The organism is Parashewanella curva (genome assembly GCF_003675895.1).
In the GTDB taxonomy this organism is placed as follows: Bacteria; Pseudomonadota; Gammaproteobacteria; order Enterobacterales; family Shewanellaceae; genus Parashewanella; species Parashewanella curva.
Window position 1 is genome coordinate 1 of record NZ_ML014774.1, and the last position, 57,671, is coordinate 57,671.

Annotated in this window: 41 protein-coding genes, 5 tRNA genes and 3 pseudogenes (1 of these 49 running past the window's edge); 26 read left to right on the forward strand and 23 right to left on the reverse strand. The window is 39.3% G+C overall.

Annotated features, from left to right (window positions below):
* Positions 1-560 precede the first annotated feature (560 nt).
* A complete protein-coding gene (gene gloA, locus D5018_RS09735) occupies positions 561-971 on the reverse strand; it encodes a lactoylglutathione lyase (RefSeq protein ID WP_121838818.1) in 411 nt (136 codons plus the stop codon).
* 43 nt (positions 972-1,014) lie between these two features.
* The gene (locus tag D5018_RS09740; protein ID WP_121838819.1) at positions 1,015-1,515 is read right to left on the reverse strand and encodes a lactoylglutathione lyase family protein; all 501 of its coding nucleotides are present in this window, start codon (positions 1,513-1,515) and stop codon (positions 1,015-1,017) included.
* Between the two features lie 102 nt (positions 1,516-1,617).
* Here D5018_RS09740 and D5018_RS09745 point away from each other — a divergent pair, with 102 nt between their 5' ends.
* The 3 genes and pseudogenes from D5018_RS09745 to D5018_RS09755 all read left to right on the forward strand — a co-directional run bounded on the left by D5018_RS09745 (position 1,618) and on the right by D5018_RS09755 (position 5,057).
* Complete coding sequence (locus D5018_RS09745) at positions 1,618-2,511, forward strand: LysR family transcriptional regulator (RefSeq protein ID WP_121838820.1); 894 nt, start codon at positions 1,618-1,620, stop codon at positions 2,509-2,511.
* 85 nt (positions 2,512-2,596) lie between these two features.
* Positions 2,597-3,016, forward strand: a complete 420-nt coding sequence (locus D5018_RS09750; protein WP_133309272.1) for a hypothetical protein — start codon at positions 2,597-2,599, stop codon at positions 3,014-3,016.
* A gap of 70 nt (positions 3,017-3,086) precedes the next feature.
* Positions 3,087-5,057, forward strand: a pseudogene (locus D5018_RS09755) (TonB-dependent receptor plug domain-containing protein).
* Between the two features lie 94 nt (positions 5,058-5,151).
* Here D5018_RS09755 and nth read toward each other — a convergent pair.
* The 15 genes and pseudogenes from nth to asnS all read right to left on the reverse strand — a co-directional run bounded on the left by nth (position 5,152) and on the right by asnS (position 17,672).
* Positions 5,152-5,787, reverse strand: coding sequence for an endonuclease III (gene nth / locus D5018_RS09760; RefSeq protein ID WP_121838822.1), 636 nt, complete (start codon positions 5,785-5,787; stop codon positions 5,152-5,154).
* The gene (locus tag D5018_RS09765) at positions 5,787-6,482 is read right to left on the reverse strand and encodes an electron transport complex subunit E (protein ID WP_121838823.1); all 696 of its coding nucleotides are present in this window, start codon (positions 6,480-6,482) and stop codon (positions 5,787-5,789) included. The genes nth and D5018_RS09765 overlap by 1 nt, the downstream gene beginning before the upstream one ends.
* On the reverse strand, positions 6,475-7,113 hold the full coding sequence (gene rsxG, locus D5018_RS09770; RefSeq protein WP_121838824.1) for an electron transport complex subunit RsxG: 639 nt from the start codon (positions 7,111-7,113) through the stop codon (positions 6,475-6,477). Before rsxG ends, D5018_RS09765 begins: the two co-directional genes overlap by 8 nt.
* 15 nt (positions 7,114-7,128) lie before the next feature.
* Positions 7,129-8,175, reverse strand: coding sequence for an electron transport complex subunit RsxD (gene rsxD / locus D5018_RS09775; protein WP_121838825.1), 1,047 nt, complete (start codon positions 8,173-8,175; stop codon positions 7,129-7,131).
* Positions 8,176-8,177: 2 nt separating this feature from the next.
* On the reverse strand, positions 8,178-10,352 hold the full coding sequence (rsxC, locus tag D5018_RS09780; protein ID WP_121838826.1) for an electron transport complex subunit RsxC: 2,175 nt from the start codon (positions 10,350-10,352) through the stop codon (positions 8,178-8,180).
* Entirely contained in the window at positions 10,346-10,918 is a 573-nt protein-coding gene (rsxB, locus tag D5018_RS09785; RefSeq protein ID WP_121838827.1) for an electron transport complex subunit RsxB, read from the reverse strand. The genes rsxC and rsxB overlap by 7 nt, the downstream gene beginning before the upstream one ends.
* A complete protein-coding gene (rsxA, locus tag D5018_RS09790) occupies positions 10,918-11,496 on the reverse strand; it encodes an electron transport complex subunit RsxA (RefSeq protein ID WP_121838828.1) in 579 nt (192 codons plus the stop codon). The genes rsxB and rsxA overlap by 1 nt, the downstream gene beginning before the upstream one ends.
* 153 nt (positions 11,497-11,649) lie before the next feature.
* Positions 11,650-13,078 (reverse strand): annotated as a pseudogene (gene tnpC / locus D5018_RS09795) (IS66 family transposase).
* A 174-nt stretch (positions 13,079-13,252) separates the two neighbouring features.
* Positions 13,253-15,148: an EAL domain-containing protein gene (locus D5018_RS09800; RefSeq protein ID WP_165905032.1), complete on the reverse strand. Its 1,896-nt coding sequence runs from the start codon at positions 15,146-15,148 to the stop codon at positions 13,253-13,255.
* A gap of 349 nt (positions 15,149-15,497) precedes the next feature.
* Positions 15,498-15,573: transfer RNA gene (locus D5018_RS09805), tRNA-Asn, on the reverse strand.
* Between the two features lie 21 nt (positions 15,574-15,594).
* Positions 15,595-15,670 (reverse strand) — tRNA-Asn (locus tag D5018_RS09810).
* A 22-nt stretch (positions 15,671-15,692) separates the two neighbouring features.
* Positions 15,693-15,768: transfer RNA gene (locus tag D5018_RS09815), tRNA-Asn, on the reverse strand.
* A 23-nt stretch (positions 15,769-15,791) separates the two neighbouring features.
* A tRNA-Asn gene (locus tag D5018_RS09820) sits at positions 15,792-15,867 on the reverse strand.
* A gap of 31 nt (positions 15,868-15,898) precedes the next feature.
* Positions 15,899-15,974: transfer RNA gene (locus D5018_RS09825), tRNA-Asn, on the reverse strand.
* Positions 15,975-16,271: 297 nt separating this feature from the next.
* On the reverse strand, positions 16,272-17,672 hold the full coding sequence (asnS, locus tag D5018_RS09830; RefSeq protein WP_121838830.1) for an asparagine--tRNA ligase: 1,401 nt from the start codon (positions 17,670-17,672) through the stop codon (positions 16,272-16,274).
* Positions 17,673-17,915: 243 nt separating this feature from the next.
* On the opposite strand from asnS, the gene D5018_RS09835 reads away from it, so the two are divergent.
* Positions 17,916-20,147, forward strand: a complete 2,232-nt coding sequence (locus D5018_RS09835; protein WP_121838831.1) for an ankyrin repeat domain-containing protein — start codon at positions 17,916-17,918, stop codon at positions 20,145-20,147.
* A 6-nt stretch (positions 20,148-20,153) separates the two neighbouring features.
* On the opposite strand, the gene D5018_RS09840 is transcribed toward D5018_RS09835, so the two are convergent.
* A complete protein-coding gene (locus D5018_RS09840) occupies positions 20,154-20,753 on the reverse strand; it encodes a CoA pyrophosphatase (protein ID WP_121838832.1) in 600 nt (199 codons plus the stop codon).
* A gap of 1 nt (position 20,754) precedes the next feature.
* Positions 20,755-22,158 carry an aminodeoxychorismate synthase component I gene (gene pabB / locus D5018_RS09845; protein ID WP_121838833.1) on the reverse strand — a complete coding sequence of 468 codons (1,404 nt, stop codon included), beginning with the start codon at positions 22,156-22,158 and terminating at the stop codon, positions 20,755-20,757.
* A gap of 96 nt (positions 22,159-22,254) precedes the next feature.
* Between pabB and D5018_RS09850 the strand changes: the two genes are divergently transcribed.
* From D5018_RS09850 to D5018_RS09860, 3 genes are all read left to right on the forward strand, one after another.
* Positions 22,255-23,796, forward strand: a complete 1,542-nt coding sequence (locus D5018_RS09850; RefSeq protein WP_121838834.1) for a fumarate hydratase — start codon at positions 22,255-22,257, stop codon at positions 23,794-23,796.
* Between the two features lie 124 nt (positions 23,797-23,920).
* The gene (locus D5018_RS09855; protein ID WP_121838860.1) at positions 23,921-25,975 is read left to right on the forward strand and encodes a S9 family peptidase; all 2,055 of its coding nucleotides are present in this window, start codon (positions 23,921-23,923) and stop codon (positions 25,973-25,975) included.
* Between the two features lie 428 nt (positions 25,976-26,403).
* The gene (locus tag D5018_RS09860; protein ID WP_121838835.1) at positions 26,404-27,129 is read left to right on the forward strand and encodes a hypothetical protein; all 726 of its coding nucleotides are present in this window, start codon (positions 26,404-26,406) and stop codon (positions 27,127-27,129) included.
* 26 nt (positions 27,130-27,155) lie between these two features.
* Here the strand turns inward: D5018_RS09860 and gluP are convergent, their stop codons facing one another.
* Positions 27,156-28,469 (reverse strand): glucose/galactose MFS transporter, encoded by a 1,314-nt coding sequence (gluP, locus tag D5018_RS09865; RefSeq protein WP_121838836.1) that lies wholly within the window; start codon positions 28,467-28,469, stop codon positions 27,156-27,158.
* Positions 28,470-28,819: 350 nt separating this feature from the next.
* On the opposite strand from gluP, the gene D5018_RS09870 reads away from it, so the two are divergent.
* From D5018_RS09870 to D5018_RS09880, 3 genes are all read left to right on the forward strand, one after another.
* Positions 28,820-29,245 carry a GNAT family N-acetyltransferase gene (locus D5018_RS09870; RefSeq protein ID WP_207819265.1) on the forward strand — a complete coding sequence of 142 codons (426 nt, stop codon included), beginning with the start codon at positions 28,820-28,822 and terminating at the stop codon, positions 29,243-29,245.
* A gap of 10 nt (positions 29,246-29,255) precedes the next feature.
* Positions 29,256-29,720 (forward strand): GNAT family N-acetyltransferase, encoded by a 465-nt coding sequence (locus D5018_RS09875; RefSeq protein ID WP_121838837.1) that lies wholly within the window; start codon positions 29,256-29,258, stop codon positions 29,718-29,720.
* A gap of 118 nt (positions 29,721-29,838) precedes the next feature.
* The gene (locus D5018_RS09880; RefSeq protein WP_165905033.1) at positions 29,839-31,155 is read left to right on the forward strand and encodes a S8 family peptidase; all 1,317 of its coding nucleotides are present in this window, start codon (positions 29,839-29,841) and stop codon (positions 31,153-31,155) included.
* A gap of 72 nt (positions 31,156-31,227) precedes the next feature.
* Here the strand turns inward: D5018_RS09880 and D5018_RS09885 are convergent, their stop codons facing one another.
* The 3 genes from D5018_RS09885 to D5018_RS09895 form a co-directional block, all read right to left on the reverse strand.
* The gene (locus D5018_RS09885) at positions 31,228-31,602 is read right to left on the reverse strand and encodes an oxidoreductase (protein ID WP_121838839.1); all 375 of its coding nucleotides are present in this window, start codon (positions 31,600-31,602) and stop codon (positions 31,228-31,230) included.
* A 301-nt stretch (positions 31,603-31,903) separates the two neighbouring features.
* The gene (locus D5018_RS09890) at positions 31,904-32,341 is read right to left on the reverse strand and encodes a hypothetical protein (RefSeq protein ID WP_165905034.1); all 438 of its coding nucleotides are present in this window, start codon (positions 32,339-32,341) and stop codon (positions 31,904-31,906) included.
* On the reverse strand, positions 32,323-32,598 hold the full coding sequence (locus D5018_RS09895) for a hypothetical protein (RefSeq protein ID WP_121838841.1): 276 nt from the start codon (positions 32,596-32,598) through the stop codon (positions 32,323-32,325). Before D5018_RS09895 ends, D5018_RS09890 begins: the two co-directional genes overlap by 19 nt.
* A gap of 47 nt (positions 32,599-32,645) precedes the next feature.
* On the opposite strand from D5018_RS09895, the pseudogene tnpA reads away from it, so the two are divergent.
* From tnpA to D5018_RS09975, 16 genes and pseudogenes are all read left to right on the forward strand, one after another.
* Positions 32,646-33,099: pseudogene (tnpA, locus tag D5018_RS09900) on the forward strand (IS200/IS605 family transposase).
* A gap of 157 nt (positions 33,100-33,256) precedes the next feature.
* Positions 33,257-33,943 (forward strand): response regulator transcription factor, encoded by a 687-nt coding sequence (locus D5018_RS09905; RefSeq protein ID WP_121838843.1) that lies wholly within the window; start codon positions 33,257-33,259, stop codon positions 33,941-33,943.
* A complete protein-coding gene (locus D5018_RS09910; protein WP_121838844.1) occupies positions 33,936-35,342 on the forward strand; it encodes a HAMP domain-containing sensor histidine kinase in 1,407 nt (468 codons plus the stop codon). Before D5018_RS09905 ends, D5018_RS09910 begins: the two co-directional genes overlap by 8 nt.
* 330 nt (positions 35,343-35,672) lie before the next feature.
* Positions 35,673-38,513, forward strand: coding sequence for a TonB-dependent receptor domain-containing protein (locus tag D5018_RS09915; RefSeq protein WP_121838845.1), 2,841 nt, complete (start codon positions 35,673-35,675; stop codon positions 38,511-38,513).
* Between the two features lie 157 nt (positions 38,514-38,670).
* The gene (locus D5018_RS09920; protein ID WP_121838846.1) at positions 38,671-41,421 is read left to right on the forward strand and encodes a M16 family metallopeptidase; all 2,751 of its coding nucleotides are present in this window, start codon (positions 38,671-38,673) and stop codon (positions 41,419-41,421) included.
* 62 nt (positions 41,422-41,483) lie between these two features.
* The gene (locus tag D5018_RS09925) at positions 41,484-42,659 is read left to right on the forward strand and encodes an ABC transporter permease (RefSeq protein WP_121838847.1); all 1,176 of its coding nucleotides are present in this window, start codon (positions 41,484-41,486) and stop codon (positions 42,657-42,659) included.
* Entirely contained in the window at positions 42,659-43,357 is a 699-nt protein-coding gene (locus tag D5018_RS09930; protein ID WP_121838848.1) for an ABC transporter ATP-binding protein, read from the forward strand. Before D5018_RS09925 ends, D5018_RS09930 begins: the two co-directional genes overlap by 1 nt.
* 18 nt (positions 43,358-43,375) lie before the next feature.
* Complete coding sequence (locus D5018_RS09935; RefSeq protein WP_165905035.1) at positions 43,376-44,368, forward strand: HlyD family secretion protein; 993 nt, start codon at positions 43,376-43,378, stop codon at positions 44,366-44,368.
* Positions 44,346-45,722, forward strand: a complete 1,377-nt coding sequence (locus D5018_RS09940) for an efflux transporter outer membrane subunit (RefSeq protein ID WP_121838850.1) — start codon at positions 44,346-44,348, stop codon at positions 45,720-45,722. The genes D5018_RS09935 and D5018_RS09940 overlap by 23 nt, the downstream gene beginning before the upstream one ends.
* Positions 45,723-45,879: 157 nt before the next feature.
* The gene (locus D5018_RS09945) at positions 45,880-47,466 is read left to right on the forward strand and encodes a hypothetical protein (protein WP_121838851.1); all 1,587 of its coding nucleotides are present in this window, start codon (positions 45,880-45,882) and stop codon (positions 47,464-47,466) included.
* Positions 47,459-48,955 (forward strand): hypothetical protein, encoded by a 1,497-nt coding sequence (locus tag D5018_RS09950; protein ID WP_121838852.1) that lies wholly within the window; start codon positions 47,459-47,461, stop codon positions 48,953-48,955. The genes D5018_RS09945 and D5018_RS09950 overlap by 8 nt, the downstream gene beginning before the upstream one ends.
* 25 nt (positions 48,956-48,980) lie before the next feature.
* Positions 48,981-49,991, forward strand: a complete 1,011-nt coding sequence (locus D5018_RS09955) for an AAA family ATPase (RefSeq protein ID WP_121838853.1) — start codon at positions 48,981-48,983, stop codon at positions 49,989-49,991.
* A 62-nt stretch (positions 49,992-50,053) separates the two neighbouring features.
* Positions 50,054-50,965: a DUF58 domain-containing protein gene (locus D5018_RS09960; RefSeq protein ID WP_121838854.1), complete on the forward strand. Its 912-nt coding sequence runs from the start codon at positions 50,054-50,056 to the stop codon at positions 50,963-50,965.
* A complete protein-coding gene (locus D5018_RS09965) occupies positions 50,962-52,668 on the forward strand; it encodes a BatA domain-containing protein (protein ID WP_121838855.1) in 1,707 nt (568 codons plus the stop codon). The genes D5018_RS09960 and D5018_RS09965 overlap by 4 nt, the downstream gene beginning before the upstream one ends.
* A gap of 10 nt (positions 52,669-52,678) precedes the next feature.
* Positions 52,679-55,174 (forward strand): VWA domain-containing protein, encoded by a 2,496-nt coding sequence (locus tag D5018_RS09970; RefSeq protein WP_121838856.1) that lies wholly within the window; start codon positions 52,679-52,681, stop codon positions 55,172-55,174.
* A 363-nt stretch (positions 55,175-55,537) separates the two neighbouring features.
* Positions 55,538-57,671 carry the 5' end (the start) of a tetratricopeptide repeat protein gene (locus D5018_RS09975; protein WP_121838857.1) on the forward strand. The gene runs 4,325 nt beyond the window's last position, so 2,134 of the gene's 6,459 nt are visible here — the first part of the coding sequence; its start codon is at positions 55,538-55,540; its stop codon lies off the right edge, out of view.

The following is a 57,671-nucleotide window of genomic DNA, read 5'->3' on the forward strand; positions in this document are numbered from 1 at the left end:
GAGAGAAGAATGGGCGCTTCCATTAATGGAAAACTTTTATCGTTACCTTAAAAATCATCGTATTTACCGCAGTGTCTTTGGGATTATTTGATTTAGAAATATGAGGGGATCTTTAAGGTAAAAAATACAAAAACCAAAAAGACAATTTTTAATGGGAAAATTTTCAATAAAATAGGGCTAACTTGCACCGATAGCGCTTGTAAAGCTTGGAAGTAACTGAAAAGCATAATGGGTGGTCATTGTAAGGTGATGGCCATCTGAGGAAATTGAACCATAGCCGAGCTAGGTGCAATTTTTTAAAAATATCTCTTATTTATAACTCATGTTACGCACCAAGAGATGATTAGTGGCATAATCATGAAATGAACGATGAACTACTTGCTTTTATTAGTCTGGTTAGCTTGGCTTGACTGTGAATAAGGTGAAGAGTTTAAAGAACTAAGTACTTTAGGATAAAACATTGAAAAAATGAGAGCAATCAAGTGGTTTCTTAATGCTCTCATAACGCCTTGCTAATGATAAGTTAAGATATTTTAATCAACTTATGGTGAAGTTAAATTTTACCCTAAGCCCTTAGTCGCTGATTTCATCTGAATCAGCTCAATCTTATATCCATCAGGATCTTCCACAAAAGCAATTTCAGTCGTACCACCAGCAACTGGGCCTGGTTCACGGGTAATTTTGCCACCAGCTTCAGCAATCGTTTTACATTGAGCATAGATATCTTCAGCACCGATAGCCAAATGACCAAATCCCGTGCCCATGTCATAGTTGTCTGTATCCCAGTTATAAGTCAGTTCAACTACTGCATGACCTTCAGACTCTTCTCCATAGCCCACAAAAGCAAGGGTATACTGATATTCTGAATTTTCAGATTTACGAAGTAATTTCATTCCTAGAATACGAGTATAAAAATCAATACTTTTATCTAAATTACCGACTCGGATCATTGTGTGTAACAGTTGGCTCATAATGCGTTCCAAAACAATTGTTAGTGTAAGTCAATGATAACAATCAATTGTTGTATGCACCACTTGAATAGGTTAGCTCGTAACTATGGCTGTAAATTTCTAGAATATTGCCAAATGGATCTTCCATGTAAATCATGCGATATGGTTTTTCACCCGGATAATAGTATCTAGGCTCTTTCATTCGTCTTTTTCCGCCTGCGGCGACAATTTTTTCAGCTAATCCTTCTACATCAGGATCTTGAACACAAAAATGGAAAATACCTGTTTTCCAGTATTCGAAGTTGTTTTCAGGATTCTGTTGATTTTCGAATTGGAATAGCTCAACACCAATCCTGTCTCCAGTTGACATATGGGCAATTTTAAATCTGTTCCAACCAGCACCAAACACATCAGTACACATTTCACCTATGGCACTGGTGTCTTCAGTGATTTCTGTTGGTTCCATAATTAGGTACCAACCAAGTACTTCGGTATAAAATTTTACTGCAGCTTCAACATCGGGTACTGAAATACCAATATGAGAAAATGTTCTAGGATAAGCCATGATTTATTCTCTTAGTTATGGATATGGCTCAATGATAGGTTTGTTTTATGAAAAGTTTAAATTATCATTACTTGGTGTATTGATAATTTTTTATTATAAGCGATGCTAAATCCACATTGGTTAAGAACCTTCAAAACACTCATTGATATTGGCAGCTTCACTCAAGCAGCCGAAAAATTATTTATGACTCAACCTGGTGTCTCTCAACATATTCAAAAGCTAGAAGATATGTGTGGTTATACATTGATTAAGCGTCAAAAGCGTAGCTTTGAAATTACAGCGCAAGGTAAATTGGTATACCAATATGCGCTTGATATTGAGCGGAATGAACAAAACCTACTTAGTAAATTAAGTTTTAATGAACCTTATTCAGGGCAATACAGAATAGCTTGTTCCGGCGCTTTTTCTCTTCTGCTATATCCGCATTTGGTAGAATTACAAAAACAGTATCCATTGTTGACCCCAAGTGTAGAAGTGGCTCCTAATCATAAAATCTTTGAATCAATATCAGTCGGCAATGTCGATTTTGGCTTGGTAACACAATTACCCGATCCAATTTATTTTGATTTTGAAGTAATTGGTAGAGAACGATTATGTTTATTTGTTCCATCAGAAGGTTTATGTCACAACATAGAGAAGTTGGTTAAATTAGGATTTATCAGTCATCCAGATGCGACTCATTACCTAAAGTATTTTATGTCTGAATGTGGTCATGCTGAACTATCAAAAATGAATACAGATGACTTTCCAATTTCAGGCTATATCAATCAACTTGCACAAATACTTACCCCGGTCGCTAATGGTATTGGGTTCACTGTATTACCGGAATCAGTACGGAAAAGTTGTTTAGAAGCTCAAAATTTAATGACGTGGGATATAGGGAAGCCAGTATATGAAACGGTGTTTTTAGTCAAAAAGAAAGATTATGAATTACCAGTAAGGTGCAATACGGTGATTAAATTGTTAAAAGGGCTAACATGCTTAAGAGGGGAATAGATTGAAAGATAGTTAATTTTAGTCATTCATTCTTCACTTAATCCCAAAAAAAATCTACAATACTGGCGATTTTTTAGGGATAATTGTGTTTAACACGCGGTTAAAATTACTTCTTTTGATAACCATGTTACTTGCTTTTGTCGGGCAGGTGGTGGCTTATCATTATGTTGCGGTACACAAAGATATCTCTAACTCTCAATTCTCCTCGCAAAAGCTGTTTCTCGATAATCAAGACTCTGATTTGACTACTCGCAATGATTTATTAGTAGAAGGAGCCGCCAAAGATCAACTAACGTCCGAAAAAGAAGAAGACTGCTGTGAAGTGCAGTGTTGTGAAAACGATTGCTTTTGTCCAGCTAACGCATGTGCCCCTGTTGTTTTTTTAGAGTTGAGCCTTCCTACTTTAGAGTCAGCTAAGATAAGTGAACCTGTCTTGCCAGTGAAGAGCAAAAGTACACGATTTATTGCTACTTCTTTGTACCGTCCTCCCATTTTTACCTCTTAGATTCAGTGTCTTACAACCAAATTATTCATTGCGAATATTTCGCAAGGATTAGCATTGCTAGAGGTAAATAATGCTTACAAAATTATCTAAAGTAGCCGTTGCTGTGCTACTCGCACCTTCAATATCTTATGCCAGTGAAGGTGAACATGAACATCATGAGCATGGTGAAAATAATGTTGAAAGAATTCAAGTGACGGCATCCCGACTTGGGCGTATTGTGACGGAATCTGCGACACGAACCGAGATCATCAATGGTGAAGAAATTCAAGAAAAGGCCCTAATGAGACCGGGGAATATTTCTATGCTGGTGGCAGAAACAGGTGGCGTGAGAGTACAAAACACTTCACTGGCGTTAGGAAGTGCCAATATTCGATTGCAAAGTTTGTATGGACGTTACACACAATTACTCAGTGATGGTTTGCCACTTTACGGGGGACAAACAGCATCTATTGGTTTACTTCAAATTCCTCCTACCGATTTAGCGAGTGTTGAAATCATCAAAGGTTCGGCATCTTCACTGTATGGTGGTTCAGCGCTTGGAGGTGTGATTAATTTATTCTCTCGTACTCCATCAGATGAACTTGAAGGTGAAGTGCTTTTAAATGCGACTTCTAAAAATGGACAAGACATTACGTCTTATTTTGCATCTCCGATAACTGACTCAACCATTGCTTCAGTAACGGCGGGTTTACATAATCAAAAGCAACAAGATTTAGACCATGATGGCTGGCTTGATATGGCTGAATATCAGCGAGTAACGATTCGTCCGCGTGTTTACTGGGAAAGTGGAAGTGGAGCTAATCTATACCTAACTTTTGGTGCAATGATTGAAGATAGAACAGGAGGTACCAAAGCGGGCTCGAACCTGCCTAATGGTAAGCCATTTATCCAAAGCCAAGATTCGAAAAGGTTTGATAGCGGATTTATATTTGATCAACCGCTTAGAAGTGATTAACCTCAATATTCGCGGCTCAGCAATGCGTCAGCAACATGATCATGTTTATGGTTTAGTCAAAGAAAACGATACTCACGAAAGTTATTTATTTGAATCGAGTGTGTCTGGTTACAATGATGAAACGGCTTGGCTTCTAGGCTTAGCTTATCAATCAGATCGATTCGAATCCAAAGAGTTTTCAGCTTTTAACTATCAGTACAATGTACCGGGTTTATTTTCTCAAGTTGATTATGAGTTAGTGATGAAATATCAATGTCGGCTAGTGCCCGCACAGATTGGCATAGTGAATATGGCACGCAGTTTAGCCCGCGAATTTCGGGATTATATAAACCTGACAACTGGACAATTAGAGGTTCTTACGGGCAAGGGTTTTATGCGCCAACACCGTTTATTGAAGATATTGAAGATGTAGGTTTATCAAGGTTAGCACCGCTTGATAACTTAAAAGCAGATCAGGCGACCACGGCTTCTATCGATATTTCTTACACAGTTGATAGTGTTGAAACAAGCGTCACCTTGTTTGCTTCTGATGTAGAAAATGTCACTGAACTAGAAGTGATAAAACCAGCAGATATACATTCAAATAAAAAGGTTCGTATAGTCAATGCCGCTGGTAAAAGTGAGATTCGTGGTACAGAACTTCTGCTTCGTTATCGCTGGAGAGATCTTAAGTTGACGGGCAGTTATTTGTACACAGACGCAACTAAAGAGAACAGCGCAGGCAATGGCCGAGTGCCACTTAATTTAACACCAAAACACTCGGCAGGCGCCGTGGTCATGTGGGAAGAACATGGTAGTCATCTAGTTGGTTTTGAGGCCTACTATACTGGCACTCAACATCTAGAGGGCAACCCATACCGTGAAAAGAGCAAAGCTTATTGGCACTTAGGTCTTCTTGGGCAAATTACGGTGGGTAAAGTGAGCTATTTTATTAACGCAGAAAACTTGCTTAATGTTCGTCAAACTAAAGAAGAGTCATTATTGCTGCCAGTACAAGCTCCAAGTGGACGATGGACAACTGACATCTGGTCTCGTAATGATGGGTTTACTGTTAACGCAGGTATTCGAATTCAGTTTGGGCATTAATGCGTTTGTAAGTGTTGAACAAATACATTACAAGGTGACATTCGAGAGTTGTCTCCTTGTATTTAAAGTGTTGAAATTTGGTTCCTGCAAATACTTATATTTCAGTTTTATCTTTAAACTCACAAAGATCTTCAATAATACAACTACCGCATCTTGGTTTTCTGGCTATGCAGGTATAGCGACCGTGTAAAATAAACCAGTGGTGAACATCGACCTTGAATTCAGCAGGGACAACTTTAAGCATTTTCTGCTCGACTTGGTCGACATTCTTACCCATTGCAAACTTGGTGCGGTTTGCCATGCGGTAGATATGGGTATCTACTGCGATAGTAGGCCAGCCAAATGCCGTGTTTAATACCACGTTTGCTGTTTTTCGACCAACGCCGGGAAGGGCTTCTAAAGCTTCACGGTCTTCGGGCACTTCACCGTTATATTTTTTTATTAAAATTTCACAGGCTTTGATCACGTTAATAGCTTTGTTGTTATACAGCCCAATGGTTTTAATGTATTGCTTTAAACCATCTACGCCCAAATCATAGATAGCTTGTGCAGTATTCGCTACAGGGAATAATTTATGGGTGGCTTTGTTTACAGAAACATCTGTAGCTTGTGCTGACAAGGTTACGGCAACCAACAACTCAAAAGGAGAAGAGAAATTCAATTCAGTTTCTGGTTTCGGGTTATTGGCTCTTAATCGTTCCAATATTTCACGACGTTTAGCGTTATTCATTAACCTACCTTTGTGATTCGAGCACGAGTAATTTCAGTTTGAACAGGTGCAGGCTTTCTTTCTTCAAGTTTTTTATCGATAACGTTTTTAGCGGCAATCATCAAACCCATTCCTATAAATGCGCCAGGTGGAAGCATTGCCAGTAAGAATGAGGTATCTACTTTCCACAAATGGATCGTCAAATTGGCAGCCCAAGGTCCCAGTAATTGCTCAGCTCCGCTAAATAGAGTACCTTGGCTTAAAATTTCACGACCAGCACCAAGAATAACTAAAACTAGAGCAAAGCCTACACCCATCATTAGACCGTCATAAGCCGAAGCCCAAACGTTATTTCTTGAAGCGAAAGCCTCAGCTCGACCAATGATCACGCAATTCGTTACGATAAGAGGTAAGAAGATACCTAAAGATAAATAAAGTTCATACGCATAAGCGTTAATGAGTAATTGAACCGTAGTCACCAATGCTGCAATGATCATCACAAATACTGGAATCCGAATTTCTTTAGGTACATAGTCACGCACCAACGACACCAATACGTTAGAACCGATCAAAACCACCATTGTGGCTAAACCTAGACCCAAGGCATTAGTAACCGTAGCTGTTACTGCAAGCAAAGGGCACAAGCCAAGCAACTGAACTAAACCGGGATTGTTTTTCCATAATCCCTGAATGGTAATATCTTTATAATTAGCCATTTTGTTCCTCACATGAGCGAGTTTGACGCTGTATATCTGCAAAATGAGAGTTGATATAAGTTAAAGCTTTATGTACGGCTTTCACGTATGCTCTCGGAGTAATAGTAGCTCCGGTAAATTGATCGAAGTCGCCTCCATCTTTTTTGACTTTCCACTTGCGAGCGCTTGGTTTTGATAGTGTTTTGCCATTAAATTCGTGAACCCAGTCAGACTTAGATAGTTCGATTTTATCACCTAATCCAGGCGTTTCATTATGCTCTAGGGTTCTAACTCCTAATATTTCACCAGCTTTAGTAACAGATAAAATCAGTTTTATTTTGCCGTTATAACCGTCTGGGGCATAAGTTTCCATTGCGATGGCAGTTGCATGTTGCTCCTTGGTCGCAATAAAGGCGGCAACAGGTGTATCTGTATTGAGCTCATTAGGAGCATAAATCAAACGGCAACTTTGAACTAAATTATTGTCATGAATATCATTTGGAATGATATCCGTTAAAATTTTTAGGCGTTGAGCTTGCTTCTGAGCTTGTATTTTGTCGGCTGTAAATTTATCGACAAAAGCGACCAGCCCAGTACATAACATGGCAAAAAGCGCGAGGATAAGTCCATTTCTTACAATACTTTTATTCATTAATGGTTCCTTGGCTTAACTTGTACGATGACCATAACTGCGCGGTCTGACATAGTAGTCGATAAAAGGAGCAGTCATATTGGCGAGTAACACTGCAAATGCGAATGCATCAGGGTAGCCACCAAAAGTACGAATTACATAAACCAAAATGCCGATCATCGCGCCAAATATGAGTCGACCTCTAGGGCTGGTGGCGGCGGTAACAGGATCGGTAGCAATAAAGAATGCAGCTAGCATTGTCGCGCCAGTAAACAGTTGGTTAGTCGGCGAAATATGCGTATCTGGGTGTAATAAAAAGCCAGCACTTGTACAAATAAATAGGGCAACAAGCACACCGGTACAAATATGCCAGCGGATCACCTTCAGTTTTAGCATGGCTAGACCACCTAAAAGATAGCCAAGATTTATCCAAAACCAACCCGTAGCGATACTGCCTGTAAATGCAGGTTGCTTCATTATTTCAGAAGTGATGTGCTCAAGTGAGTAACCTGTTTTCAGACTATCTAATGGTGTAGCCATTGTCGTTCCGTCTATTGCCTGCTTCCAGTAATCGGCGGCATAGTGACTTAAACCGAAAATGGTATTGAAGGCATCCGTAAAAGTAGGGGAGTGAGCTGCCACACTTAACGGCGCATTCCAGTTGGTCATTTGAACAGGAAAAGATATTAGAAGTAATACATAACCTGCCATTGCAGGGTTAAAGATATTATTTCCTAATCCACCGTAGAGATGTTTTACAAACACGATGGCAAACAACACACCGATGACAATGATCCACCATGGCGCCATGGAAGGTATGGCGACAGCTAAAAGAACAGCTGTAACTACGGCACTGTAGTCTGAAAGGGCAAAGCTAATGCTTTTATTACGAAGCTTCATGACTGCGGCTTCAGCTGCAATAGCCACTGATACGGCTAAAAGTACTTGTATTAAACTCCCCCAACCAAAAAAGTAGAGCTGCGCAGCAAAGCCTAGAAGCATGCACACAAGAACGCGTTGCATAACCCTACTGGTTTGTAATTGAGTATTAATATGGGGCGATGAGGCGCTTTTAAATGCCATGGTTATTCTTGACCCTCTTTTATTTCCGCAGCTTGTCTTGCTAGTTTTTTCGCCTTTGCTTTGGCAACGGCTGCGGCAACACGAGCTTTTTTATCGTCAACTTCAGAATTAGAAGCGATTTCTACCTTTTCATTATCTTTGAGTGTCTCAGAAGATTTCTGCTTAGCTAACTTCTTAGCTTTGGCTTTTGCTACAGCCGCGGCGATCTGTGCTTTTTTATCATTAACCGGCGTACCATCAGAAGTAACTTCAATTTGAGCATCAGAAGCCTTAGCGGCTTTTTTCGCTTTTTTATCATCAACTGGCGCATCATCAGAAGTAACGTCAACTTGAGCTTCAGAAGACTTAGCGGCTTTTTTCGCTTTAGCTCTGGCTATTGCGGCTGCGATTTGCGCTTTTTTATCATCAGAATGCACATCATCAAGTGTCGCTTCAACTTGAGTTTCAGTAGCCTTAGCCACTTTTTTTGCTTTAGCTCTGGCTATCGCAGCTGCAACCTGAGATTTTTTATCGCCTGATGCATCCTCAGTCGTAGATTGATTATTTTCAGTTTGAGCAGCCTTTTTGGCTTTGGCTCTAGCAATAGCTGCTGCAACTTTTGACTGCTTATCATCAGTGTCGCTAGCACTGTCAGATTGAGTTTCGGCGGCCTTTTTAGCTTGTACACGCGCTAAGGCAGCAGCAACAGCGTCTTTATTGGCAGATGACATCGATGATTTCCGGCGTTCTGCTGCTTGTCGAGAACGCTCTTCTCTAGCCTGCTTTTCTTTTTCCAAGCGCTCAAGCCTTGCATCAAATCTTTTTTTGGCTTCTTCTGCTGCGAGTTTATTTTGTTCTTCTGTTTTGATTGCTGATTTAGCAATACGATAATACTCCACGAGTGGAATATCAGAAGGGCAGACATAACTACAACAGCCACATTCAATACAGTCTTTCAGGTTATAGCTTGCAGCTTTATCATATTCTTCGGCTTTTGCATGCCAAAAGAGTTGTTGTGGCAGAAGGCTAGCGGGGCAAACTGTGGCGCATTCACCACATCGAATACAGGACTTTTCTTCTGCTTGACCATTAAATTCTTGCCGACTAGGCGCAATAATACAGTTGGTGCCTTTTAAAATCGGTGCTCTTGAATCACGTAATGCATGCCCCATCATTGGACCACCAACAATAAATTGTTGGTGCGAAGGATCATGTAGACCACAGGCTTCAATAATATGCTCAATTGGCGTTCCGATTGGAATCCAATAATTGCCTGGATTCTTAAAATTATCTCCGGTGAGGGTAACAACGCGTTGAGTTAATGGCTTAGATTCGTCAACAGCTTCTGCAATGGCAAATGCCGTCCCGACATTTTGTACTACGATACCTAGTGTTGCAGGAATACTTCCTGACGGGACTTCTTGACCTGTTAATATTTGGATAAGTTGCTTTTCGCCACCTGATGGGTATTGCGTCGGCACTTGAGTAACCCGAGCTATTTGCGACAGTAAAGTATTACTTGCTAATGCAGATTGCATAATGCTTATTGCTTCGGGTTTGTTATCTTCGATAGCAATTACGATTCTCGTCGGGTCGATCAGTTTACGAATGATTTCAATACCACGCAGAATGCTTTCGGCTTTTTCTCTCATCAAGCGGTCATCGGAGGTGATGTAAGGTTCACATTCAACACCATTGATGATCAGTAATTCAATGTCACTGCTTGGTGCTAATTTTATATGTGTAGGAAAAGCGGCACCGCCCATTCCGGCTATGCCTGAGTGCCTAATAATGTCTAGAAGTTCTTGATGACTGTATTCATTAGAGAGAGTTTGAGTTTTATCATCTGAACACGCATCATTACCATCAGCATCAATGATCACGCTTAAAACAGGCAATGCTGAAGCATGGTTACTGGGCATAGTTCTGATGGCTGTTACAATACCAGAAGTCGGAGCATGACAGGGTAGGTGGCGTTCACCTTTGGTAAGAGCCTGACCTTTGGTAACTTTGTCGCCGATCGATACAGATAGTGTGCAATTTTCTCCAACCGTTGGAACAGGTATGACAAACTGTTTTGCCAATGGTAAGTTATTAATAGCAGCTCGGTTAGAAAGTTGTTTTGATTGCGGCGGATGAATACCACCAGTCAAGGGCCACAGAGTGCCTTTATCTATTTGCTCTAAAAGGGTTAGCACTGTGATTCCTCATGTAACATCTTCACAGGAATCGCATTCACACGCCAATCCCAGTTAGTTAGGGTGGTTTCTTCAGGTATCATATCGATACAGTCAACAGGGCACGGCTCAACACATAGATCGCAGCCAGTACAGTTTTTAGTGATAACGGTATGCATCAGTTTTCCTGCTCCGACAATGGCGTCCACAGGACAAGCTTGAATACACTTGGTGCAACCAATACATTCATCTTCACGTATATAAGCCACCTTTTTGACTTGAGCTTCTTCCGAAACATTCAGAGGTTCAGGATCAACCCCCATAATATCGGCAAGCTTTTCCATCGTTGCTGTACCGCCAGGAGGGCATTTATTGATCTTTTCCCCGTTAGAAATCGCTTCTGCATAGGGGCGACAACCGGGGTATCCGCATTGACCACATTGAGTTTGGGGTAATGTTGACTCTAATTGATCAACAACAGGGTTTCCTTCAACCTTAAAACGATGAGCAGCGTAACCTAATAAAGCACCAAAAATAAGTGCTAATACCGACAAAAGAATAACGGCAGTAACAATATCGATAATCATTATTTAACTAGCCCTGTAAAGCCCATAAAGGCCAATGACATTAATCCTGCAGTGATCATTGCAATTGCACCACCTCTGAAAGGAAGAGGTATATCGGCAGCAGCCAAACGTTCTCGCATTGCGGAGAACAATACTAAGACCAATGAAAATCCAACAGCTGCACCGAACCCATAGACAGCCGACTCTAAAAAGTTATGTTTTTCATTGATGTTTAATAACGCCACACCCAATACAGCACAGTTAGTTGTGATAAGTGGGAGATAGATCCCCAAAGTTCTGTATAAAGATGCGCTGGTCTTCTGAACGACCATTTCAGTAAATTGCACTACGACTGCAATGACCAATATAAAGCTGATGGTTCTTAGGTAAGCTAAGTCGAAAGGGATCAATAAATACAAATTAACGAGGTAGCTTAGAACTGAAGCAAGCGTTAACACAAAAGTGGTTGCCATAGACATGCCAATGGCCGATTCAAGTTTGCTTGAAACTCCCATAAAAGGGCAGAGACCAAGGAATTTGACCAATACGAAGTTATTAACAAGTACGGTACCGATAAGCAAGAGGAGATATTCGGTCATTACCAAAAATTGTTTTAAACATTAATTTGACTATTATCGGTGTTTCTTACTTCAGAAACAATCCTTTGAGCTTAAACTACTGCGAACATGAGTGAAAATTTATCAAAAATTTATAAATGGTTTGTAAGTAACCATTCGCCAGCGTACTATTGACTAATCGCTGGTGAGGTTGAACACGTCTGGATAGGGCTTTCTTTCTGTTACTGCTGTAACAATCTCCGATATGACATCAAGTGCCGATAGACCACGCTTTTTACATGTCTCAATCACTGACAATACTCTAGAGCGGAACTCATCTCCTCTGTCTGAGCTTGTTCCAAAGCAGTTTTTACGCATGATAACCGTACCTCTAATGCAGCGCTCAGCTTCATTATTGGTAAGTGGTGTCCCTTGGTAAGTAACAAAGACCCACAACCCTGTTTCACACTTCAGTAAGTGTTGGCATCGGCCAGAGTATCTCTCTGATGGTGTATCAGCGCCTTTTTCCAGTAAGCTTTTAAAGCTCTGTTTCAGACGTTGCATTCTTCTTAACCACTGAACTTCCGTTAGTAGATTTTGCTCATATCGATGCTGAGTTCGAAATACAGTTTGAAGGATTAGCACCAACTTCTTCCCTATGCGAGAAGTCAGCCCACCACCTGAGTAATCCGCCATTTGTTGAAGGTTACGTAATACATGAGCAAGGCACAGCTGGTGCTTTTCTGGGTTAATGAAGTTGTAGGCCGCATATTGGTCAGTGATAACAATGTTGTCCTTACATTCACCAAGCATAAATTTAGCGTTGTCTTTATTTCTGAAGTATCGAACTGTCTGAAATACAGCATCTTGTGATGAAATCAACCAACACCAACGAGTTCCTTGTTCACCATTACGAAAGTGGGAAGTTTCATCACTATGAACATACAAAGCTTTGTGGATATGCTCTTTCAAGCTTTGATGCGTTGGAGTGAGCATAGAACTGACTTTTCCTTGTGCTTCTGAAATCGCTCCCGTTGAAAAAGTCACTCCGTATTGTTCAAGTAGCAGCTGTCGAGTTTGAGAAACACTTAAGTGGTACTTTCCTGCCAACACTGCGATATAACTCATTAAACGAGCACCTATTTGGCCTTTGGGGCACTTTCAGGTAACTCCCCTTTGTAGGTGGCATTACAATATTCACAGTGTCCATGAAAGATTTGATACTCAATAATTTCCAAAGGCACTTTGGGTAAATCGAAGACTTGATGACGGCGACTACATTGCTCATTTACATTGATGTGATGGTGACAAGCCGAGCAGCAAGCTTGAGGCTTGCACTCAATGATTTTGTCAGTATCAGACAATTCAGCTAACGGTCTTTTGTGCCCCGTGTGGCCTGGCTGAGCGCCCACCTTATTTCGGCTACGAGGCATTTGAGCTTTTTTCGCTCCGCCTTAGCTTCAGGTGTATCTGAAGAGGGTGACTTTGATGAGTTTCGAGAAGATTGCTTCAGCTTATCTTCATACTCCCTAAGCTTTTGCCAGAGCTCTCGTATGAGTAAATTAGCTTCTATCAAATTTGAAGGCTGGGGCGCATCTTTCTCATATAGCTTTTTCTTTTTCATGCGAACATAAAAACACCATAAAAAGATCGAGCAAGTAACAATGTTAGATCAAGTGATTTGTTTCACAGAAATCAATAGGGGCTTGGTGAATGGTTACGTTTGTAAAGCAGTCCTGACTTGTTAATGCCATTGATAATTACACTAATACAGATAATTAATGAACTGAAGCTCTGTTTACGCTGCTCGCAAAATTTTTGGTGACGATATAAAGAATCCCTGTAAACCATCAACCAATAATTGTTCAAATTCAATTTTTTCAGCTTGGCTTTCAATATTTGTTGCTATAACAGGTATGCCTAAACGTTTTGCTATATCAACCAACATACGAACGATAAAGCGGTTATCTTCATTAAAATGGATATCCTTAGTAAAACTACTATCAAGCTTTATGAAGTCAGGTCTTACTTCTTTTAAGAATTTAAAGGCTGTAAATCCAGTTCCAAATTTTTCAAAACAAACTCGAGCACTTGACTTATGAACCGTTTTTACAAAATTAGCCGCTGCAGTTGTGTTAACTTGCATGCCTGTTTCACCAACTTCAAACACTAACTTTGAAGCAATGTTTGCATGTTGTTTTAGTTGATTATGAAGCCAAGCTTGAAAACTTTTATTCAAAGCTGATGCAGCACTGATATTAATCCCAATTGAACTACGTAATGTAGGCTTTTTAATCAGCAATCTCATTGCTTTAGTGATCACCATCTTATCAAGCTCCGTAACTATGTCGAGCCGCTCTGCCATTGTTATAACAGCAGATGTTGGTAATATTCTAGAGTCTTCATTCTGGAAGCGAGTCAGGAACTCTTGGTAAAAGGCGGTTTGAGAGTTACAAGACTGAATGGGCTGATAGTAAAAGGTAGCGCCTCCACTTTTTAGGATGTAGTTAAGTGTTTGCTTCCAATGTCCATCACCGATTTTATCAGAATCGGTTTCTTTATCCATTGCATAAAAACAGTTTGATCCCAAAGTCTCAGCCACACTAAGAGAGGATTCGAGCATTTCTATCGTAGTTATAGACGGTATTTGGTTTTTATATGGAATTAACCCAATGTGAGCAACAGAAGGTGTTTTTAGTAACTGTTGGTACTCATCCAATAATGATTTTAACTTTGGCAGTAAGGTTTGTGCACCTTGAAAGCTCACTTCAGGTAAAACAATTGCAAAATCAGCACTCGATATGCGGTAATGGCTGGCTTTTGCAGTGGTTTTAGTCATTGAAAGAAGTAACTTAGTGATTTTTATTAGATAAGCATCACCGGCGTTACGTCCTTGAATTTGATTGATATACCCGAGCTCACTCGCGCGCAATACTATAATAGAACCATTTATTTTATTATCACTTTTCGCCGCGTCTTCTAGCTTTTTATAAAAAATTAACCGAGTGAGTAATCCTGTAAGTTGATCTTGTCTTGCTTCTTTGTTTAGTTGCTGGTTTTCAACAGATATCTGACTAACTCTTTCTGCATAAAGCTTTTTAGCCTGTGAAATAGCATCTTCAACGAGCTTAAACTGCTTAGGAAATGAAGTTGTCGAGTATATAGCTGATTTGCGATTTGGTATTTGTTCAATTAATTGAATTAACTGATTGAGATAATGGTTTACGCGGCTAAAGCAAAGTAGTGCACAGAGTGCAATAAGGACATAACTACTCACCAGTACAATAGCAATATTAATAAAGTCTGAAATGATCGCTTGATTTGTTTTCGTTACATCTAATTTGACTTGTATTCTGCCAGAATCAGTTTGTTGATAGCTTCCAACATTATTTGGAAATAATTGGTTAATAATATAGGGTTTATCGATAACTAATTGACCAGTGGTGTAGTTGTTCTCAGTGTCTTCTTTATCGATATATTGAAAAAAGCGAATAGGCGTGATGGCTTTGATTATTTGATAAATACCCAAACCATCCTTAGGCCAGTTTTCAACTTTTGAGACTTGTTTTTGATAGCTAGTTAATCGCTCATGGTTGGTTTGCTGAAACTTCGCAAGTTGGAATTGGTATAAAAGCACTAATCCTGTGCCGAAAATACTAAATAAAATTGTTTGAAAAAACTTTGAAGAAAACATATTCATCCGGTCCATCAGACTTGTTTGCTAACTAAAATCAACAGTCCTAATTAATATCAATATATCGATAAATGCCAATAAGAACTCAGTAATATCTGATTTATGGCTTAGGAGTAATAACAAAGGCAGTTCAGGTAAAAATAAAAATTGGTCAGTTGATGCATGCCTTAGTTTGAGTTGCTTTTAAACTTCCGTTTATGACTGCAACCTTACTCATATTAAAATTTTTCTTAGAAACTAAATCTAATTGCATTTACACATGCTTGTTTACTAAGACAATTAATATGATTTGTACGCTATTTTAAACATTTTTATAGAAAAAGAAATGATAGATTTACTTTTTAAATGATGGCTCCCCAGACTGGACTCGAACCAGTGACATACGGATTAACAGTCCGCCGTTCTACCAACTGAACTACAGGGGAGTAGAAGAAATGTATTAAATTTGGCTCCCCAGACTGGACTCGAACCAGTGACATACGGATTAACAGTCCGCCGTTCTACCAACTGAACTACAGGGGAATCGAAATTTAATTTTTAAATGTGGCTCCCCAGACTGGACTCGAACCAGTGACATACGGATTAACAGTCCGCCGTTCTACCAACTGAACTACAGGGGAATTGTACATTTAATTTTGAATGTTGGCTCCCCAGACTGGACTCGAACCAGTGACATACGGATTAACAGTCCGCCGTTCTACCAACTGAACTACAGGGGAACATTCAAAATTTGTTTCAAGGTGAAGAAGTTGGCTCCCCAGACTGGACTCGAACCAGTGACATACGGATTAACAGTCCGCCGTTCTACCAACTGAACTACAGGGGATTGGTTTTCTTCTTCTCGTTGAAGACGGGACGCATAGTAAAGCGGTCTTATAAATGAGTCAACTCGACTTTTAAAAAAAAGTGTAATTATGCTGTTAAGTGGTCATCTAGTGTTCACAATGTTGGTTTTCTAGATAGATAACGATAATTTCTTAAACAAGTCGTTAGAGAATTAATATTATACCAATTACTGTAATTGGGAACGCCCCCTAATCTTTTAACTTTTTGATGTTTCTGAGTATGTTCAGTAATAAAAAAGGCCATCAAATGATGGCCTTTAAAATTTGCAAGCGATCCATTAGAAGTTTGCGCTTCTTGGCGCACGAGGGAATGGAATAACGTCTCGGATGTTAGAAACGCCTGTTACATAAGAAACTAGACGCTCAAAACCTAGGCCAAAACCTGAGTGAGGTACTGTGCCATAACGGCGCAAATCCCGGTACCACCAGTAATCTTCTTTTTCTAAGCCCATTTCTTCTAGGCGCATGTCTAGAACTTCTAGGCGTTCTTCACGCTGAGCACCACCAATGATTTCACCAATACCTGGAGCTAAAACGTCCATAGCTGCAACAGTTTTACCATCGTCATTCAAGCGCATATAGAAGGCTTTGATGTCTTTAGGATAGTTTTTAACAACTACAGGTGCTTTGAAGTGTTCTTCAGCAAGAAAACGCTCATGCTCAGAACTCATGTCTATACCCCATTCGACATCGAATTCGAACTTCTTACCACAGTTTTTAAGAATTTGGATAGCATCAGTGTAATCCACTTGAGCAAAGTCAGAGCTTACAAATGCTTCTAAACGTTCAATAGCGGTTTTCTCAACACGTTGAGCAAAAAATTCCAAATCTTCACGGCATTCGGTAAGCGCTGCATTAAATGCATACTTCAACATGTCTTCAGCAAGACCTGCTACGTCATCTAGATCGGCAAAAGCAACTTCTGGTTCTACCATCCAAAACTCTGCTAAATGACGAGAAGTATTTGAGTTCTCTGCGCGGAAAGTTGGGCCAAAGGTATAAACTTTCGATAAAGCGCAAGCATAAGTCTCGGCGTTTAATTGACCTGATACTGTTAAGAATGCTTCTTTGCCGAAAAAGTCTTTGTCGTAATCCACTTCGCCTTTATCAGTCATTGGCAAGTTTTGCATATCTAAAGTTGATACGCGAAACATTTCCCCCGCGCCTTCACAGTCAGAAGCTGTGATGAGTGGGGTCGATGCCCATAAGAAACCACGCTCATGGTAGAAACGGTGAATTGCTTGAGATAGACAGTTACGAACACGCATTACTGCACCGATAATGTTGGTGCGAGGCCGTAAATGTGCGAGTTCACGTAAATGCTCGATTGAATGGCGCTTAGCTGCCATAGGATAAGTGTCTGGATCGTCCACCCAGCCAACAACTTTAACTTCAGTAACTTGAAGCTCGAAAGTTTGACCTTTACCTTGAGACTCAACAACTTCACCCGTCATTTCAACTGAACAACCAGCAGTAAGTTTCAAAATTTCGTCTTGGTAATTATTTAAATTGTTGGGTACGACGCCTTGAATAGGATTGAAGCAAGAGCCATCGTAAACGGCTAAGAAAGAGATACCAGCTTTGGAATCTCGACGAGTTCTAACCCAGCCACGAACTGTGACTTGTGAACCCACTGAATGCTCTCCATTAAATACAGAGACGACGGTTGCAATACTCATTGTTGCTTGTTTCTCCAACAAAAGGGGTAATTATTCATAAGAAGGTGACTATATTACCGTTATGCGGACTTTTCTCAAGGAGTTTGACAACGAGAGTTAGATTATTTGTCTGTATGCAATTAGCTTTGTACTTCAGTGGTATATCGGGTGAAGTAAAAACTACAAAATAAAGGATATTAAGCTTAAGCTAATTGTCAGCTTGTTAAATATACTCTGAAAGCCTGTTTTACTGTTGGAGTCAATATGGCGGCTAAATGTCAGAGCGTTTCTATTCCATTTAATATAGATGAAATGCAGTTTAATGGCGCAAATACAACAAAATTATTGACTGAAATTGCAAAGTCACAACAAGAGCAATTGCTGTGCTTAAGTGTTTCTCTCAAAGGAAAATGTGCTGAACTTGTCTATGAATTAACTCCAAAATTTAATGGAGAAGGTTTTGATGTTTTTCACCATAAAAGCAGAAGCACTTTAACTATTAAAAATGGATTATTGAGCAAAGTTAAGTTAAAAATCGAATCCAGCTTTAATGGTCATTCTGGTATTTATACTGCAATCGATCATGGTGATTTAAATGAAGTAACGAACCAATTAAGTCAAGGTTGTAATTTGAGCATTCAACACAAGGTTCACGGAACGGCATTTCAATTTGCTTTAAGAAAAGGTCACTTTGCGATAGCAACAGAAATTCAACGCTATGTAATGTTTTCATGTCAAGATCTTTTCGTTGCTATAGAGTCTGATTGTATTCACTTGATAACTCAATGGTTATTATCACAAAAGATTGATCAAAAATTACTTTTTGATGCTATTAAATATGCAATCACCCATCATAGAGACTTTACTGCGATGAAGTGCTTTCATGCGTTAACCAATGCTAAAGATGTTGAATTACTCAATGCGTTAATGCTTCATTCTGTTAAAGTCGATAACGTATTTTGGGTTTATCGGCTTGCTTCAAAAGGCGCTGACGTTAATCAATCGTATGATTTTGCTTCGAATGTCCTCACATATTCTATTGTATTGGGAAATACAGAAACAGCCCTAGCGCTAGTGGACTTAGGGGCAGATATTCATACAAGAACACTTTTGGGGGATACGCCTTTATTGCTTGCTGCTGAAAATGGCGAAATTAGCCTTTGTGCGTCGCTACTCACAAAGGGAGCAAATGTCAATAACAGAGACATCAATGGCAATACACCACTGCATTTTGCAGTGCAAAATTCAAATCATCAATTGCTTGAGCTGTTTTTGGAATTCTCGCCAGAAATTCTTGTAAATAATGATGGAAACTCTGCATTACAGCTTGCTATACAAAGCAAAGACATTTTTAGTATGGAGCAACTGCTAAATTATGGATTAAGCAATGAAAAAGCTTTTTACACAACATGGCTATTGGTGGTGGCTACTCAATATATTTCTTCTGAACCCAACAGTACATTTGCTCAGTTTTATTATTGTGCACGTAGTGTTTTTGACGATGATTTTAAAAATACAAAAATCAGTGTTGATGTATATCCCAAGCTGAGGTTGCAATTAAGGCTTTTAAAAAATAACGATACGTCAAGTATTCATGACTTGCTTTACGAAGAAGATACACAAATTAAGATAGAGGAATTATTGATAAAGCTGGTTAATGAAGGGGATAAACGGCACGCCCTAATTGAGCGGTTAATAGAACATTGGGGGATTTCAGATCAAAATGATTTCAAGTCTATTGAGCTGATGTCTGACGCGCTCAGAGGTAATAGTTATAGAGTTTTTTATCTATTGTTTAATAAATATAAGCCACAGTTTGAAGGCGATAGGATTATTAGCATCAGAAGGAAGGAGGCTGAAGAAAGCTTACAATGCCGATTGGCTGATAAAGGTAATGGTTCACGAATTTATAGAATGATAAAAGAGAGTGTTGGGAATTATTGCTCGTTTCTTAGTAACTCTTTGATGTTTTTAACTGCATGTAAGCAAAGTAACTGTGATTTAGCCATGCATTTAATTAGGGAAAAATTAGATCTCACAATTACGGATGAGTTAGAAGCAACACCTTTGCTCTATGCTTGTCAAAACGGTCTCGAGCCCGTCGTTGTTTTCTTACTTAACACTAAGGAACTCGATTTCTATAAGTTGAATATTCACAAGCAATCTCCACTGCATTGGGCCTCTATTTCGGGACATATTTCAATCATATATGTACTCTTAAAAAAGAAATTTGACGTGACACGGCAAGATGGATTGGGTTTTACACCGTTACATTATGCTATTCAACAAGGACAAAATGGGGCCGCTCATATTCTTATTGACCATTTGTGTGAACGAAACCAACTAAAGGAACTCTTGAATCCAGATGATTGTCATGGCGGCTTAATTAAATTTTGTGAAAATCATAATTCACTAGAGCTTAAGCAATATCTGGAAAAGTTGAATAGTAGCTGGAAAGTCCAACTTACAAGTGCTGTTGATGAAACAATGCTTTAAAGATTTTCAAATTACGTTTAATCCAACCTTTTGTTGAAGTGTGTGTATGATTGAAGCCGTTACACCCCAAATGAGTCTTTGTTGGGCATTTATCATTAAAACTTCAATCTCAATATTACGCCGCTTAACCTTAATGCTTTGCTGGTTACTTGGATGTGATAATTGGGTAAGTGGTACGGTGAAGTGATCAGCAACTTCATTTGAATCTATTGTTAAATTTTCAAGGTTATCGAGCACCCCGACAATAGGCGTTATTTGAAACTGAGTGTAAGTATGTTGAATAGGCAGTTGTCCTAAAACTTTAATTCTGTCAGGAATTACTCCCAATTCTTCGTGCAATTCTCGCAATGCTGTATCTTCAAGCGTTGTATCACCTTCGGCTACCTTTCCTCCGGGAAAGCAAATTTGACCTGGGTGGTGTTTCAAATATAAAGGTCGTTGTGTCAACAAGACTTCTAATTGGTTATTGATTTCAACTATTGGAATTAAAACAGCTGAGTCACGATACTCTATGGTTGATGCAACTTGTCTAGGCACACAGAAACGATCTGCATTTTGAGGTTGTGGGCTTAAATTAAATCGTTCCTTAAACTGTGCCAAGTCCATATTAATCTTCCAATGTTGGTAATATCTTGCTTACTTTATCAAAGGTTTCTTGATATTCCGCATCTACTTGGGAGTCAGCAACGATACCGCCACCAGCCCAGCAATAAACTTTATTATTTTCGGTTAACAAGGTTCTAATCGTAATACTAGTATCCATTTTCCCGTCTTGGCTTATATAGCCAATTGAGCCGCAATAGATACTTCGACGGCTAGGCTCTAGCTCTTCGATGATTTCCATCGCTCGTATTTTTGGGGCGCCAGTAATTGAACCTCCCGGAAACGTTGCTTCAAGCAAATCTGTTGCTTCAAACCTTTGATCAAGTTCTGCTGTAACCGTGCTTACTAGATGGTGAACCGCTGGGAAACTCTCGATATCAAATAACTTTGGAACACGTACTGTCCCTGGGCTGGCGACTTTGCCTAAATCATTTCGAAGTAAGTCGGTTATCATTAGGTTTTCTGCACGGTCTTTTTTTGATAGTTGTAATTGATTAGCCAATTGAGCATCAATAATTGTATTCTTGCTTCTTGGCAAAGTGCCTTTAATGGGTTTGGTTTGGATATGACGATTGTTTAACTGAATGAATCTTTCAGGTGATATCGAAATAATTGAATGGTGTTCAAGTTTTATAAAAGCGGAGAAAGGCGCTTTATTGCTCTGCCTAAGCTTTTGGTAAGCTTGCCATTCATCTCCTTTGTAACTAGAGCAAAACCGTTGGGTTAAATTAATTTGATAGCAATCACCACTCAGTAAATACTCATGCACACGATTAAATTTTTCTTGGTATTGATGTTTTTCAATTTGAGTATGCCAATGCTCTGTTAGCATGAAGGGCTCATTTACCTCTACTTTTGAGGCTATTTTATCGAGTACTGAAAGCTTTACTTGTTCTAGTGCTTGTTCACCTAAGTAATGTAATAAGAACCAAGATTGCTGTTGATAATCGAAAATCAAACTCCAATCATAAAATCCCACACACATTTCTGGCAAAGATAAATCATCATTGGCTATGGTCGGTAAGTGTTCTACTCGACGGCCTAAGTCATAACTGAAACTTCCCAGTATTCCGCCATTAAAAGGAAATTCACTACTTAATTGTTTGGGATAAAGATGATTAAGGTAGTACTTCAATAGAGAGAATGGGTTTTCGCCTGATATATTGTTGGATAAATCAATACAGCGCTCTGAATCGTAAATTGAAAACTGGCTTTGTTCTTCTTGTGTAGTCAGAGTTGCAATGGGATCGAAACTAATGATGTCATACCGAGCATCAGAGTGTTGTGCATCTGCCGAGTCTAATAGAATTGCCCAAGGTTTATCGGCAAAATGAGAAAAGACTTCAGTTGTAGTTAATTTGATGTCAAGTTTGCAAATAGCTAGGCTATCTGACTTCCGTGAAACCATTTAATGACCTTATTTATAATGCTTTTATGGCTCAATCAATCGTAAGATAGTATCATAAAATAAAATCATAAATAATAAACGATTAGGTGTGTGAACATGACTTCTACCTCTCACGGTTCGGAACCGACAATCATTAAACAAGCCGATTTCATTGAAAGTATTGCCGATTCATTGCAATACATCTCATATTACCATCCTAAGGACTTTGTAGATGCAATGGCTGAAGCCTATGAGCGTGAACAAAGCCCTGCAGCAAAAGATGCAATCGCTCAAATTTTGATTAATTCTCGTATGTCAGCCGAAGGCAAGCGTCCACTTTGTCAAGATACGGGTATCGTAACCACCTTTGTGAAGGTTGGTATGGACGTACGTTGGGACAAATCAGACATGACGGTACAGGAAATGGTAGACGAAGGTGTCCGTCGTGCTTATACCAACCCAGATAACCCATTACGTGCTTCGATCGTTGCCGATCCTGCTGGTGCTCGCAAAAATACTCGTGATAACACGCCTTCAGTGGTTCACATGGAAATCGTTAAAGGTAACCATGTAGAAGTAGCCATTGCAGCTAAAGGTGGCGGTAGCGAAAACAAAACTAAGATGATCATGCTTAATCCATCTGACGACGTGGCAGCATGGGTTGAGAAAACACTACCAACAATGGGGGCAGGTTGGTGCCCACCAGGTATGTTAGGCATAGGTATTGGTGGCACAGCTGAAAAAGCAGCGGTTATGGCAAAAGAAGCGTTAATGGAAAGTGTAGACATCCACGAGCTTAAAGCCAAAGGTGCTGAAAATGCAGAAGAGGAGTTGCGTTTAGACATTTTTGACCGTGCAAATAACCTAGGTATTGGCGCGCAAGGTTTGGGTGGTTTAACGACTGTTCTTGATGTAAAAATCAAAACAGCTCCTACTCACGCCGCTTCAAAGCCTGTAGTAATGATCCCTAATTGCGCTGCAACTCGCCATGTTCACTTCCACTTAGATGGCACAGGTCCTGCTGATTTAGTTACACCAAAATTAGAAGATTGGCCTGAAATTACCCGTGAACAAGGTGAAAACGTTAAGCGCGTTAATCTTGATACCGTAACGCAGGAAGAAGTTGAGTCATGGAAGAGTGGTGATACTCTGCTACTTAACGGCAAAATGCTAACAGGTCGTGATGCGGCTCATAAACGCATTCAAACTATGATTGAATCTGGTGAAGGTTTGCCAGAAGGTGTCGATTTAAAAGGTAAGTTCATATACTACGTTGGCCCTGTAGATCCTGTAGGTAATGAAGTTGTAGGTCCTGCAGGTCCAACAACCGCGACTCGTATGGATAAGTTTACTGATCTAATGCTAGAGAAAACGGGCATTATGGGCATGATAGGTAAAGCTGAGCGTGGTCCTGCTACAGTTGAATCTATCAAAAAGCATAAGTCTGTTTACCTAATGGCAGTTGGTGGTGCAGCTTACCTTGTGGCAAAAGCAATTAAGAAATCACGAGTCGTAGCTTTTGAAGATCTTGGAATGGAAGCGATTTACGAGTTTGATGTTCAAGATATGCCAGTGACTGTTGCTGTTGACTCAGAAGGTGTAAACGCTCACGAAACGGGCCCAGCGATTTGGAAAGTAAATATCGCTAATGCTAAATAATATAGTTCGCGTCACTCCTGCGCAGGCAGGAGTCTAGTGTCTTATTTAGCAAGGCACTGGATGCCTGCCTTCGCAGGCATGACATTTGAAAAAATACATTCAAACAATCAACGAAGAAAACGTCATGATTAAGACTACTCTCACCAGTGCAGCAATTGCACTTGCGCTAAGTGCTTCAGCGTTTGCTGATACAGCAGCTAAGCCGTTCACAGTTCAAGATCTCGTAAACCTTAATAAGTTACACAGCTATGCTATTTCGTCAGACGGTAATACGTTAGTTTATGGTGTGTCAAAGAAAGATGAAAAAGGTAATAAATCCTCAGATCTTTATCTATTAGATCTCACTAAAGCTAATGCAAAACCTCGGCAAATAACCAGCGCTAAAAGTACCGAGCATAATGTTCAATTTGCTAAAGATAATAAATCTATCTATTTCTTGGCAGCAAGAAACGGTTCAAGCCAGCTTTATAATTTGTCATTAACTGGCGGTGAAGCACTTCAGGTGTCGAACCTAGCTCTAGACGTAGATGATTACAAATTATCAGACAATAGCAAACAAGTGGCTTTGAGCATTCGTGTATTTCCAAAGTGCGACACTTTAGCTTGTTCAAAAGAAAAATTCGAAAAGGTCAAAAACAGTAAGCAAACCGGCCGAAGCTATGATCAACTTATGGTTCGGCATTGGGATACTTGGTTTGATCATGCCCGTAACCACTTATTTGTAGCCAGTATTGAAGGTAATAAATTAAGTAAGCCTATAGATGTAACAAAAGGTTTAGATACAGAAACGCCACCTAAGCCATTTTCTGGGATGGAAGAAGTAAGTTTCACGCCAGATGGAAAGTATCTTGTATATAGCGCAAAAGCGCCGAGTAAGGATCAAGCTTGGACGACAAACTATGACTTGTGGAAAGTACCTGTAACGGGTGGCGAAACAGTAAATTTGACCAAAGAAAACAAAGCTTGGGATGCTCAGCCTACATTCTCAAGTGATGGTCGTTACATGGCTTATTTAGCAATGAAGCGCCCAGGGTTTGAAGCAGACCGCTACGCTATCATGCTAACTGACACCGTAACAGGTCAAACTAAAGAAGTCGCTCCGCTTTGGGATCGTAGCCCAAGTTCAATACAATTCGGTGACAATAACCAGACATTATACGCAACAGCTCAAGATGTTGGCCAAGTGAGTATCTTTGAAATCAATACTCAGTTTGGTGATGTTCGAAAAGTTTATGGCTCAGGTTATAACAGCCTAATTGGTATCCATAATGGAAAAGCGTATTTTTCTCATACAAGTTTAAGCCAGCCAAGAGATATCTGGAGTGTTAACCTTGATGGTGATCAATTAACTCAGTTAACTCATTTAAACCAACAAAAATTGAAGAAAATTAAGTTTGGTGAATATCAGCAGTTTAAATTTAAAGGTTGGAGTGATGAGGAAGTTCATGGCTACTGGATCAAACCTGCTAACTATAAAGAAGGTGAAAAATACCCAGTAGCATTTCTAGTACATGGTGGCCCTCAAGGTTCTTTTGGAAACGGTTTCAGCGGTCGCTGGAATGCCCAACTATGGGCAGGTGCTGGTTACGGTGTCGTAATGGTGGATTTCCACGGTTCAACGGGCTATGGTCAAAAATTTACGGACTCTATCACTAAAGATTGGGGTGGTAAGCCACTGGTTGACTTGAAGAAAGGTCTAAAAGCAGTGGGGCAGCAACAGCCTTGGTTGGATGTAAACAATGCTTGTGCGTTGGGTGGTTCATACGGCGGATACATGATGAACTGGATTGAAGGCAAATGGAGCGATGGTTTCAAATGTCTTGTAAACCACGCTGGTTTGTTTGATATGCGTTCAATGTACTATGTTACTGAAGAGTTGTGGTTCCCTGAGCATGAGTTTGGTGGTCAATACAAAGAAAACAAAGAGCTGTACGAGAAGTTTAACCCAGCGAATTACGTTGAAAACTGGAAAACTCCAATGTTAGTGATTCACGGTGAAAAAGATTTCCGTGTTCCTTATGGCCAAGGCTTAGCGGCGTTTTCATACTTACAGCGCAATAATATTCCGTCGGAATTATTAATCTTTCCAGACGAGAACCATTGGATCTTAAACCCTAATAACTTAGAGCAATGGTACGCTCATGTATTAGGTTGGTTAGATCGCTGGGCTCAAAAATAAATAAAGTAATATCATATTAGGGGTTGTTGATCTTTGTTTAATAATTCAGCTGCGCAATAAATCGCCTTAATCAAGGCGAAAATAGTGCTGTTTAGTCATCTAAATTAACTATTTTCAACACAGAGTAAGGCGATTTAGGCTCAGCCCAAAGGGCAAGGGTTATTTTTAACGCTATCTGGATTGTCACTGCGCTCATTTAGAATAACTAAACAACGCTTGTTTCGCTTTGCTATCGTTAAAAATAATCATTGCTGAAAATATCAACAAAGATCAACAGCCCTTAATGTAAGGCTCCCAAGGGAGCCTTTTTTATGTAAGAAAATATCTATTGCCGTTGTAATATATGTTCTCGAATTCATGAACTGATCAGCTTAAAGAAAGGTTAAGAAACTATAATTAGATATATCAATATTTTATATGAGTTTATAGTGATAGTTTTTAGCCGCCCAATACCTGTACGTAATGTTAACTTGTCAGCCTTTAAACCGGCTAAAGCAAGTAAAAAAGGCAAAACTAAATTTAATAGCTTCGATTACAAAGTAGAAGAAATAAACCCTGAATCTGGTATTGGTAAATACATGGAGCCTTTGGATAGTTCACGTACGTTATTAAGACGCTTAGCTATGTGGATAAGAAGCTCTACTAAATACTTCTATCGTCGCATCACTGAAGAGATGGCATTAGATATTGCCACAAAAGTTCTCAATCAATGTGATACCCCTAATGACTCAATGCTTCTTAGTTTCAACGATGGTGAGTACTCTGCCATCTTAGTGCGAACCAGAGTAGGGTATAACTTTATTTCTTATGCAAAACGAAACAAGTTAAAGCAATCTCAATTAAAGCGCCGAAAATTCTCAGCTGATGGTCACATATATGCTGATGATTCGATTTACCTTAAAAATCAGCTGCTAAAATATATCGATTATTTTGAAAATAAGGCCAATTGGATTACTTTGCTAAGGTGGCAAGCCTTACAAAATGGAGAAGAATTTGATGAAGAAGCGGTTAATCATTCTTTACAATTGGATGGAATCAATGCTTGTGATCTAGCTATGCTATTTATAAAAGTTGGATTGGGTCACAAAATACAAGAGACTGAGAAAATTCGACGACGATTCTTTTATGTGCCCTTAGACTTCCACAAAATTTAATCCTGAAAGATCAACACGCCCTAATTTCACATAACTGTACGGTTATTTCGAATATTAAGAAAAGCATAGTAAGCGATTAATAAGTAGCCCGGAAACAGAATGGCATAAGCGTAATGAGGTGAAATTACATTGCCGAGTAGTCCATACAAATATGGGAGTATTGCTCCACCTGAAATAGCCATAATCAACATTGCTGAGCCAGTATTAACGTATTTACCCAAGCCCCGCAGTGCTAGAGGCCAAATTGCTGGCCAAACAAGTGCATTCGCTAGTCCTAATATTCCGACCATTAGAATCACATCAGGTACAGGATGAAGAAATCCCAGTTTTAATAACAAAGGTGCGAAAAAATGTGTGTGCGTCGGTATGATAAGAATAAATAAAGTTACGATAAGCCCAAATACACCAGAGCAAAATAATGCCATCTCTTGGCTAAGTATTTTAGGGATAAAGACCATTCCAATGATATAGCCAATAACCATAAAAAACATGGTGAACGCTGTAAATTCTGTGTAATTCGCAAGACCAAGTTGTTTACCAAATAAACCTATAGTGTCTCCGGCAATAACTTCAGCACCAACATAGAAGAATAAGGTCACAACACCCAAGGTTAACTGTGGGTATTTCAACGCTTTTTTCCATTCGACTTTTTCCTTGGTAGTTTGACTGTCAGTTTCAACTTCAGGTAAGGGGGAAATTGAAATTGAAAGTGCTAAAGCGAACAATATAGCCGCCATTGCTGAGTATAAATCAATTAGTTTTGATGAAAGAGTGTTCAATTCAGCAAGTTTTTCGGCAAGCGGAATAGAATTGAAATGCTCTGTACTAATTGAGCTGACACCACTGAAAACAATAGTTGTAAACAAGATCGGAGCGAGTATGCCAGCCCCTTTATTCAACAATCCCATCAAACTGATTCTTACCGCAGCAGATTTTTCAGAACCAATTAATACAATATATGGGTTAGAAGCTGTTTGTAATAGAGTCAGTCCTGTGCCCATTACAAATAAAGCAAAAAGGAATAAAGAGTAAGTTCTTGTGTGAGCAGCTGGAATGAACAGAACAGAGCCGATAGCCATAATTAACAGCCCAAGTGACATGCCACGCTTATAACCAGTTTTGTTTAAAACAGAAGAAACTGGAATGGCGGTTATGGTATAGGCAATATAAAACGTAACTGTCACCAAATAAGCTTGCGGAGCCGTCAATTGGCATACTGACTGTAATAGAGGAATTAATGCGCCATTTAACCAAGTTACAAAGCCAAAAATAAAAAATAATCCAGCAATGATCCCAATCGAAACTAGGTTTGAATTTCTATCAATACTTTTATTATTCATGCACTTCAAACATTTAAGGGCGATGAGTCGATGCTACTATAAGAAGTAATACTAATGTGATTTATGAAGTTTAATTTACTTTTAGTCAACCTTCAGTTAATGCTGGCATTGCAACAATCTCCCTGAACATTACTGATTATGTTTATGACTGCCATAAGGCGCTTGATGAGAAAATCAATAGAGATGGGTTTCTAGTCGTTTCTGCCTTAATACCTAGAAAATTAAAACAACTGTACGGTACTTCTTTTAGGTGATAAAAAGGTTAACAAAAAGAAGAATCAGTCAATTAAACTTAGTAGCTACTACAAACAATCTTTACGTGAGTAATTAACAATTAAGGATAATATCAATTGAAATCAGGCTATCGGATAAGCACAGATAAATCTGATATGGACATTTATGTAATACATAAATTTATTACAAATTCATATTGGGCAAAAAACATTCCTATACAAACAATAAAAAAAGCCATTGAAAACTCTTTATGCTTTGGAGTATTCACAGCAGAAAATGACCAAATTGGTTTTGCAAGAGTTGTTAGTGATTATGCTACTTTTGCTTATTTAGCCGATGTTTTTATTTTGAAAGAACATCGAGGAAAAGGGATAAGTAAATGGCTTATTGAAGGCGTTTTAGAACACCCTGAATTGCAAGGTTTAAGACGTGTTTCATTAGCAACTCAAGATGCTCATGGTCTGTATAAACAGTTTGGGTTTACGCCATTAGAACTACCTGAACGATTTATGGAACTGCATAAGCCGAATCTTTATCAATAGGGAAATTATCATGCAAGTAGCTTATTTAGCCGATCATCCAGACGAGGTAAAAACGATTGCTCAGTGGTATTTTGATGAGTGGGGTAATGGTGGAAAATCCTTTACTTATGAATTTATCTATGAATTAGGCTTAAGTCGAGTTATTAACAAAGGAGTACTGCCTTTTTCATTTATCATACTTGATGAAGGGGCTATAGTGGGGGTTGCAGAATTAAAATACCGAGAAAACAAAAATCATCCAGAATATGAACATTGGGTTGGAGGTGTTTATGTGGAAAAAAGTCATCGTGGTAAAGGGTATTCAAACGTTTTGATTTCTAAAGCGAAGCAATTTGCAAAAGAGCTAGGAATAAAAAAGCTCTATCTTCAATGCGACGCTCACAAGATTTCGCTATATGAAAAGTATGGATTTGCAGCACTTCATGAAACAGAGCATCATGGTGATATAACAACCGTTATGATCTGGGAGCATTGAAAACTCAAATACTAATATCTATCTATATTATAACCAACTGTTCTTGTGCATATCATTTTTAGTGCGGATTCTATGGTGCCCAAAAATTCTTTTAATTATGGTTACAGGAGCAGTGAGCATGCATTACAAAGCTTTCTCTAAAATTTTCTTAGCCATTGGATTGGCTCCTTTTTTTGCACATGCAATCAATACAACGCAGGATATAACGCAAAAGTCAACGAATGGTCATTATATTGTTGTTTTAAAATCTCCAGCACATAGTATAGGAATGACCACTGAGGAACTTGAAAATATGAATACACAGTTGGTCGATAGTCAAGCAATGCTAGCTGTGAATCAAATTGGGGTAAAAGTAGGGAGTAAATTCCATCGAATATTAGATGGGTTTGTTGTTGAAGCAAACAAGCAGCAAGTAGCAGCTTTAGCTAAGCAACCAAATGTCGCCTATGTTGAGCCCGATTATCAAGTATCTATTTCCCCCATTGAAAACCTATCACCTTTTAGTTCAAAAAAAGTGCAAACCAAACATGTTGACTGGGGCTTAGCCCGAATTGATCAACATAAACTTTCAGATGCAGATGGTACTTACACTTATTTATACGATGGTTCGGGTATCACTGCTTATGTGGTTGATACAGGCGTAAACTACACGCATCAAGAGTTTGGTGGCCGAGCTTCGGTGTATATTAAAAAAGGAAATGAGTATGAAAAGAACCCAGCTAAGGAAGTGGGGGACTGTAATGGTCATGGTACCCATGTATCAGGCACGATAGGCGGTGAGACAACGGGAGTGGCTAAAAACGTCAATATTGTTGGTGTTAGGGTATTAAGTTGTAGTGGTAGAGGTTCAGATAGTGATGTTATTGCTGGATTAGAAGAAGTTGGTCAATTAGTTCAGCAGTCAGGCCAGCCAAGTGTTGTAAATATGAGCTTAGGCGGCCCTCAAATCAGTAAATCATTAGAACAAGCATTAGATAAACTTGTCGATTCTGGTATCCCTGTCGTTGTAGCAGCAGGTAATAAAGTTAGTGCCTCTGATGTATTAGATTCATGTAAAGATTCTCCTGCACACGATTCGAATGCGATAACTGTTAGTGCAACCGATGAAAAAGATAAGCGAGCCAATTATTCATATTATGGAAAGTGCACGAATATTTTTGCACCGGGTTCAAATATCATTTCAGCTTGGAATGGCAGTGATCATGCATATGCAAAAGCTAGTGGTACCTCTATGGCCTCTCCACACGTTGCGGGTGTAGCGGCACTGTATTTGCAAGAAAATCCTAAATTATCACCAACGCAGTTGAAAAACGAGTTAATGACTCGTTCGACAGAGGGAGTCATTAATATGAATCTGGGGTGGTTCCCAGGTAGGAAAAATAAAGCGAGAGCAAAAGAAACACCAAATAATTTAGTGTATTCATTACCAAACTAATTCTTATAAAGTTTAAAACAGCCTGCAATAGGATAATCTATCTCGGGCTGTTTATTTCAACGCACTTGTAACTTAATAGGTTTCATCACTGCCTTTCATTTCGACCAAAGCACCTTTGGCCAAAGAAATCATCAATGCAGATAAACGCTCATGCATTATAACAGTATGTGTATTATTGGTTTCAGACATGTATTGTCTTAGCTGATTTCTTACTTCGCAAACACCAGTAACATCAATGATAATATCAATTGCTTCACCCAGCTTGAGAATGTCGTTGATTTTGGTTGTGGTTGGAATCTTATGTGTTTTAGCTAGTTCGATACCAGGAGCATCGGTCTTTAAGTCTGCAATAGCAACAATATAGACAAATTCTGCTGCAACCAGTTGTTGCAATAATTCTGTAGCCGCTTGTCCTGCACCAATGATTCCGATAGAAAATCCTTTCATTTTTTAATCCAATTTAGAGAGTTAAATACTGAGAAGGAGTCTAATCAAATATTAAAAATACATTTTGATCTTACTCAATGAATCTGATTTGTTTTAAATACTTAGCCAGTATCTTTGTCATATCTCTTTATTTTTTATGTGGAATTGAGAATTTTGTTGATGCGTTGGAGGTATTTTGTATGAGCACTCTACGGTCAAAGTTCCGACTAACGATTACCACCTCAATTAGGGGAGGTTTAAATTTGACAATAAAAAAGCTTCAATAGTTTATTGAAGCTTTCTAGTTAATACTGATGAACTGCTAAGGTTTACCATGTCCTGATTTTAAGGTTATTTCATAACTGAAGGGTTGTGAGTTGTCTTGCTTGCGCTTATCAATGAATTTTAACTGCATTTTCATTGTAGCTGCAGGCTTGATGACACCGCCTTCAAGATAAACTCTAAGATAAGGAAACTCTCCCTCTTGAGTTTTACCGCTAGCATTGGCTAATTCAACATCAGCAGGCAAGCCCTTAATAATGGCAAGTAAATGGTTATCAATGAAGTAGTTACTGGTATTTTTTACAATCCAAGTGTCATCCTGCATACCGTTGTTTCGGCTACGAGTATCTAAGGCTAGCTCAGCTTTATCGGTGACATCTAAAAACTCCATCCCAACATCTCGCCTCGTTAGTGGGTCGTTGTTGTTTTGAGCCATTCCACTGATAACAAAGCCATCCTTTACACCTGCAGCGGCCAAAATGGATAGTGGACTGAATATTTCGTATCTCGTTCATTCAACTGGAAAGTATCGGTTGTTGATTCAGGGTCATAGTTTACAAAGGTATCATCGTATAAACCATTCTCAATAAAATCGGTCAGGTCATTGATATCTTGCTCGCTTAACCCAAGCCCTCGCTCACTGCCTTCTCCACGAGGGTGGGTAAAGCGTGTGCTAAGTGTATCGGCATTACCTGTAATTTTATCTTGTGGCAGTCCTGAGTTGAAATACTCCACAACTTGTTTAATCTCTGAGGGTTTAATTCCCCGCCGCTTGCGGCGTAATATGGAACAATGAGCAGTATATTCACAAGAGTCACAACGTAACTATTTTGCTATATCACTTAGTTTTTCCAGCCAAATACAGAAGAGCAGTATTTGACGATACAGTAGATAAGGAAATCAAGATTATATGTCTTGATATAGAAAGTCGTTATCAAATCAAGTTCTTAGAAATAGGGACAGATAAGGTTCATGTTCATTTTCTTGTTCAGTCAGTACCAACGTATTCGGTTACGAAGTTGGTCACGATGATAAAAAGCTTAACAGCGAGAGAAGTATTCAGTCGTTGTCTTTCAGTCAAAAAAGAACTGTGGGGCGGCGAGTTTTGGACAGATGGCTACTTCGCCAGCACAGTAGGAAAGGATGGGGATGAGGAAGTGATTGCAAATTATGTCAAGAATCAGGGAAACGAATATAAAAAAACTTCACAGTGATTATCAGTTAGAAATATTCTAGATTGATACCCCGATGCTTGCGGCGGGGTTGTTCATTAAGCTTTTCATAAGGTTTATGTGGTAATAACTAGGTTTGTATAGTTAGAAAATAGCCAGTTTGTAAGGCTGTTTTTTATATCTCCCATATGTTACAAATATGTTTATAAATATGGAGGTTGATGTATATGCGTATTTTGTTAGTTGAAGACGATATAAATTTAGCTGATGTAAATCGTCGTTTGTTGGTGAGAGAAGGTTATGTAGTTGATGTTGCGCCTTCAGTTGCTATTGCTAAAGCTGCTGTGGTTGATATTAAATATGACATCATTTTATTAGATCGAATGTTGCCAGATGGTGATGGGTTAGAATTAATCAAATTTTCAGAGAAAAAAAACATCCCCAATCGCTTTCTCGTACTTAGCGCACTCAATGATGTAGATGAACGTATACAAGGTTTGGATATTGGAGCAGATGATTACATCCCCAAACCCTTCGAACCCGAAGAACTACTGGCGAGGATCCGCGCAGCACTAAGACACGGGCTTGAAGAAATAAAAAAAGAAATTAAGTGTGGGCAACTTATTTTCGATTGTGTAGGTAGGAGTTTTCAAATAAATGGAGATGCATTTGTTTTACCTCGTCGAGAATTAATTGTTCTTGAAACTCTAATACAACGTGTAGGTCGCGTAACCACAAGAGAAACAATAGAGTCTGAAATGTATGGCTACGATGATGAAATATTATCAAATTCTTTAGAGTCGCATATTTCTAAATTACGAAAAAACCTTAAAGAACATAATATTGATGCTTCAATTCACACAGTTAGAGGAGTGGGGTATATCTTAAAAGAGACGACCAATGCTTAACTATTTCACTTTTTCTTTTCGCTCAATGCTGGGGCAAATGTTGTCTTTAACATTGATTTTTTTAGTTGTTGTTCTTGTTGCTATCGTTGTCATTCCGATTTTAAAAATGCAAAAAGACATTGATCCTATAAAACAAACTGTTCAGTACTCTTTAGATGATATTCGAACTTTTGTATTCGCACCCAAAGGGCAAGAAACAGCTCAAAACATCAAGGATTCAGAACGAATTAAGATAGTCAGAGCCTATAACCCTGACTTTCAGTATTACGTTAAAGTTAATGATGATGTCTACAGTTCCACTGAAACAAGTGAAGCTCTTTGGGCTAAGATGTTTGATTTGCCAAATGTCACTCAAATGGAAAGAAAACTCGCTGATATCGAAGATTGTGCCAACGTCAGTTTAAGGATGTATAAAAAAACGGCAAAAGGGTTGGGTTATGTTTTTTCCAGTCTCTGTGGAAGCAAAGAAATTTACTATGAAGTTTCTGGTATTGCTAACCCCGTGCCTCAATTTCAAGGCTGGCTAACTAGTGATTTGCAAAGTTGGCTTTGGCGAAACAGTAAAACGTATGTTTACCTAACTTTAGGTGTAATGGTCATTGCATTTCTTGTCGTATTTATTACAACAAAATCCATTCGACGTGTAGCTAAAGTCGCACAATCTTTTGATCCAGATTCAATTGATCATACGCTTCCAGAAAGTGGACTTCCTAATGAGGTTTTACCATTGATCCAAGCTATCAATCAGATGATTAATAAAATTGATGATTCAAAGGAACAGCAGAATTTCTTTTTATCTACTGCTGCACATGAGATGCGAACGCCTCTAGCTATTTTGAGAACAAGAATTGAAGAGCTATCTTCTGGTGAAGTTAAAGAACAGCTTAAACAAGATATATATCGTTTAACCAAACTCGTGAACGATTTACTCAAATTAATGAGAATTAAAACACCAGAGCAATTTAGCAAGCATATAGAGATTGTGGAGATTATTAAAACAGTAATTGCTGAACGAGCACCGAATGCACTTATGAATGAAGTAGAGCTTTCATTTTATAGTGAGATAAATAGTTTTGAAATATTGGGTGACAAAGGGCTGTTTGAAGTTGCCATAGCGAATCTTATTGATAATGCGGTGTCGTTTTCTCCAAAGGGGGCTGAAGTTTCAATAAGTATTGATTCAAAAGGTACTATTACCGTTATTGATCAAGGGCAGGGGATTAGCCCCAAAGTTATGCCGAGGTTGTTCGAACCATTTGCTAAAGCACCACCAAACCGAGACGGACATGGTTTGGGTTTAGCGATTGTTAAAGCGATTATTAATCTTCATCGGGGGGAAATAAATGCTTATAACTTCCCATCTTCAGGAGCTAAATTTTCAATAACATTTAAAGAATAGGAGGCCAATTAAAGACGCCAGCCGAAGGGCTGAGTTTTTTGTGTTTAAACTGCGTTGCCATATGCGTATTTAATAACGAAGTAACGACAATTGTGTATGACGATAGTAACTACACTTCACATTTATCGGCTTAATGTAAACATTTTGTAAAACTATAAGGTTTAGGTAAGGTTGTCGTAAGGTTGGTTTAAGAATATGGATATCGGTAACTGGTATTCATACAATCAACATCGTTTTGTGGTAGGTGCTTGATATTAAATAATAACGACAATACGTTGTTCCTTTCGGGAGAGGAAGTGAGAACAATGGTTTAGCTCAGGAGCCTTATCTATGAATAAGCACTGCCTTACGCACAAAAGTTTACTTTCATTAGCAATTCTGTCTTCTTTATCTGTTCCAGCCTTTGCTGATGAAGATAAAAAAGAAAACAAAAAAGAAGAAATTGAATCTTTCGAAGTTACCGGATCACGTTTGAAAATGGGAGACCCATCAGTAAGGGTTGAATCTATAGGGATTGGAGAAATTAGAGCAAGAGGTTTAGTTTCTGCAGAAGATATCGTTCGTACAATACCTCAAAACTTATCCAGTATTAACTCCGCAACAAACCTAGACATAGATGGTGCACTAGATACTAACTTAGGTTCGTTAGGATCAGGCACTGCTACGGCAAACTTACGCGGTTTAGGTTCTGACTATACACTTGTATTATTAAACGGCCGACGCATGGCTGGCACAGCAGGTCAACAAGGTTTCTTTGCAAATCTTAAAACAATTCCTGCAGATGCTATTGAGCGAGTAGATATTTTACTTGATGGCGGTTCGGCAGTGTATGGCTCAGATGCTGTAGCTGGCGTAATCAATATCATTACCCGTAAAGATTTTACTGGTGGTAATATTGTTGCCCAGCGTGACTCTGCAAGTAATGGTGGTGGCTTTTCTAAAATCAGTGGTTCTTATGGTATCAATTGGGACTCCGGTAATTTTTCAGCTAACATAGGTTACAGTGAAAGTACGCCAATTAGCACACGAAAAGCGGGCTTTGTTACTAGAGACCATAGCGCAAAATTTGGCGGGAATACTGATTATGATTACAGAAATGAATTTTTTCTTTCTCGTCCATCACTCATTGTCGTTCCAGCTGGGGCTGATCCACGATTTTTCCGTTTTCCTCCATATGATTTTATTGTACCTGAAGGTAACGGTGTTGGTTTAAAACCTGAAGATTTAAAAGCACCGACTCAAAATGATTGGGGCGACGATATTTTTGTAGATGCTAGCGGTAAGACTGCCGATACATCATTAATGCTAAATTTCAGTCAGGACATTACTAATGATCTAACGGTTGAAACAATTGTTACAGCTACCCGTTCAAGAACTTCCACCCTCGCTGCCCCACAAACTGGAGGCCTGTTCTTTGTACCTGCAAGCAATGCTTTTAGCCCTTACCATAATTTACCCAAGGATGAACAGCGTGATGTGTGGGTAAATTATGACCCTGTATTTGAGCGTGAAAATGGTTTAATCGGCGGTGGTTTTCAAAATAATACTAGTACCTTACTGCAATTTGATTTAGGGGTAGATTATGCGTTGAATGACAGTCATACTCTCAATTTTGAATACACATATTCTGAATCAACAAGAGATACAACTCAGTTGGAATATGGTCAACGAACGGAAAGGCACCCTAGATATCGAAATGTTGCTCAAGAAGAAAAAATTAAAGAGTTATTAGCTTCAAGTGATCCTAATGTCGCTATTAATCTATTTGGTGACGGAACAAAGCAAAACCCTGGAGTTAAGGAATTATTGATTCCTATCAGCCGAGGGGATCAAGTTTCGACTAACGAAAGTGTAAACCTTTATTTGTCGGGTGATATTTTCGAACTACCTGCAGGTAGTATTAGATATGCATTGGGGACTCAATACCGTGTTGAGGGTTTAACAGGAAATGATAAAGAGGGTATCTTTGAGCGAAATGGGGTTGAAAAGCCTGAAAGAAAGCTACAGGCGTATTATGCTGAAGCCAATATTCCTCTGATTGCAGAAGCAAATAACGTTCCTTTCGTTGAAAACCTAACTCTCACACTGCAAGCGCGATATGACAAATATAAAATTTTGGGTGGTAAAGGCAGAGAGACTGAAACCATCGTCAACGACAAAGGAGAAGAAGTAGTCGTAGATAAATTGGATGCTGATGGAAGAATTATCCCGATACTAACGACTTCTACTTTCAGTAATTTGAGTCCTCGCTTTGGTTTAGCTTGGGATCTAAATAAAGAACTCAAGATTACTGCGGGTTGGCAAGAGTCTTTTAAAGCGCCGGTATTTAGTGACTTATTTACCACTAACAATCATAAACGAACGATGTCAAACTTTGTTTTTGATCCTTTAGCTGAAGGGTTTCCATTTGTTCCAGCCTACACATTAAGCGGCCCAAATTTAAATCTAAAGCCTGAAACTGCAAAAACTAAAAGTTTAGGTTTGATTTATGAGCCTGCTTGGAGTGAAGGAACAAGGTTCAAGGTAAGTTATTCAGATATTCGGTTACGAGATCGGATTAGTGGAAGTTTTGAACTTGGTCAGTTATTACCTAAAGAGGTGTATGGAAATATGAAAGAGTTTTTCATTCGTGATGAGAATGGAAAATTACTTGAGAGTATTTCTCGTCCGATTAATATCTCTGAAAGAAGATCTGAAACTCTTGATATAGAAATAAATTCGTCATTTGAAACCAGTTTTGGTGCATTCACGCCACGTATATATTATACAAGAGTCTTAAATCTACATGATCGTGCAATTCCTGAGTCTGAACCTAAGTCTTTTGTCGGTTTCTTTAGAGGAATTGACAAGTATAAAGTAATTACAAGTATGGGGTGGAATTATAATAGCTGGGCAGGCGAGGTGATTGCTAAATACACACCTAGTTATATCAATGATTCGGATGATTTGCGTGAAAAAGATTTACCTTTGATGAAAGTTGATTCTTACACTACGGTTGACCTGAACTTAAAGTATGACTTCGGTAATGGCTTAGCTGTACGAGTTGGTGGAAGAAATATTTTTGATGCGGATTTCCCATTTGCCATCAATGGCTTTGGTAAACCCTATGATGCTAAACGTGTGGACTTAAAAGGTCGAGTTGTTTACGGTGAAGTATCTTATAGTTTTTAAAAATTAGTTTTCCCTGGGCAAAGCACTGCAATTGACATTTAAATTGCTGTGCTTTTTTTACAGCCTAATTTCACCAAATGTAAAAAATTATTTTAGATAAGGTTGCGGTAATGTATATTCCGCTTAATTAGGAGTGAAACTTTAAAAGGATACAATCATGGCAACAATGAAAAAAATAGCCGCCGCAGTTATCTTAGCCTGTGCTACAAGCAGCGTAACAATGTTACCTGCGACAGCAGAAGCTAAACCTAGCATTGTGGATCAGGTTAACGTCAATTACGAAAAATTCACTCTAGATAATGGCTTGCGAGTCATTGTTCACTCTGACCATTCAACCCCGAGTGTATTTGTGGGCGTATGGTATGGGGTGGGTTCAAAAGATGAACCGGCTGGAAAGTCTGGCTTTGCACACTTATTTGAACACTTAATGTTTCAAGGTACCGAAAATCGTGACGGTGAATATTTCTTACCCTTCACTAAAGCCGGTGCTGTAGGTATGAACGGTACCACCAACCAAGATAGAACCAACTATTATGCAACCGTTCCTAGCTCTGCCGTTGACATGGCGCTGTGGATGGAGTCAGACCGTATGAGCAACTTGCTTGGTGCGGTAACCAAAGAAGCCTTAGATGAGCAACGTGCGGTTGTAAAAAATGAAAAGCGTCAGGGGGAAAATAGACCCTATGGTCGCGCATTTGAACGAATCCTTAACGGTATTTATCCGAAAGGTCATCCCTACCAACATACCGTTATCGGATCAATGGATGATTTGAATAACGCATCAATGGAAGATGTTCATCAGTGGTATAAGGATTACTACGGTGCAAGTAACGCTGTTGTTGTATTATCTGGTGACATCACGACAGAAGAAGCTAGAAAGAAAGTTCAGCACTACTTTGGTGATGTTCGACCAGGAAAACCGCTGGATAAAATACTGGATTGGCAACCAAAGTTAACTACAGTCAAAAAAGAAGTTATCTACGACAAAGTAGGCGCAGCTCGTATATATCGAATTTGGCCAATGCCTAACCATAGAACCAAGGACTCAGCACTTTTATATATAGCTGGAGAAGCTTTGGCTGGCGGTAAAAATTCACCACTTAACAAAATATTAGTTGACGATCTAAAACTGGCTACAAATGTAAGTGCTTCAGCAAACGCACAAATTATGTCTGGTTTGTTTTTTGTTACTGTCGATGTGCGTCCTGGTGTTGATGTCGCTAAAGTTGAAGAAGTTCTAGATAGAGAATTAGATAAATTTCTTAAAAAGGGGCCTGACAGCGATTTAATTGAGAATACCGTTTACGGTGTTAACAGTTTTTTTGTGTCATCAATGGAAAGCGCTGGTAGTATTGGTCGCTTTTTAGTAGAGGGCGAACTCTACCATAATGATCCACTGAACTTTAAGAAGTCACAAAAATGGTTCAATAGTGCTAATACTAAAAATATCAAAGCAGTAGCCAATAAGTGGTTAGCCAAACCATATTACGAGCTTCAGATTTTGCCATCTTCACAAAATACTGCAAAAGCAACAGACGTTGATCGTAGTAAGATCCCAGCTGTTGGAGCAGTTGGTAATGTAAAATTCCCAAGCGTTGAATCAACTACTTTAGATAATGGCCTTAAAATAGTTGTAGCTAAACGTGATAAGTTGCCTCTTGTTTCCGTTGGGATTGAATTTAAGACGGGTAGTGCGGCCGACCATGCTTATCGTACAAACACTGCAGCAACGGTATTTGGCCAGTTGAATAAAGGCAGTGATAAATACGATGCTAACGAACTTAGTGCTGAATTTGATAAGATCGCGATGTCACCTCAAATTCGAGGTGGTACAGAGTCATCATCATTCTCATACGGTATTTTATCTCAAAAGCTAGAAGAGTCTTTAGAGTTAGCTGCTGAGACTATTATCAACCCTTCATTCCCTAATGATGAGTTAAAGAAATATAAAGACAATGCGGAAGGTTATTTCATTAACTTAGAGCGTAATCCGGGGAGGGCTGGACGTGGATTGTTCACTCGCGCAATTTACGGAGCTGATTCTCCATTAGGCACCACATGGACTCGCGAAAATCTTAATGCTCTTACTCGTGATGATTTGATTAAATTCCATCAGAATGAAATCACGCCACAAAATACAACCATTTACCTCGTTGGTGATATTGACTTAAAACAAGCTAAAAATTTGGTGGAAGATGCATTTGAAGATTGGAAAAACACTGGCAAATCTCAACTCAAAGCTGTTGGTAAAGCAAAGCCTAATAAGGCACGTGTCATTTTGATTGATAACCCAAATGCTATTCAATCTAATATCACCGTTGGACATGCCATTCCAGCATATGACACTAAAACAGCAGAGACGCTTGAGTTAATGAATGCTGCTTTGGGTGGTGGATTTAGCGGTCGTATTAATATGAATCTGCGTGAGGACAAAGGTTGGACTTACGGTGCGTACTCAAGAATCGGATACAACGACAGTGGTGATATGTATATCTCTGCTGGTGGTGGTTTCCAAACTGATAAAACGATTGAGAGTATTAAAGAGCTGAAAAAAGAGTTTACAGACTATGTTCAAAAACGCCCTATCACTCATGATGAAATGGCCAGAGATGTAGCAAATAAAACTCGTTCGATTCCATCACGCTATAATTCGAATGCTGGCTTTTCAAGTAGTATACAACGCTCAGCAAGATTAGGTCTTCCGTTTAATGATGCAGAAAATCGCTCATCTAGATTACAATCTGTTTCAATTGATGATATTAAACATTTTGCTAAAAAGACGATAAAACCAGATGCGTTAACTTGGGTTATAGTCGGTGATTTGGATAAAATTGAAAAAGATGTACGAGCACTCAAGCTCGGTGAAGTAGAAGTGTGGGATGCGTACGGTAATAAAGTACGTTACTAGCCCCTTAGCAACCACCACAGTCATTTCAACTGTGGTGGTAACTTATAATTAGAGGATCACCAATGATCTCATTAGCAAGAGCAAATTTAATTCATGACTGGAAACGGCATGCGACAGCGATAGTTGTTTTGGTGTTAGCTGGCTTGTTAATGACGATTCAGCTTGGTTTTGTATTTGGCTTTTCAAAATCATTCAGTGAAATTCAAAGCCAATTACGTGCTGATCTAGTTATTACAAAGGATAGCGGTGATAGCCGTTTTCAGTTTTATGGTGGTAGTATTGATAATCGATTTCAAGATTTAGTTTGGATGCATCCAGATGTTGAAGATGTGAAACCATGGTCTAATTCCGGTGGAAGTGGGCAATGGAAAAATATAGATACCGATTCAGAAAAACAAATTCTCAATGATAACAGTGGCTTTGGTTATGGTAATTATGTATCCATTGTTCCTGTTGACCCTTCAGAGACTTCTTTAGATTTTCCTAGGTTTTTTCCAGATGCGATACGTAAAGTAATTGAAACTCCTGGTGTGGTTGTTCTATCACGCGCATCTGCACGAGAATTAAATACAGGTTTTGGTCAAAAAGCGTTGCTAGGTAATCTTGAAGTGACAGTCGGTGCAGTAATTAATGGTCTTTCATCAGGTTTCCAGGCTCGTGTATTCACTTCACCACAAACACTTCAATTAATTGGTAGTGGTGGACGAAATAATCCCACTTTATTTTTAGTGAAATTAAAAGCAGGGGCTGCTAAACAACAAGTATTACAACAACTCAATAAGATGTTAGTGCAACACCAACTAAAAGCAACAACAGTTGAAGACTCTGCTTCAAGTGCAGGTTTTGCACAAGTATTACAAGGAAATGGGCGCATGCTGATCGGTTCGGCTGCGTTTGCTTTATTAGTTGGCTGTGCCATCGCCAGCCAAACTCTTCGTGGAGCATTTCTAGCACAAATCAAAGAATTCGGTTCATTAAGAGCATTAGGTGTAAAAAGAAGAATTCTAGCTTATGTCGCGATGGAGCAAGCATTTTGGACAGGTATAGTAAGCATTCCTATTGCAGCTGTGTTGGCTCATATATTGAGAGTAGTGATGGGGCTGTTTGATATTTCAATACATATCCCATTTTTTTTATTGGCTTCGAGTTCAGCGTTACTACTGATTGTTGCGCTAATCGCTGGATTGGTTTCACTTACCGCTGTATTTAAAGCACAGCCTGCGGAGTTATTACGATAATGAAAAATGCCGTCGTTGTTGCTAAAGATGTAGTAAAAACCTTTGGACAAGGTGACACCTTAATTACTGCAATGGATCACTTAAGTTTAGAACTTTATTCATCAGAGATGACCCTTGTAAAAGGTCCGTCAGGTTCTGGTAAGTCTACTTTGATATCAAGTTTAGGTGGTTTACAACGCCCTAACTCTGGTGAGGTTCACGTATTAGGTGAAGCTATTTGGTCAAAAAAAGAAGGTGAGCTGGATGATTTCAGAGCTAAGCATTGTGGTTTTGTCTTTCAAAGCATGGGATTATTTGCTTCGTTGACTGCACATGAGCAAATAGTATTGCCTTTACAGTATATGGGATCTGATTTCAAAATAGCTTCAAAGATAGCAGATGAACTCTTAGAAGAAGTTGGTTTAGGTCACCGAAGAAATAATCGCCCTGCGCAAATGTCTGGTGGCGAAAACCAGCGTGTTGCAATCGCAAGAATGTTAGCAAAAGAGCCTAAGATTATTTTTGCCGATGAACCGACTTCGGCACTTGATAGTAAAAATGGACAAATTGTTGCGGATTTACTGCATAGATCTGCAAAGTTACACGACGCAATGGTGCTTTGTGTTACCCATGATGATCGCTTAACAGGGCATGCTGATCGCATTTTAACCATTGAAGATGGCAAAATTTTTAGCGATACACGACCAGCTAAACAATAATAACTAATGGAAAGTATTATGATTTTCAAATCAAAAAAGTTTTGGATTTTCATCATTCTAGTAGCAGGACTAGTCTGGTTATTTAGACAAGATTTAGGGCTTGAATCTAAAGAATACAGCTATCAGATGGTTCCAATCCCTGCCCCCAACTACAGTGCTGTCGCTCAAGGAAAAATTGATATTGAAGGTGGGGTAATTGAAATATCGGCTCGTCAAGGTGGTACATACCGAGAAGTGCTTGTTAAAGAAGGGGACATTGTAGAGCAAGGACAAGTGCTTGCAGTGCAAGAAGATGATGAAGAGCGTATTGGTTTAAAAACGGCACAAGCTTCCCTTAAAAGTTCAAAAGCTCAATTGAAGTCACAACAACTTAATTTACGAATTAAACAACGTGAATTAGCTCGCTTAAAGCCATTAGTTGAGGTTGATGCTTCTTCGCAATTAGAACTTGATAGAGCAAATGATGATATTGAATCACTTAAAATTCAGCTTGAACAACAAAATGCGGCAATTGAGCAAGCTGAAGCCAGTTTAGATTCTGCAAAATTCAGATTAGATCAAAGAACCATTCGTGCTCCAAGAGCAGGGCGAATCATTGAGGTGAAAGCTCGTCCAGGGATGGGAGCGTCAACTTTGAATGTGTCTACAGCTTTTACTTTAATGCCGGATGCTCAAAAAATTGTTCGCACTGATTTAAGCCAAGAATTTGTTGGCAAAGTAACCGTAGGGCAACAAGCCACAATCATTCCTAACTCTGATAAAACAGCTGCTTATTCTGGTAAGGTGATACGCGTTGGTGAAATATTTGGTCGTAAATCTTCATCAGGTAGTCAAGGTGTTGGTGGCGGTACAGGTAACGATTCGATGATCGAGGTTGTAGTTGCTGCGGGAAACATTCCATTGTTGATTGGGCAAAAAGTTTTGGTGCGTTTTGAAAAGTTATCTGCGGAAAAAGCATTAGGTGCAGTAGCTGACCAAGGAGGCAAGAATGACTCAAGCAAGTCTTACTAAATCATTTCTTGCTATTGCTTGCTCTATTGCTCTAGCAGGTTGCTCCTCAATTTCTTTAAAGCAAGTTAATATTGAAAAAAAAATTGTGCCTGAACAGTGGCGTGAACGGCAGCAGAATATTCCAAGTGCGGACATAGGCTGGGAAGATTTACATAACCCTATTTTAACAAAACTGATCGCAAATAGTCTTACAAGTAGCCCAGATTTAAATTCAGCTGAACTTGCGTTAAGGCTTGCTAAGTTACAGTTTGAAGATACCGACAGTCAGCAAGGTATTAATTATGCCGTTAACACAAGCGCTGGTTATACAGAGCGAAAAGATACTGGCGGAAGTGAAAGCTTCAGTTTAAATGGTCAAGCCAGTTATGAAGTGGATTTCTGGGGCAAAAAGAATAAGCAGCTAGATATTGCTCAATTACGTATATTCAATTCTGAAATTAATCTTGAAATTGCTCACATTACGCTTGTGGCTAACTTGGTTGATACATACTTCGAAATTGTTGTTCAAGATCAACGATTAGCTCTGTTAAATTCCAATCTGCAAGATGACATCAAACAGCTCGCTATGATAAAGGCTCGACATAAAGCCGGTTTAATAACGAGTCTTGATGTTGCCAATAAAGAAGTTGAGATAGAAAGCACCAAAGCAAGAATCGAAGATCTGCATGAATCTAGACAAAGCAATGAAACTCGATTAGCTAATTTACAAGGAATTCCTGCGCAAAAGTTTCAACTTGCCGATCAATCCCAAGTAGAGCTTCCTGAATTGTTATTAGTTGCTAAAACACCTTTGGAAGTTTTACGACACAGACCCGACATCCAAATTGCTGAAGCAAATTTGAAATCCAGTTATTTAAACTTTGATTTAGCGAAAGACAGTATTTTTCCCAATTTGAAGTTGGATATTAATACAGGGGTTACAAGTAATAAGCTATCTGATTTTATAAAAGGCGACATTTTCAGTTGGACTGCTGCTGCTAATGTCGCGGTTCTGTTGCTGGATAGTGGGGCTAGAGAGAGAAATATCAAACGTGCAAAGATTAATGCTGAGCAACAGGTTACGTCTTATCGAAGGTCAATGCTTAATGCGTTAAAAGAAGTAGAAGATGCGCTTTCTGCTCAATATTCAGGACAGCGTCAACTCAAAATTGCCAATGCCCAATTAAATTCGCAACAAAGATTAACGCGAGAGACAGCTTTAAAATACAAATTAGGTGCCGTTTCTGCTTTTGATAAAATCAGTCAAGACCGAGCGCTTGTGAATCAACAAGAATCAATATTGCAACAAAAATTGAATAATCTAAAAACCACCATTAGGTTATTGCGAGCATTAGGCATTCGCCCAACTAAATAATCAATCTTTTTCCTATACTCTTTTGCGCAACTACTTGTTAGTTGCGTTTTTTTGCCAAAAAACAAATGTTTCTAAAAAGTTAAATCGTAAGGTTGTCATAAGTTAAAGCCAGTTTAATAAAGTGAGCCAATACTTATTACACTTTAAGGCAATAATTATGTACTGGGATAACTTTACTAAACTCATCGCACGATTACGGCATGTTTTTCATTTGATGACTTTCTTTCTATTAGTGAGCCATAGCGTACTTGCAATAGAACAAGGTGGATCTGTAAAAATCAAAGTTTATGGTGATCACATCTTAATCCCGGTAACGTTTAAAACTGCCGGACTCACTAAACAAACTCACATTATTCTAGATTATGGGAACCACGAAGCCTTCGGTTTGCATGAAAATGTTTATAACAGCTTAGGGCCACGTCTTGGTAAGAATGAAACTACATTAAAGGTGAATTTTGAAAGCTTTGGTATTGAAGTTCCAGTTAAGGATATTACTTCAAAATCAGCGGGTTCAACTTCAATGGATAGATTAACAGCAAGATATGATGTTGAACTACAAAATATTGATATTGCAGCCATTATTGGTTATCCAATTTTAAAAAAATATAGCATTAAATTGAATTTGAACAAAAATGAAATTCAATTTACTCCCTCATCAATTGATCATGCATCTAAAGCACAACAAAGAGCTGATGTCTATATTTCTGATCTATCTGTTTTCCAAAATAATGTTTATGTACCAATCAGTGCAAATGGTAAGCCTATTGGAACAATGGAATTAAATACAGTTGGTTACCACACAGTTATCGACCCTGAGGTTGGCAATAAATTTAACATTATCAAAGATATTAAATTGGGGAACACGGATGCATATGCGATGTTGTCTGAAATGGTTGCGATCAGAAAACAAACGTTACCTGAGGCTGTAGTGGTTACTCAACCTCCACAAAAGCAAGGAGAAAAGCCTAAAGTCATTTATCAACAAGAGTTCCCTAAAGTTCGTGTTATGAAAGCTGGGTTAAGTTTATGGCGCGGCTATGAAGTTGAGTTTGACCCACAAATTGGTTTTATCGCACTTACACGAGTTGTTGATAATCAATACTCTGATGCAGATGCCGCTTTTTATGAAGCGTCGTATAAAAAAAGTTGGAATAAGTTAAAGGCTTTTATCGACGCATTTCCCTATGACCGTAATGTTGAAGAAGCTGTAGCTGAGATGGCTGAAGTAGGCTTAGCTACAAATGTCTCGCATGATGATTTTATTCAAGTCATAGATCAAGGCGCTGAAATTCAAAAGACTCGAGCAAAAGCTAGTTATTACTTTGGTTTTGCTTGGTTAGCAAACCAAGCAAAGTTCAATAAAAAACACAATGAAATTGTGATTTCTTTAGGTAAAAAAGCTCTTGAATATGTTTCCCGTGCTCAGTCACCAAAAGACCGTGAGCCACTACAACGTATGCTAGGTGATGCTTATCTCAATAAAAATGATGCTCATACAGCTTGGAAGTATTTCTTGTCGGCTTCATTCAATGGTGATCCTGATCAAGAAGTTCTGACTCGAATGGGTCTAGCGAAAACCTATGCTGTGTTAAAGCGCTATCGCCGTGCTTATTCAAACTACCAACGTGTTGCTAGATTAATTCCAGCTCAATTCCATGAGGAAGTAGGGCTTACCAAAGCTATGGCCGATGTTCGTAAGCATTTGAAACCTAATGATCCGTTATTGGAGAAAAATAATGACTGATTCGACAGCAACGAAGTTAAAACAACAATTAAATGAGCTGGCGAAAAAAGGAACTAAACATTTATCCCAGCTAAGACACCGTCATGCACTTGAGCAAGGCTGGCAAGCAGCGATAAAAAGTGTTTGGTTTTACCCTGCAATTTTATTGATCGCAGCTTTGGTTGATGTCGCGGAATTGGCAAAGTTTGAACAGCAACCTTTTTACTACTTTGGTCTGGTCCTCATTCCATTGTTGGTGTTTGTTGTTCGGTATTTTCAAGCAGCGAGCCAATATGAAATAGACAGAAGGCTTGCTTTAGCGCTTTATGACCATCATTTAGCGTCAAAAGACCGATTGCAAACAGCAGATGAGTTTCTGAATATTTCAAACCCATCCAGCTTTGAATTGGCTGCCATTGAGGATTCAAAAACATTCATCGAAAAAGCACTTAATGCAGAATTACCAAAAAAAGAACTGTCTGCACCAGTACTGACTGTTGCTAAATGGCGCAGTTTAGCCACTGCAGCATCACTGACTGTATTGGCCATTTTATTACCTTTTATCAATCTTGGTTTTAATACTGATATTGCTGAAAAGCAAGTTGACAGTACGCAGCTACTTTCGGCAATTAGCACATCACAGGATGCAAACCAAGTTGAATCTGAGCTTAGTGTGAATAGAAAAGCTTCAGGCATCAAGATGCGTTCATCTCAATCCGATTCAGCATCCGAGGCTGGTGAGGAAGAATCTCAGATGAAAGCCAAGCCAAGCCAACCTAAAGCAGCCTCTGATGCATCGAGTCAGAACAGCAGTGCACAGCAAAATCAATCTAATACGGCAGGTAGTGGCGCTTCTTCACAAAGCTCTTCCTCTAAGCAACAACAGCAAAAGAAAGAAAAGCCTGCTACTAAGAAAAAAACCAATAGCCAAACAAAGCAACAGGATCAGAAAAAACAGAAAAATAGTTCTGCTGCGGGCGTTGCAAATGGCAAAGGAAGTACTTCTGGTCAGCAACCTGCCAATTCAGATAAAGCGGCAGCTGAAAATAAAGCACGCCAAGAAGATGAATCAGATAGCACTGATGAAGCAGAAGAAGAAGAGGACGAAGAGCAAAAAGCTAATTCATCCTCCGGCCCTAAAAAGAACAAGCGTAAAGCACCTGTTGATCGCAAGTTAGGAGTAACGGGTCAATCAGAACAAGAAAATGATCTGGCTAATGGCCGTGGTGGTCCTGGTGGATTAAAGAAAACTCGTGGCGTGGCAGCAATGTTATTGGGTGTGCCTATGCCAGATAGATTGCAAGGTAGTCCAAACCCAGGGCGTACAAAATCGATACAAGAGCAATCACAACCTGAACAGCAGCAAGTGGCTCAAACAAATAGTGAAGATCATGGTGCAAGAAATGGTGCAGTTGGCGAAGTGCCAGAAAAACCTCTGCTGCCATGGATAAAGCAGGTTATTACGAAATATTTTGTCGCACAACGTTCAGACGAAACAACAAAACAATAATTTACCAACTAAGAAGGTTAGCGTTATGGAACAGCATTCAATCAACGTAAACGAGCAAGCCGAAAAGTTCAAACATACATTTACTCAAATTAAGACCGAAGTTAGCAATATGATGGTGGGGCAAGACGATATCATCGAAGGTGTACTCACGGCATTACTAGCAGGTGGTCATGTTTTACTTGAAGGTGTACCAGGTCTTGGTAAAACCATGTTGGTTAGCTCGTTGAGTAAAGCTGTTAATTTGCAATTCTCACGTATCCAGTTTACACCGGATATGATGCCAGCCGATATCCAAGGTACAACAGTATTGACTGAGACTGAGAGTGGTGGTCATGAATTGACTTTCCAAGAGGGTCCAATCATTTCTAATTTAGTACTTGCAGATGAAATCAACCGTGCAACGCCTAAAACACAGTCAGCATTGCTTGAGGTGATGCAAGAGAAGCAAGTTACCGTAGGCCGCCGTACGATTAAAATGGATGAGCCCTACTGTGTAATGGCAACTCAAAACCCTGTTGAACAAGAGGGTACTTATCCATTGCCTGAAGCACAGCTTGACCGTTTCTTATTTAAACTGGTTGTTGGTTATCCAACCGAACAAGACTACCACACGATCATTGACCGCACGACGAGTGGTGAAAAAGTTGAAATCGCTCCAGTAACTGATGCTGAAACTTTACGTGAAATGCGTGACATCGTTCGTTCTGTACCCGTTCCAGAAGCCGCTAAGTCTTACGCAATTCGCCTTGTTATGGGGACTCAGCCACACAGTGAATACGCGCCTGAGTCTGTCAATGCCTATGCGGCTCTAGGTTCATCACCTCGTGGAATCCAAGGTCTTATGTTAGCGGCTAAGGTCCAAGCTTTATTAAATGGTCGCTTTGCTGTTAGTTGCGATGATGTTAAAGCCATTGCTACGCCAGTACTGCGTCACCGTTTAGTGCTGAACTTCCATGCTCAAGCTAATGGTGTAAGTGCAGACTCTCTAATCACAGATGTTCTCAATCATGTGCCTGTTCCAAATACTGTCTCATAACCAATTGATAGCCCCAGAGAAACTGGGGCATAAAAAATATAATAATTGAGAAGGTAACTATCATGGCATCACCAACTTTAACATTTAATGAGCTATTCGATGCTGACTTTTTGTCTGCGCTTCAACACTTTTCATTACGCGTGGAAAAAGTGCAAAAGGGCGGTCGTTTGGCCGAGCAAAAAACGGCTGCTAGGGGACAAGGTTTAGAATTTGCGGATTTCAAACCTTATGTAGCAGGGGATGATTTGCGAGCCATCGACTGGAACATTTATCGTCGACTTGGGCGTGTGTTTGTTCGAATTTTTGAAGAGCAGCAAGACATGCCGGTTTACTTCTTAATTGACGTGTCAGCTAGCATGTTCTTAGAAAATAAACCAAGAATTAATGCAGCTCTACAAACCAGCTTGGCACTGTCTTCTATTAGTTTAAGTCAGCATGACAGCGTTGGCTTGTTCCCATTTGCTGATGAAATGCAGGTGAAAGTAAAGTTCTCATCGGGTAAGCGAAATGTAATGCGTATCGCAAAGCATTTGTCTGAATTAGAAGCGCAAAATCAAACCAATTTAACAACCAGCATCCATCATCTAGCGAACTTAAATCTACGTAAAGGTTTGGTTGTGGTGATTTCTGACTTTTTTGATGACTCAGGCATTGAAAAGGTCGTGGACTCGTTGAAGTTGCTACGCCACAAGTTACTGCTTGTTCAATTAACAAAAGCCAGTGATGCCGATCCATCTTTAAATGATGAACTTTATGGTGACATTAAACTACAAGATTGTGAAACCGATGGTTCTGCTGAGATAACTATTACTCCAGCTCTGCTCGCTAAATATAAAGAAATCTACCAATCATTCAACCAACGATTGTTGGACTTTACCAACCAATATGGTGCTGGCTTTGTTCAAATTGATACTGATGAAGATGTATTAGAACAGTTGTCTAGCTTATTTGAATCCGGAGGTTTGGTTCTATGAACTTCATCAATTTAAGCCCTAGCTTAGTTATTGCAGGTCTTGTTGCAATCGCTGGCTTATTGTTTGCGCTTCAACAGTTACGTACTCGTTACCGTACCGTTGTTGTTCCAACATCTATGTTTTGGCAGCAAGCAGCACAAGATGCGCCTGTACGAGTGTTCAGACAAAAATTTAAGCACTTATTGGCTTATTTATTAACGTTGTTGATAGCCAGTTTACTTTGGCTCGGCTTTTCTGAGCCAGAAGTAAATAAGGAAGCCAGTAACGAATATTATGTCCTGTATTTAGATGGCAGTGCAGCCATGACGCAGGGCGATCACTTTGAGCAAGCAGTTAGCGTTCTTGAAAACGATTTAGCAAGTTTACCAGCTAATCGTAGGGAAGTTATTTTCGGCGGTGAGTTTCACACAAAAATATTAAATGAAAGTGAGCAATTAGCCGTTTTAGAGCCTCGATTAGCCAAAGTTTCTCCACAAGCTGTACCAGATTCGTTTGCAGAACAATTAACGCTTTTGTCTCAAAGATTCAATGATAATACGCCTGTCAACGTTATTGTGTACGGTAAGTCTGCATTACCTGCTTCGTTACAAGACAATATCAGTGTATCCCATGCAACGTCATTTGAAGAGACTGAAAATAATGCGGGACTAGTAAACTTAGGTATTAATCTCGCTGCTTCGGGTAAGGCAAACTTAATTGATGTCTTAGTAGAAGCGAAAACTAACACTGAATCTGAGGTGAAGCTTGCCGACTTAGAGTTTTTAGTGGGTGAAGCTTTCTTTACACCTGATCAAATCCAAGAATTAGGTAAGGGTAAATTCGTGTTACGTGATGTCCCTCTCGTTGGAGAGCAATTTACCGCACGCCTTAAAAATAGTGATGCTTTCATGATTGATGACAGTGCAAGTATCGCTTTACCTAAAAGCTCAATTGTTAATGTAGCCGTTTCTTCTACGGTACATAACTCCGTATTTGCAGTAGTCAATTCCGATCCGAGCGTTCGTATGGTTGGCGCTGAGGATGCAGATGTCGTGATCCGTCATGTCGGTGAAAATTTTGGTAACCAGTTACCCGCGCTAGAATTTTCTCAAATGTCGAATCAAACGCCAGCGTTTAAACTCTTTTATCAAGGTGATAAAAGTACTGAACAAGCGTTGGCGGACAGTCTGCATGAATTAGCCCTAGATCAAATCGATGCTAATGGATTGGCTACTGCATCTTCTCAACCAATCAGTGTCGAACTTAGCCATGCTGCTACACCAAGTGTTCAAGTGTGGAATGCTTTGCTTCAACCTGAGTTTAACTTTACGCAATCAAAATCTTATCCAGTGTTTATCGCTCAATCCATTCGATGGTTAAGTGGCCGTCATGGCTGGCAGCCTTATTTAAGCGCTGGTCAAAATGTATATCACCAAGATGGTTTGTATGCTCTATCTAGTATGCAAAGCCGTTTTGAACAAAGTTTAAATGGTAGTTTGTATCTGGGTAAAGCTGGCGGTATTGAACTAGCAGGGCAAAGAGCTTTTGTATCCTTAACTAATGCCGATGTGACCACAGCTACTGCCGACAGCACTGAATATAGCGTTGGCTCGGTAAATTCGGTACTCAGTAATTTCAGTGAATTTATAACATTATTGATCAGTTTAATCTTGTTATTGCTGATTGCTGAGTGGGTTGTCTATCAACGTGGCCTAATGCCGTAGAGAGGTTGTTATGGAATTATCATTTTTACACGCCTATTTTGGCATATTACTTTTCGGATTGCCTGCGCTTTGGCTGCTATGGAAAAAACGTGGGGATAATAAACACAAATTGATCCGCGCAGCCGTGCTTGCTTGTGTAATCGTCGCACTTACTCAACCTGTATTGATTAACTCAAGTAATCAGGCTCATCATGTTATTGTTGTTGATCAATCAGACAGTCTTTCGGCTGATGCACAACAAAATGCCCAATCATTGTTTAATGAGCTCGCAGCAAAAGTATCTGCGGATGATGAATTGACTCTGGTTCAGTTAGGCGGCCAAAAACACAGCTTTGAGGCTGAAGATCACATACTGATCAGTGATGCATCCAATACTTCATCGTTATCACAAGCTTTAGCACATGCGATTCAGACTATTCCTTTAGGCGTAAACAGCTCAGTGACTCTGATTACTGATGGTTTAGCCACAGATCAAAATTGGAGCAAAATTATTGCCCAATATCAGGATCGAGGTATTCCGGTTCATACCTATGACCTAGGACGTGATTATTCGGATCTTTATATTGCTGATATCAAAGCTCAAGCAGTTCGAGTTGGTGAAAAAGCCAGTGTATCTGTTGAAGTGGCTGGTAATGCAAAATCAGTAGCGGTTAACCTATTTAGTCATGATTCGCTATTGGTAAAATCTCCTGCGTTTGCTGTTAATGGCCAAACTCGCATTGAATTAAACTTTGAAGCGGAAAATGCGGGGTTCCATCCATTGCGTGCTGAACTTGAGGTGATTTCTGGTGAAGAGTCGGATGCCTCTAATAATCAACTCTCTACGGTACTTGCGGTACAAGATGGTATTAAAATTTTGTATTTAGGTGATCGCCAAATTGGTGCTGAACAACACTTAGGTCGATTACTCGGTGCAGGTTTTGAGATTGAATCGGTAAATGCCACAGAACTCACAGCTGACTTTGATTTTGCTCAATACGATGTTGTATTACAAGATGACTTGCCATCGAATCAAATTTCAAAAGCAGTTCAAGAAAAGCTAGTGGCTGCAGTGCAGAATCAAGGTGTTGGTTTGCTACATTCTGGTGGTGAATCGGCTTTTGCTGGCGGTGGTTATTTTGATACACCAATCGCTGATGCACTACCTGTTCAGTTAAAGCAAAAAGATGACAAAAACGATCCAAGTGTTGGCCTTGCCATCATCATAGACACCTCTGGTTCTATGGCGGGTAGTCGTATTGAGTTAGCCAAGCAAATGGCACGCATTGCTGTTCGTCGCTTACAGCCACATGACCGTATTGGTATTGTTGAGTTTTATGGTGCTAAGCACTGGGCAATTCCAATGCAGCCTGCATCCAATAAAATTGAAATTGACCGAGCGATTGGCCGTATGAAAGCCATTGGTGGAACCGTTTTATTTCCGGCTATTCAAGAAGCTTACTATGGTTTGAAAAACATCAATACCCGCTTTAAACACATCATCATGATCACCGACGCAGGTATTGAAGATGATGATTACGAAGGTATGTTACGTCGTATTGCTAAAGACAATATTAACGTTTCGACTATTTTAGTCGGTCAGGGTGGCCATAACCTTATTATGTCTGACATGGCGAATTGGGGTAAGGGTCGCTTCTATTCTGTGGGCAATGAATTCAACCTTGTAGAAATGATCCTAAAGCAACCTTCGACTAAAAAACTTCCAGCGTACAAACGTGGTGCGTTTTCAATGACAGCACAAGGTGGATCTGGCTGGTGGGGTGATGTTAAAAAAGACAACCTTCCTCAACTGGCAGGCTATGTACAAGTAGGTAGAAAAGCAGCCGCTGAAGTGTTGCTTGAAGAATCGGTCGGTAAATATCCTCTTCTGTCTTCTTGGCAATATGGTTTAGGTCGTGTTACCGCATTAATGACAGAGCCTGTTGGTCATGGTACGCAACACTTTGTTAATTGGGAGCAATATGGTCAATGGCTAGGTCGCATCATTCGCAAAACAGCAAGCAACCAGCATGATTTTCATTTAACGGTTAAACGTAAGCATGATCAATTATCGATAGCGGCTCAACGTTTATCACATGATTTAGAGCTCACTCCCAGTGTGCGAATTCTAGACTGGGATGGTTCAAGCAATAGTCAACCGATCCAATTTGATGAAAAAGCGCCTGGTCTATTTGTAGCGAACCTTGATTTTCCAATGGGGCAAGACGCTTTAGCTGAAGTGAAAGGAAACAGGAACTGGCAACGAAGTGCGCTTCGCTCGTATTCAGATATCGCGAAAGAAAACCAAGTGAGCCCATCAAAGTTATTGAATTTCGAGAAATTATCCGAATTAACAAATGGACAATTCCTAAACAATATCGAAACCAATGATTGGCAGTTGAAAACCAAACAAGGTGATATGGCATTTATTGTTACCAAACTTTGGCCGTACTTACTGTTATTGGCATTGTTGTTATATATCGCAGATTTAGTATACCGCCGCTGGCCGAAGAGCACTCGACGTTAATTGATAATCCTAAAAGCATCAGTTGGCTGGGTTATCAAGCGTAGAAAAAATGACTGCTAGCAAGGCGTATCTTGTAGCAAGTAGTTGCTTTACTTGCAAAAGTTACAACGCAGCTAGCAAACATTTTAGTAAACTTGTGGGCGTAGAGTGTTTCACCGATTCGGTGAATGATGAAAATGTTCGAATTTTAGCTAACTCAGATAGATATTAGCTAAATGAGCGTCCAACTGATTTTTTTAGGATAATAGATTGGACTTGATGTAAGGCTTCTATAAGCATTTGAGTTCAGTCTTGAGTTAAGTGTTCCTTATAACACACGGATGCGTGCCCCAAATATCAAAAAGAATTAAGGGTTTTGAGACTATGTTTAATGTTAAAAAGACGTTGCTGGCCACTACAATTTCAGCGGTTCTATGTTTTCCTTCGTATGCGGCAGTGTCTGTAAATGACATTGCCACTGTAGTAAAGGATGTAAGTGGTGTTGAAAATAAAGGTATTCATGATCTTTATAATAAGTCCATATTGGAAGATAAAGACATTAGCCAATCCATTACCAAACTTAATCAATTTTCAAAAAACAAAAAAAACAAATTAACTGAAAGGGCTAATGCACAATTCACCATTGGTCATTTGTATTGGCGTCATGGCGACCCTGTTAAGGCTCAAAAAGCGGTGGACGTTGGACTTAAATTAGCTAAAACCTCTGATGGTTTCTTACTAAAAGCGCGTCTGCTTGACGCTCAAGGTAAGCCAGAAAAAGCCATAAATTGGTATCAAAAAGCCATTGATTTGACCAAGAGTAATGTTGAAAAAGAATTCATATTGATCCGCCTAACCATGATTAATGCAACCGAAAATGCCGATGCATTAGTTGAGCTGGCTAATACCCGTGATCAAGCATTCAAAAACCGTGCAGCGGTTGTTTTGGCTATTATGGGCTATCAGAAGAAAGCGCTAGAGTTATACAAAGTTGAAGAACAAGCCAATAAACCGTTCCAGCAATATATTCGTTTGGCTGATTGGGCTATCAAATCAAAAGATTACAAAATTGCTCAAAAAAATGCTTGGCAAGCATTTGAACATGCAGCTGCAAAATATGATTTACGCTATGCGCTTTCTATTTTGATTGAGTCATATCGTGATGCCAATGAATTAGAAGCCCTTTTACCACTTTTAGAAACTTATCCAAATGATTTAGATCTTCAGCAAGCACGTGTTGATGTTCTTGTTGAATTAAGTCGTTATGATGAAGCTATTGACCTGTTTAAAAATACATCTTCTGATGAGCTAGAGTTAGCACAACGGCAAAGACTCATCAAATTGTATCTTGCGGCAGATCGTCCTCAAGATATGATCAATGAATATAACAATCAAATCAAAAAAGAATCTGATGTGGTTGCGTGGTATGACGGTCTTGCATCCCATTATATGAATATTGGGGAAACCGATAAGGCATTAAATGTTTGGCAGCAGATGGCTTCGAATAATGAGAAAAATATATATTCGTTGGTTGATGGTGCTGAAAGCATGGTGAAAATGGGTTTTGCCGATGAAGCCATCTCATTCGTTACCAAACATGCCAACAACAAAGGTTTTGCTGTACCCGCCAATTTCTTTTTATTCGAAACTTACCTAAATCGTGGTCAAGAACAAGAAGCCACACATGCATTAGAGCGTTTGGAAACCCTTCTACCAGATACTGCTGGTGAGCATAAAGACATTGCTGATGCTTACGAGCGTTTATCTCGTGCAGATAAAGCCCTAGCCATCTACCAACGCCTTGATCAGCAAGGTCAGGGCTTAGGTTATGATGAACGAATGCGTCTTGCTTGGTTATATAGCATTAATGATCAAAAGCAACAAGCACTGGATCTTTGGCAAGATATTTGGACAGGCGTAAAAAGTCCTGCTCGCCGCAGTTTCTCTGAAGCTCAATTGATGTTGTTAGCCGCTGAATTAAATAAATTGGCTGATATCGTTGTCGATATTGAAGAAAAGCTCATTCTGAATAAAGCCAACGAAAACGAAATCAATCTTCTTGTTCGTATTTATGTTGAAGTTGGCGACCAATTATCAGCAATTGAAGTGATTGAGGAGTTTGCTCGCCGAAGCAACATGAATGAAGTCGATAAGCTCAAACAATTAAGTAAAGTCTACTTAATGCTGGAAGACCCGAAATCGTACGATAAAGCCTTACGACAACTTCTTGTCGCAGAACCTGATTTTAAAACAGAGCATATCCGTAACATCATTTTGAATATGCTTACTAATGAGTTAGAGCAAGATAAAGACAAGCGTTTGGCTGAGGTCAATAAGTTGCTTAGCAATTTGAAAGTAGATAATGCCGCGCAGGTCGCAGGTGAATTTGAAGCAGGCATTATGACCATGGGCGGCTTTCCTGAGCGAGCCATTGAAAGTTATCGTCGTTCGATTGCAGAAACACCTACAATGTCAGATAACCTGTTATTGATGTCTGATCTTATGAAAGATCACGGTC

Bases quoted from the DNA above. Each gene is read 5' to 3' on its own strand.
- rsxA (WP_121838828.1), bottom strand. From the start codon at position 11,496: ATGACCGAATATCTCCTCTTGCTTATCGGTACCGTACTTGTTAATAAC.
- D5018_RS09970 (WP_121838856.1), top strand. From the start codon at position 52,679: ATGGAATTATCATTTTTACACGCCTATTTTGGCATATTACTTTTCGGA.
- D5018_RS09920 (WP_121838846.1), top strand. From the start codon at position 38,671: ATGGCAACAATGAAAAAAATAGCCGCCGCAGTTATCTTAGCCTGTGCT.
- D5018_RS09915 (WP_121838845.1), top strand. From the start codon at position 35,673: ATGAATAAGCACTGCCTTACGCACAAAAGTTTACTTTCATTAGCAATT.
- D5018_RS09905 (WP_121838843.1), top strand. From the start codon at position 33,257: ATGTATATGCGTATTTTGTTAGTTGAAGACGATATAAATTTAGCTGAT.
- pabB (WP_121838833.1), bottom strand. From the start codon at position 22,158: ATGGTTTCACGGAAGTCAGATAGCCTAGCTATTTGCAAACTTGACATC.
- D5018_RS09840 (WP_121838832.1), bottom strand. From the start codon at position 20,753: ATGGACTTGGCACAGTTTAAGGAACGATTTAATTTAAGCCCACAACCT.
- D5018_RS09925 (WP_121838847.1), top strand. From the start codon at position 41,484: ATGATCTCATTAGCAAGAGCAAATTTAATTCATGACTGGAAACGGCAT.
- rsxB (WP_121838827.1), bottom strand. From the start codon at position 10,918: ATGATTATCGATATTGTTACTGCCGTTATTCTTTTGTCGGTATTAGCA.
- D5018_RS09875 (WP_121838837.1), top strand. From the start codon at position 29,256: ATGCAAGTAGCTTATTTAGCCGATCATCCAGACGAGGTAAAAACGATT.
- D5018_RS09945 (WP_121838851.1), top strand. From the start codon at position 45,880: ATGTACTGGGATAACTTTACTAAACTCATCGCACGATTACGGCATGTT.
- gluP (WP_121838836.1), bottom strand. From the start codon at position 28,469: ATGAATAATAAAAGTATTGATAGAAATTCAAACCTAGTTTCGATTGGG.
- D5018_RS09935 (WP_165905035.1), top strand. From the start codon at position 43,376: ATGATTTTCAAATCAAAAAAGTTTTGGATTTTCATCATTCTAGTAGCA.
- D5018_RS09950 (WP_121838852.1), top strand. From the start codon at position 47,459: ATGACTGATTCGACAGCAACGAAGTTAAAACAACAATTAAATGAGCTG.
- D5018_RS09800 (WP_165905032.1), bottom strand. From the start codon at position 15,148: ATGTTTTCTTCAAAGTTTTTTCAAACAATTTTATTTAGTATTTTCGGC.
- rsxD (WP_121838825.1), bottom strand. From the start codon at position 8,175: ATGGCATTTAAAAGCGCCTCATCGCCCCATATTAATACTCAATTACAA.
- D5018_RS09940 (WP_121838850.1), top strand. From the start codon at position 44,346: ATGACTCAAGCAAGTCTTACTAAATCATTTCTTGCTATTGCTTGCTCT.
- D5018_RS09880 (WP_165905033.1), top strand. From the start codon at position 29,839: ATGCATTACAAAGCTTTCTCTAAAATTTTCTTAGCCATTGGATTGGCT.
- D5018_RS09910 (WP_121838844.1), top strand. From the start codon at position 33,936: ATGCTTAACTATTTCACTTTTTCTTTTCGCTCAATGCTGGGGCAAATG.
- D5018_RS09765 (WP_121838823.1), bottom strand. From the start codon at position 6,482: ATGGCTAATTATAAAGATATTACCATTCAGGGATTATGGAAAAACAAT.
- rsxG (WP_121838824.1), bottom strand. From the start codon at position 7,113: ATGAATAAAAGTATTGTAAGAAATGGACTTATCCTCGCGCTTTTTGCC.
- D5018_RS09835 (WP_121838831.1), top strand. From the start codon at position 17,916: ATGGCGGCTAAATGTCAGAGCGTTTCTATTCCATTTAATATAGATGAA.
- nth (WP_121838822.1), bottom strand. From the start codon at position 5,787: ATGAATAACGCTAAACGTCGTGAAATATTGGAACGATTAAGAGCCAAT.
- D5018_RS09745 (WP_121838820.1), top strand. From the start codon at position 1,618: ATGCTAAATCCACATTGGTTAAGAACCTTCAAAACACTCATTGATATT.
- D5018_RS09850 (WP_121838834.1), top strand. From the start codon at position 22,255: ATGACTTCTACCTCTCACGGTTCGGAACCGACAATCATTAAACAAGCC.
- D5018_RS09965 (WP_121838855.1), top strand. From the start codon at position 50,962: ATGAACTTCATCAATTTAAGCCCTAGCTTAGTTATTGCAGGTCTTGTT.
- D5018_RS09955 (WP_121838853.1), top strand. From the start codon at position 48,981: ATGGAACAGCATTCAATCAACGTAAACGAGCAAGCCGAAAAGTTCAAA.
- D5018_RS09855 (WP_121838860.1), top strand. From the start codon at position 23,921: ATGATTAAGACTACTCTCACCAGTGCAGCAATTGCACTTGCGCTAAGT.
- gloA (WP_121838818.1), bottom strand. From the start codon at position 971: ATGAGCCAACTGTTACACACAATGATCCGAGTCGGTAATTTAGATAAA.
- D5018_RS09885 (WP_121838839.1), bottom strand. From the start codon at position 31,602: ATGAAAGGATTTTCTATCGGAATCATTGGTGCAGGACAAGCGGCTACA.
- D5018_RS09740 (WP_121838819.1), bottom strand. From the start codon at position 1,515: ATGGCTTATCCTAGAACATTTTCTCATATTGGTATTTCAGTACCCGAT.
- asnS (WP_121838830.1), bottom strand. From the start codon at position 17,672: ATGAGTATTGCAACCGTCGTCTCTGTATTTAATGGAGAGCATTCAGTG.
- D5018_RS09960 (WP_121838854.1), top strand. From the start codon at position 50,054: ATGGCATCACCAACTTTAACATTTAATGAGCTATTCGATGCTGACTTT.
- D5018_RS09930 (WP_121838848.1), top strand. From the start codon at position 42,659: ATGAAAAATGCCGTCGTTGTTGCTAAAGATGTAGTAAAAACCTTTGGA.